Origin of the sequence: Aeromonas sp. Y318-3, assembly GCF_027706185.1 — a bacterium.
GTDB classification, from domain to species: Bacteria; Pseudomonadota; Gammaproteobacteria; order Enterobacterales; family Aeromonadaceae; genus Aeromonas; species Aeromonas veronii.
Genome location: NZ_JAPDCN010000011.1, coordinates 1 through 56,142 on the forward strand (window position 1 = coordinate 1; position 56,142 = coordinate 56,142).

The following is a 56,142-nucleotide window of genomic DNA, read 5'->3' on the forward strand; positions in this document are numbered from 1 at the left end:
TGTGTTGCTGCGGGAGTGGAATTCTACTCAACCGCCTTCTCGAGTCAAGCCTTATTTTCAAAGGCTTTTCGAGGTTACCGACTTGGCTTTCTGCGTTGCCGCTTGCCCTGTCGATGGAGGCGCATTATAGGGAACAGATTCTTTCTGGCAAGCAGATAATTGCAAAAAGATGGCTTTCGCTGTTTGTTCGCTCACAAAGCCACCAACTAGCATATTAAACCGGCGAAATCAGCTCACTGCAGGCACCGCAACAGCAAAATCGTGCAGATTGTCATAGAGAGCATCGGCCAGCGCACTACCCGTTTCGGTCACCGGCTTACCGGTTCTGACCATGATCTTGTGACCAACACCAGCATTGACGGCAGCTTTTAGATCGGAAGGCTTGTCACCCACCATATAGGAACGACTCATGTCGATCCCCAGTTCCTGTTGTGCCAACAGCAGCATGCCTGGCTCCGGTTTGCGGCAATCACAGGGGGCGCCGTGATCCGGGTGATGGGGGCAGAAGTAGATGCCATCAAGATCCACATCCCGATCAGCCAGTGACCAATCCATCCATTCAGTCAGATTCATGAAGTCATCTTCACTGAAGTAGCCGCGGGCGATTCCGGACTGGTTAGTGACGACGACCAGTAGATAGCCTTTCTTTTTGAGGAGCTGCAGAGCGTCTATGACTCCGGGCAGAAAATGGAAATCATCGACTTGGCTGACATAGCCAGTGTCTTCATTGATGACACCGTCACGATCCAGAAAAATGGCGGGGTTGCTCACGGAAACTACCTCTATCAATGGTTTTGCCCAGTATCTCACAGGCCATAAATAGCCCCAAAAATAAAAGGGGTGGCCGAAGCCACCCCTTTTCATGTTTGTATATAACGAATCGATTAGGCGATTACGCTAGCTACAACACCAGCACCTACGGTACGGCCACCTTCACGGATAGCGAAACGCAGGCCGTCGTCCATTGCGATCGGAGCAATCAGGGTAACAACCATTTTGATGTTGTCGCCCGGCATTACCATCTCTACGCCTTCCGGCAGTTCGATGGTACCGGTCACGTCGGTAGTACGGAAGTAGAACTGCGGACGGTAGCCTTTGAAGAACGGGGTATGACGACCGCCTTCTTCTTTGGACAGTACGTACACTTCAGATTCGAACTTGGTGTGCGGCTTGATAGAACCCGGCTTGGCCAGTACCTGACCACGCTCTACGTCTTCACGCTTAACACCACGCAGCAGCGCGCCGATGTTCTCGCCTGCACGACCTTCGTCCAGCAGCTTACGGAACATTTCAACACCGGTACAGGTGGTAGAAACGGTATCTTTGATACCAACGATTTCTACAGTCTCACCTACTTTAACGATACCGCGCTCTACACGACCGGTAACTACAGTACCACGGCCAGCGATAGAGAATACGTCTTCGATAGGCATCAGGAACGGCTGGTCAATCGCGCGCTCCGGCTCCGGGATGTAGGTATCCAGGTGGCCAGCCAGCTCGATGATCTTCTCTTCCCACTGAGCGTCGCCTTCCAGCGCTTTCAGTGCGGAACCACGAACTACCGGCAGGTCATCACCCGGGAAGTCGTACTCGGTCAGCAGTTCACGAACTTCCATCTCTACCAGTTCGAGCAGCTCTTCGTCATCAACCATGTCACACTTGTTCATGAACACGATCATGTACGGGATACCAACCTGACGACCCAGCAGGATGTGCTCACGAGTCTGCGGCATCGGGCCGTCAGTCGCTGCTACTACCAGGATCGCGCCGTCCATCTGGGCAGCACCGGTGATCATGTTTTTAACGTAGTCGGCGTGACCCGGGCAATCTACGTGGGCGTAGTGACGGGTAGCGGTGTCGTATTCTACGTGGGAGGTATTGATGGTGATACCACGCTCACGCTCTTCCGGTGCCTTGTCGATCTGGTCGAAGGCGAAAGCTTTACCACCGAAGTGCTTGGCCAGCACGTTGGTGATAGCTGCAGTCAGGGTGGTTTTACCGTGGTCAACGTGGCCGATGGTGCCGACGTTTACGTGCGGTTTATTACGCTCAAATTTTTCTTTAGACACGACGTAGTCCTTCTAGGTTAAACCCGCCTACCGTCGTAGGCGGGGAATCTTAAATTACTTGGATTTGCGCTCTTCGATCACGGCTTGTGCAACGTTGGTCGGTGCATCGTGATACTTGGCGAATTCCATGGCGTAGGAAGCACGACCCTGGGTAGCGGAACGCAGTGCAGTTGCATAACCGAACATTTCGGCCAGCGGCACCAGAGCACGTACGATCTTGCCGGACGGGCCATCTTCCATACCTTCGATCAGGCCACGACGACGGTTCAGGTCACCGATAACGTCGCCCATGTAATCTTCCGGAGTTTCAACTTCTACTTTCATGATCGGTTCGAGCAGAACCGGGTTGGCTTTCATGAAGCCAGCCTTAAAGGCCATGGAAGCAGCGATTTTGAACGCCAGTTCGGAAGAGTCGACATCGTGGTAAGAACCGAAGTGCAGACGCACACCCAGATCCATAACCGGGTAACCAGCCAGCGGACCAGATTTGAGCTGCTCACGGATACCTTTATCAACACCCGGGATGAATTCACCAGGAATGACACCACCTTTGATGTCGTTGACGAATTCGTAGGCTTTGCCTTCTTCCAGCGGGTACATGTCGATAACAACATGACCGTACTGACCGCGACCACCAGACTGCTTGGCATGCTTGCCTTCGATGTCTTTAACGGTGGTACGGATGGTTTCACGGTAAGCAACCTGCGGCTTACCTACGTTGGCTTCAACCTTGAACTCGCGACGCATACGGTCAACGATGATGTCCAGGTGCAGCTCACCCATACCAGCGATGATGGTTTGACCTGACTCTTCGTCAGTCCATACGCGGAAGGACGGATCTTCCTGAGCCAGACGGCCCAGAGCCAGACCCATCTTCTCCTGGTCAGCCTTGGTTTTCGGCTCAACCGCGATAGAAATTACCGGCTCCGGGAATTCCATACGCTCGAGGATAATCGGTGCGTTCGGGTCACACAGGGTGTCACCAGTGGTCACGTCTTTCAGACCGATGGCAGCAGCGATGTCACCAGCGCGTACTTCTTTGATCTCTTCACGCTTGTTGGCATGCATCTGAACGATACGGCCAAAACGCTCGCGCTTGTCCTTGACGGAGTTCAGCACGGTGTCACCGGAGTTGATCACGCCAGAGTAGACACGGAAGAAGGTCAGGTTACCAACGAACGGGTCGGTAGCGATCTTGAACGCCAGAGCAGAGAACGGCTCGTCATCAGAAGCGTGACGCTCGTCTTTGGTCTCGCCGTCCATTTTCAGGCCGTCGATAGCAGCAACGTCGGTCGGAGCCGGCAGGTACTCGATCACGGCATCCAGCATTGCCTGTACGCCCTTGTTCTTGAACGCGGAGCCACAGGTTACCAGGATGATTTCGTTGTTCAGCACGCGCTGACGCAGAGCACCTTTGATCTCTTCCTCGGTCAGCTCTTCGCCGCCCAAGTATTTTTCCATCAGGTCTTCAGACGCTTCAGCAGCAGCTTCAACCAGATTCATGCGCATTTCTTGCGCCTGTTCCAGCAACTCGGCCGGGACGTCTTCGTAATCGAAGGATACGCCCTGATCAGCTTCATTCCAGTTGATCGCCTTCATCTTGACCAGGTCAACAACGCCCTTGAAGTTCTCTTCAGAGCCGATGTTCAGCTGAAGGGGAACCGGAGTACCTTTCAGACGGGTCTTGATGTGCTCAACGCAGCGCAGGAAGTTGGCGCCGGTACGGTCCATCTTGTTGACGAACGCGATACGGGGAACCTTGTACTTGTTAGCCTGACGCCATACGGTTTCAGACTGTGGCTGTACGCCACCTACGGCACAGTACACCATCACGGCACCGTCCAGAACACGCATTGAACGCTCTACTTCGATAGTAAAGTCAACGTGGCCCGGGGTATCGATGATGTTGATACGGTGCGGTTGGAACTGTTTACCCATACCGGACCAGAAAGCGGTGGTCGCGGCGGAGGTGATGGTGATACCACGCTCTTGTTCCTGTTCCATCCAGTCCATGGTGGCAGCGCCATCGTGAACTTCACCGATCTTGTGACTTACACCGGTGTAAAACAGTACGCGCTCGGTAGTAGTAGTCTTACCGGCGTCAATGTGAGCGGAGATACCGATGTTACGATAACGCTCAATGGGGGTTGTACGAGCCATTGTCATCCTCTTACTAAGGCGCTTGTCCCTAGATAATTAAAGGTGCGCAGAGTCAAAAGACCCTGCGCAAGCGGATTACCAGCGGAAGTGAGCGAAGGCTTTGTTCGCTTCAGCCATACGGTGAACGTCTTCACGTTTCTTGACAGACGAACCCTTATTGTCAGCGGCATCCAGCAGCTCGCCAGCCAGACGCTGAGCCATTGATTTTTCACCACGTTTACGAGCGGCATCAACCAACCAGCGCATTGCCAGGGCATTGCGACGTACCGGACGAACTTCTACCGGCACCTGATAGGTTGCACCACCGACGCGACGAGATTTAACCTCGACCGCCGGACGAATGTTATCCAGAGCTTCTTCGAATACGGCCAGGTGCTCTTTGCCAGATTTGGTGGCAATGATGTCCAGGGCGCCATAAACAATGGCTTCTGCAACAGATTTCTTACCGTCAACCATTACTACGTTGACAAATTTAGCCAGCAGCTCTGATCCGAACTTGGGATCTGGCAGGATTTTACGCTGACCAACAACACGACGTCTTGGCATTTCAAATTCTCCGTAACTTCAGGGATTACCCAAAACTAGAAAGCTATCTAACTAGAAACGAATTAACGTTTGGCCTTACTTAACGGAGAACCATTAAGCTTTAGGACGCTTCACGCCATACTTGGAGCGAGCCTGCTTACGGTCTTTAACACCGGCACAGTCCAACGCACCACGAACGGTGTGATAACGAACACCTGGCAAGTCTTTTACACGACCGCCACGGATCAGAACAACAGAGTGCTCTTGCAGGTTGTGACCTTCACCGCCGATGTAGGAGGTGACTTCGAAGCCGTTGGTCAGACGTACACGGCACACTTTACGCAATGCAGAGTTAGGCTTCTTCGGGGTGGTGGTATATACACGAGTGCATACGCCACGCTTCTGAGGGCACGCTTCCAGCGCCGGCACGTTGCTTTTCACAACGAGCTTGATGCGTGGCTTGCGAACCAACTGGTTAATAGTTGCCATCAAAAGGCTCCTGATAATGACTTCATAAACGTGTGGAAAATCCTCCCCGCAGATACGGGGACGCGAAATTTTATGCCCTGTTGTCTGGGGAGTCAAGATTTATACAATTTGCGTCACAAAAGGGCAATTCGGATCCGTTTGATTTCACGACATCTCCTTGAATTTTCATGGAAATGTGCTTATCAGCCACCCCAGGTGCGCGGGGAACCTTTTTGCGCAATCAGTGCCACCAGACCCGCCATATCGAGCACATTGCCCACCCGATGCTGCAAACCGCGAGCTTGCAGATCTTCCTGCATCACATAAAGCGGGATACCCGCCAGCCGCGCGCTCCACTGGGGAGCCGATGCCGCAATCACGGCATCCTGCATCAGTACCAGCTCATCCTCGGGCTGAAGGTATGAGAGCGCCTCTGCCAGAGCCTGACTCTGAAAGGGAGAGTTCAATATCAGATGCAACATGGAGACCTCAAAAGCTGATGTGGGTCGAACATTGGGCCCAGCGCCGAGCCATTTCCTGGCGCGGCAGACTCTCGACGGGGATCAGCAGATCATCCACTGTCACGCCACGCTCTGCCAGCGAGTCAGCACAAACATAGACCTCTTCAATGTCGTAGAGTTCCAGCATTTTGAAGGTGGGCGCGTAGTGGCGCTGCAAAATGGCAGCAGGTTGCTGATCCTTGAGCAGTTGCAGCACGCCGTCCCCAATCAGGAAGAGGGCCAGCTCATCGGTCATGGCAGAGGTGGCCAACAAGGCATCCAGTCCTTCCCGGCCGGCGGCATGGCCATGGGGGCCACGACTGCAGATAAAGGCGATTTTCTTGCTCATGACTCCCCCTAGAACTGAACCAGCCGATCGGCGGTGAGCGCCGCCTCGGCCAACTGGCCCAGACCGCTCAGGCAAAATGGCGGTTGCAGATTGAAGTGCACCTGCCCTGCCCCCTTGGCCTCCTGCTCATCGAGCACACCGCGTCGCATGGCGGCGGCGACGCAGACGTCGATACGGATCCCCTGCACTTCTGCCAGCTCTCGCCACAGACGCACCAGGTCAGTCTCATCGGATGCTGGCAGGTGCAGACCGTTGCCGTTGCAGACCCCATCCTGATAGAAGAACAGGTGGGACAAGGTATGCCCCTGTGCCAACAAGGTGCGGGCAAAACGATAGGCGGTGCTGGCCGACTGGGTGCCATAGGCGGGCCCCGTGACCAGGATGGCAAAACTCAGACTCATAGCAGGACTCCTGTGCTGACCCGGTCCATTTTACGCCAAAAACAAAAAAGCCCCTGCCAGGAGGGGCTTGATTCAATCTGTTGATCAGAGATGGGCAATCGCCTCGACCTCGACCAGCACATCTTTCGGCAGACGAGCCACCTCCACGCAGGAGCGGGCTGGCGCCGCATCGCCAAAGTAGCGGGCATAGACCTGATTGAAGGCAACGAAGTTGTTCATGTCGCTCAGGAAGCAGGTGGTTTTGACCACTTTGCTGGCATCGGCACCGGCAGCGTGCAACACGGCAACCAGGTTCTTCATCACCCGTTCGGCCTGCTCTTCAATGCCGCCAGCCACGATTTCCATGGTGGCAGGATCGAGCGGGATCTGCCCGGAGGTGAAGATCATCTCGCCAACCTTGGTAGCCTGAACATACGGACCAATCGCGGCAGGCGCCTTGTCGGTTGCAATCACTTCTTTAGCCATTCATCTATCCCCTTCTGGAATGAGTTACTCGTTCTCGTCTTCACCCTGCTTGCGCTGTCGGATGTAAAGATAAACGGTATGTTTTGAAATATTGAGTTTGTCCGCCACCAGATTGATCGAATCCTTGATGTCGAAAATGCCCTTCTCGAACAGCTGGGTCACGATGAAGCGGTTCTTGGCATTGTTGGCCACGGTGGGATCGCGATTGATCTCGTCGATGGTGTTATCCACCGTCTGGGCAACCAGCTCTTCCACGCTGTTGGCGAAGGTCTCTGGTGACTGACGCGCCGCCTGCTGGGGCGTCGGGAAAAATTCGGCCACGAACTCGTGGAAAGGCGCATTGATGTGCAGGTTGATGCAGATCAGCCCCACCACTTGCCGCTCGCTGTTGCGAATGGCGATGGTGCTCGACTTCATCAGCGCACCGGTACGGCTGCGAGCGAAATAGCTCTGGGTGTAATCCTGGCCGGTGCTCTCGATGTCCTTGAGCATGCGCAGGGCGAGATCGGTGATGGGCGCCCCGAGGGTGCGTCCGGTATTGAAGCCGTTGGCGATCTTGATCACCGACTCGTGCAGATTTTCCAGGGAGTGGAGAACCACTTCACAATGCTTGCCGAACAGCTCGGCCAAGCCATCGATGAGCCCATCGTATGAGCGCAACAATTCCCTGTCTTCATCTGTAAAAGTGCGGCTGATCAGCTGTTCTTCGGGAAGCATGGCTTCCTCGATACCGACAGTCATGTTCTACCCCTGTAATAACCATTCAACTTTCCCGAGTTTTAAATTGCAGGGGAGTAAAGTCAACTTTTTTTGATTTTTTACTCTACAACTTTGCTCTGGATCATCCTGAAACCCGCGCTGCGTCTACCTTTGCCGAGGAATTGGCCAACAAAAAGGGCTCCTTGAAGGAGCCCTTTTCAATCACGGATGACGAGTTACTCTTCGTCGAAGCTACCGGCTGCGTTCAGCAGATCCGCCAGGTTCTGCTCCGCTTCATCAGCGGTCACCTGCGGGGTACCAACAGCACGAGCTGCGGCAGCACGCTGGTTGATCCGGCTGTGGTGGTAGGCAAAGCCGGTACCAGCCGGGATCAGACGACCCACGATGACGTTCTCTTTCAGACCACGCAGTTCATCACGCTTGCCACCTACGGCGGCTTCGGTCAGAACGCGAGTGGTTTCCTGGAAGGAAGCCGCGGAGATGAAGGACTCGGTGCTCAGAGATGCCTTGGTAATACCCATCAGTACATGACGGTAGGTCGCAGGGGTCTTGCCCTCGGCAACCAGCTTACGGTTGGCAATCTTCACACGAGCTACTTCAACCTGTTCGCCTTCGATCAGATCGGTGTCGCCAGCAGTCAGGATCTCGCACTTGCGCAGCATCTGACGAACGATGACTTCGATGTGCTTGTCGTTGATCTTAACGCCTTGCAGACGGTAAACGTCCTGCACTTCGTTGGCGATGTAGTTGGCGACCGGGCTGATACCGCGCAGACGCAGGATGTCGTGAGCAGACTCAGGACCGTCCGCCAGCACTTCACCCTTCTCAACTTTTTCACCTTCGAACACGTTCAGGTTACGCCACTTCGGAATCATCTCTTCGTAGACGTTGCCACCATCGGTCGGGGTAATGACCAGACGGCGTTTGCCCTTGGTCTCTTTACCGAAGGAGATGGTACCGGAGATCTCGGCCAGAATTGCCGGTTCCTTCGGTTGACGTGCTTCGAACAGATCCGCAACGCGCGGCAGACCACCGGTGATGTCCTTGGTACCGCCGGACTCTTGCGGGATACGCGCTACCGCGTCACCCACGCCCACGTTGGCACCATCTTCCAGGTTCACGATCGCCTTACCCGGCAGGAAGTACTGGGCGGCTACATCGGTACCCGGGATCATCACGTCTTTGCCGTTCAGGTCGACCAGTTTAACGGTCGGACGCATCTCTTTACCGGCGCTCGGACGCTCGTTGACATCCAGTACGACGATAGAAGAGAGACCGGTCAGCTCGTCGGTCTGACGAGTGATGGTCACGCCATCGATCATGTGTTCGAACTGCAGGCGACCTGCCACTTCGGTGATGATCGGGTGGGTGTGCGGATCCCAGTTAGCAACGGTCTCACCAGCGCTCACGGCCTGGCCATCCTTCACTTCCAGCACAGAACCGTAAGGCAGCTTGTGGCTTTCCTTGGTACGGCCCATGTCGTCCATGATGGTCAGTTCGGTAGAACGTGAGGTGATAACCAGTTTGTCATCGCTGTTGTGAACGAACTTGGCGTTCTGCAGCTTGATGGTACCGGTGTTCTTGACCTGGATGCTGCTTTCAGCAGCGGCACGAGATGCAGCACCACCGATGTGGAAAGTACGCATCGTCAGCTGGGTACCCGGTTCACCGATGGACTGGGCGGCGATAACACCGACAGCCTCACCCTTGTTAACCAAGTGACCACGGGCCAGATCACGGCCGTAGCAGTGAGCACAGTTACCGAAGTCGGTTTCACAGGTGATGGCAGAACGTACCTTCACACGGTCAACGGAGTTGCGTTCCAGCAGGTCACACAGCTGCTCGTCGAGCAGGGTGTTGCGAGCAACCAGGATCTCGTCCTCGGTACCCGGCTTGATGACATCTTCTGCCACCACACGACCCAGCACGCGCTCACGCAGCGGCTCGACCACGTCGCCACCCTCGATCAGCGGAGTCATCCACAGACCGTCGGTAGTGCCGCAATCGTCCTCGGTGATCACCATGTCTTGCGCCACGTCTACCAGACGACGAGTCAGGTAACCGGAGTTCGCAGTCTTCAGTGCAGTATCCGCCAGACCCTTACGAGCACCGTGGGTAGAGATAAAGTACTGCAGTACGTTCAGACCTTCGCGGAAGTTCGCGATGATCGGGGTCTCGATGATGGAGCCATCCGGCTTGGCCATCAGGCCACGCATACCGGCCAGCTGACGGATCTGGGCAGCGGAACCACGCGCACCAGAGTCGGCCATCATAAAGATGCTGTTGAACGAGGCCTGCTCTTCTTCTTCACCCAGCGAGTTGACGTTACGCTCTTTGGACAAGTTCTCCATCATGGCCTTGGAGACGCGCTCGTTGGCGCTGGCCCAGATATCGATAACCTTGTTGTAACGCTCGCCCGCAGTTACCAGACCAGACAGGAACTGGTCCTGGATCTCGGCAACTTCGGCTTCGGCTGCCGCGATGATGTCTTTCTTGGCATCCGGGATGACCATGTCATCAATACCAACGGAAGCACCGGACAGGGCCGCGTAGTGGAAACCGGTATACATCAGCTGGTCAGCGAAGATAACGGTGTCCTTCAGGCCCTGCTTGCGATAGCAGGTGTTCAGCAGACGGGAGATGAGCTTTTTGCCCAGCGCCTTGTTGGATACGCACTTGATCCAGTTCTGCGGATTGGCATCCAGATCAGCCTGTTCTGCAGCAGTCAGCACCTTCGGCTCGTCGATCAGGGCGTATTCCATGCCTTTCGGCAGGATCAGGCTCAGGATCGCACGACCAACGGTGGTGTTCTTCATCTCGGTGTGTTCACGCAGAGAACCGTCTTCCTGACGCAGGTATTCGGTAATGCGTACTTTCACACGAGCATGCAGATCGGCCAGACCGGCGCGATATACTTTCTCGGCTTCTTTCGGGCCGGCCAGCACCATACCTTCGCCTTTGGCGTTGATACGGGCACGGGTCATGTAGTACAGACCCAAGACCACGTCCTGAGAAGGAACGATGATCGGCTCACCGGAGGCAGGCGACAGGATGTTGTTGGTAGACATCATCAGCGCACGCGCTTCCAGCTGGGCTTCCAGGGTCAGCGGTACGTGGACCGCCATCTGGTCACCATCGAAGTCCGCGTTATACGCAGCACAAACCAGCGGGTGCAGCTGGATTGCCTTGCCTTCGACCAGAGTCGGTTCGAATGCCTGGATACCCAGACGGTGCAGAGTCGGTGCACGGTTCAACAGAACCGGATGTTCGCGGATCACTTCGTCCAGGATATCCCAAACGACAGCTTCCTCACGCTCCACCATCTTCTTGGCGGCCTTGATAGTAGTCGCCAGACCGCGGGTTTCCAGCTTGCCATAGATGAACGGCTTGAACAGTTCCAGAGCCATCTTCTTCGGCAGACCGCACTGATGCAGACGCAGAGTCGGGCCTACGGTGATAACGGAACGACCGGAGTAGTCGACACGCTTACCGAGCAAGTTCTGACGGAAACGACCCTGCTTACCCTTGATCATGTCGGCCAGGGATTTCAGCGGGCGCTTGTTGGAACCGGTGATGGCACGACCGCGACGACCGTTATCCAGCAGGGCATCGACGGACTCTTGCAGCATACGCTTTTCGTTGCGCACGATGATGTCCGGAGCAGCCAGATCCAGCAGACGCTTCAAGCGGTTGTTACGGTTGATCACGCGACGATACAGATCGTTCAGATCGGAAGTCGCGAAACGGCCGCCGTCCAGCGGTACCAGCGGACGCAGGTCCGGCGGCAGCACAGGCAGCACTGTCATGATCATCCACTCCGGCTTGTTGCCGGACTGCAGGAAAGCTTCCATCAGCTTCAGACGCTTGGTGGTCTTCTTGCGCTTGGTCTCGGAGTTGGTTTGATCCAGCTCCTCACGCATGGTTTTGACTTCACCTTCCAGATCGATAGCACGCAGCAATGCCAGGATTGCTTCGGCACCCATCTTGGCGTCAAATTCGTCGCCCCACTCTTCCAGCGCATCCAGGTACTGCTCTTCAGAGAGCATCTGGCTGCGTTCGAGGTTGGTCATACCCGGCTCGATTACGACGAAAGATTCGAAGTAGAGCACGCGCTCGATGTCGCGCAGGGTCATGTCCAGCAGCAGACCGATACGGGACGGCAGGGACTTCAGGAACCAGATGTGGGCAGTCGGGCTGGCCAGCTCAATGTGGCCCATACGCTCACGACGTACCTTGGTCTGGGTCACTTCAACGCCGCACTTCTCACAGATCACACCACGGTGTTTCAGGCGCTTGTACTTGCCGCACAGACACTCGTAGTCCTTCACCGGTCCGAAGATACGGGCGCAGAACAGACCATCACGCTCCGGCTTGAAAGTCCGGTAGTTGATGGTCTCAGGCTTTTTGACCTCACCGAATGACCAGGAGCGGATCATGTCAGGAGAGGCCAGACCGATCTTGATACTGTCAAACTCTTCGGTCTTGGTCTGAGCCTTCAAAAACTTGAGTAAGTCTTTCACGTGTTTCCCCTGTCAGGAGTCTAACCTCGGCGCCCCGGCTGCCAAAACAGCGGGGCGCCCACGTCAATTCTCGAACAATAAGAGCGAGCTCTTACTCTTCGTCCAGCTCGATGTTGATACCCAGAGAGCGGATTTCCTTCAGCAATACGTTGAAGGATTCGGGCATGCCCGGCTCCATACGGTGGTCGCCATCCACGATGTTCTTATACATCTTGGTACGGCCATTCACATCGTCAGACTTGACGGTCAGCATTTCCTGCAGGGTATATGCCGCACCGTAAGCCTCCAGGGCCCACACTTCCATCTCACCGAAACGCTGACCACCGAACTGAGCCTTACCACCCAGCGGCTGCTGGGTAACCAGGCTGTAAGAACCGGTAGAACGCGCGTGCATCTTGTCGTCGACCAAGTGGTTCAGCTTCAGCATGTACATGTAACCAACGGTTACTTTACGCTCGAAGCGGTTACCGGTACGGCCATCGAACAGATCAATCTGACCGGATTCCGGCAGATCGGCCAGCTTCAGCAGGGCTTTGATTTCGCGCTCTTTGGCACCATCAAACACTGGAGTAGCAACCGGCAGACCCTTACGCAGGTTACCCACCAGGGTACGTACGTCGTCGTCAGACAGTTCGGCGATGTTCACTTGCTGGGTGTCCTTCTCGCCCAGGTCATAGACCTGTTGCAGGAAGTTGCGCATCTCGTGCAGCTCGCGCTGCTCTTTGACCATGCGATCGATCTTCTCGCCGATACCCTTGGCCGCAAGGCCCAGGTGCACTTCGAGGATCTGACCGATGTTCATACGGGATGGTACGCCCAGCGGGTTCAGTACGATGTCGACCGGACGGCCGAACTCGTCATGAGGCATATCCTCGACCGGACAGATCTTGGAGATAACACCCTTGTTACCGTGACGGCCCGCCATCTTGTCACCCGGCTGGATGCGACGCTTGACTGCCAGATAAACCTTGACGATTTTCAGTACGCCCGGTGCCAGATCATCACCCTGGATAATCTTGCGACGCTTGTTCTCGAATTTCTTGTCGAACTCGGCTTTCAGCTCAACGTGCTGTTCAGCGATCTGTTCCAGTTCGGTCTGCTTGCCTTCGTCTTCGATGGCCAGTTCAAACCACTTGGAGCGATCGAGCTTGTTCAGACGATCTTCGCTGTAACCGGCGGCCAGCAGCAGGTTGCGGGAGCGGCCGAAAATGCCGTCTTCCAGGATCTTGAACTCTTCGGTCAAGTCCTTCTTCGCTTCCTTCAGCTGCATCTCTTCGATTTCTTTGGCGCGCTTGTCTTTTTCCACGCCATCGCGGGTAAAGACTTGCACGTCAACCACGGTACCGTACACACCGTTCGGTACACGCAGGGAGGAGTCCTTCACGTCGGACGCCTTCTCACCGAAGATGGCGCGCAGCAGCTTCTCTTCCGGCGTCAGCTGGGTTTCACCTTTCGGTGTTACCTTACCGACCAGAATGTCGCCGCCCTTCACTTCGGCACCCACGTAGACGATACCGGACTCGTCCAGCTTGGACAGAGCGGCTTCGCCCACGTTCGGGATGTCAGCAGTGATCTCTTCCGGACCCAGTTTGGTGTCACGGGAGATACAGGCCAGTTCCTGGATATGGATGGTGGTCAGGCGATCTTCCTGAACAACACGCTCGTTCACCAGGATCGAGTCTTCGAAGTTGTAACCGTTCCACGGCATGAACGCGACGCGCATGTTCTGACCCAGTGCCAGTTCACCCAGATCGGTGGACGGGCCGTCAGCAAGTACGTCGCCAGCCATGACCGGCTCACCCAACATCACGCAAGGACGCTGGTTGATACAGGTGTTCTGGTTGGAACGGGTGTATTTGGTCAGGTTGTAGATGTCGATACCGGCTTCGCCTGGCATCAGCTCATCTTCATTGACCTTCAGGACGATACGGGAGGCATCGACATAGTCGATTACGCCGCCACGCTTGGCTACTACGGTTACACCGGAGTCAACGGCCACAGCGCGTTCCATACCGGTACCTACCAGCGGCTTGTCAGCACGCAGAGTCGGTACAGCCTGACGTTGCATGTTTGAACCCATCAATGCGCGGTTCGCGTCATCGTGTTCCAGGAACGGGATCAGAGCCGCTGCCACAGATACGATCTGCTGCGGGCTCACGTCCATATACTGGATCTGGTCGGCGTTCATAAAGGTGGATTCACCTTTGTGACGGCACGGGATCAATTCATCTTTCAGACGGCCATCTTCGGTGGTCGCGGCGTTAGCCTGTGCGATCACGTACTTGCCTTCTTCAATAGCAGACAGGTAGTCCACTTCGTCGGTGATCACACCGTCAATGACCTTACGGTACGGGGTCTCGAGGAAACCGTACTCGTTGGTACGAGAGTACACGGACAGAGAGTTGATCAGACCGATGTTCGGACCTTCAGGAGTCTCGATAGGGCACAGACGACCGTAGTGGGTCGGGTGTACGTCTCGGACTTCAAAGCCGGCACGCTCACGAGTCAAACCGCCCGGGCCCAGCGCGGAGATACGACGCTTGTGGGTCACTTCGGAGAGCGGGTTGTTCTGGTCCATAAACTGGGACAGCTGGCTGGAACCAAAGAACTCTTTGACTGCGGCGGAGATCGGCTTGGCGTTGATCAGATCCTGCGGCATCAGGGTGTCCAGGTCGCCCAGGGAGAGACGCTCCTTGACCGCACGCTCGACACGCACCAGACCGACGCGGAACTGGTTTTCAGCCATTTCACCGACAGAACGGATACGACGGTTACCCAAGTGGTCGATATCGTCCACTTCGTCGTTACCGTTACGGATGTCGATCAGGCGCTTCATCACATCGACGATGTCGTCTTTGGTCAGTACACCTGCGCCAGTCTCGTCTTCACGACCCAGACGGCGGTTGAACTTCATCCGACCTACGGTAGACAGGTCGTAACGCTCGGCGGAGAAGAACAGGTTTTCGAACAGCTGTTCTGCAGCTTCGCGAGTAGGCGGCTCGCCCGGACGCATCATGCGATAGATCTCGACCAGCGCTTCCAAACGGTTGGAGCTGGAGTCGACACGCAGGGTCTCGGACATGTAAGCACCGTGATCCAGTTCGTTGGTGAACAGAACCTCGAAATGCTTGAAGCCGGCTTGGGACAGGTTGGCGATCGCTTCCAGGCTCAGCGCCTGGTTGGCGGTCACGACCATCTCGCCAGTTTGCGGATGTGCGTAGTCCTTGGCAGCAACTTTGCCAACAACATACTCAACCGGAACCTCAATCTGGGTAACGGCGTCTTTTTCCAACTGACGGATGTGACGCGCAGTCACACGACGACCGGTCTCAACCACCACGGCGCCATTGGCCACGATGTCAAAGGTCGCAGTTTCACCACGCAGACGCTCCGGCACCAGATCCATCATCAACTTGCCATCTTTTACTTCAAAACCGATGGTCTCGAAGAAGGTGGCCAGGATTTGTTCGGAAGTGAAGTCCAGGGCGCGCAGAATAATGGATGCTGGCAGTTTGCGACGACGGTCGATACGGACAAACAGGTTGTCTTTCGCATCAAACTCGAAGTCCAGCCAGGAGCCACGGTAGGGGATAACGCGAGCGTTATACAGTACCTTACCGGATGAATGAGTTTTGCCTTTATCGTGGTCGAAGAAGACGCCCGGGCTGCGGTGCAGCTGGGAGACGATAACCCGCTCGGTACCATTGATAACAAAGGTGCCGTTCTCGGTCATGAGCGGAATTTCGCCCATGTATACTTCTTGTTCCTTGATGTCTTTGACGGTGCCGGCAGCTGCTTCACGGTCGTACAGAACCATACGAAGCTTGACACGCAGCGGCGCGGAGTAGGTCACTCCACGGATCTGGCATTCTTTTACGTCAAATACCGGCTCACCCAGGCGATAGCTGACATACTGAAGCTCAGCACTACCGGAGTAACTGGTGATCGGGAAAACGCTACGGAAAGCGGCCTCTAGGCCATATTCACCTTCCGGGTCAGCCTCGATGAACTGCTTGAAGGAGTCCAGCTGAATGGACAACAGATAAGGCGTGTCCAGTACCTGGTCTCGCTTACCGAAGTCCTTACGAATGCGTTTTTTTTCGGTATAAGAGTAAACCATAGGGTTCCTCAGCTCGCTGATAAGTGACCCACTCTGTCCCGCGGGACAGCTCTGTCTCAACACCGTTTTGTGTTGGCCCGGACGAAAGAAGACAGTCCGGATTGCTGGTGCACCGAGAGTCGTAAACGGTGTGAAATGCTCTCAGTCTACAGCGCAAAAAGGCTGGTGAACAAAAATTCACCAGCCCTAGCCTGTTTTATCAGGCTAATCTACATAAATGCAGATTATTTGATCTCAACAGAAGCACCGGCAGCTTCCAGCTCTTTCTTCAGAGCTTCAGCTTCGTCCTTGGACACGCCTTCCTTCAGGTTAGCCGGAGCAGCTTCTACCAGATCTTTGGCTTCTTTCAGGCCCAGACCGGTAGCGCCACGAACGGCTTTGATAACGGCAACTTTGTTGGCGCCAGCAGCAGTCAGAACTACGTCGAACTCGGTCTTCTCTTCTACTGCTTCAGCAGCAGCCGGGCCAGCCATTACGGCAGCAGCGGCAGAAACACCGAACTTCTCTTCCATAGCTTCGATCAGCTCAACAACTTCCATTACGGACATGGAAGCAACGGCTTCGATGATTTGGTCTTTAGTGATAGACATGACAAAAATTCCTGATGTTGAATAAACTCAAACAGCCTAAATAGGCGAGAATCAAGCAGCAGCTTGTTTCTGGTCGCGAACAGCAGCGATAGTACGAACCAGCTTGCCAGCAGAGGCTTCTTTCATAGTCGCCATCAACTTCGCAATTGCTTCTTCGTAAGTCGGCAGCGTGGCCAGACGATCAATTTGTGCTGCGGCGATAAACTCACCGTTAAAAGCGCCAGCCTTGATTTCGAACTTTTGGTTCGCTTTGGCAAACTCTTTGAACAGACGAGCAGCAGCGCCCGGGTGTTCGTTAGAGAAAGCAATCAAGGTAGGACCGGTAAATGCGTCGTTCAGGCACTCGTATTCGGTACCTTCTACCGCGCGACGCAGCAGGGTGTTACGCACAACGCGCATGTACACACCGGCTTCACGAGCGGTTTTACGCAGGACGGTCATCTTGTCTACAGTTACACCGCGAGAATCGGCAACAACTGCAGAAAGAGCGCCTTTGGCAGCTTCGTTGACTTCAGCAACAATTGCCTTTTTGTCTTCGAGTCCCAATGCCATTGGCTTAACTCCTGGATTGAATCCGGGTCTATTGACCCAGTACTGACACATCCCCCCTACCTTTACAACAGAGGGGAACGATGCGGTAGCAGGATTCCAGAAGAGAAAGAATCTTTCTCGCTGGGTTTCCGGCACCGTCTACGCAGGAAACATTAAGGCTTTTTAGCCTCCTGCGGTCTTGGACGGAGGTCGAAACCCCCAACCAATCAAGGCGCAAAATTATAGATTAAATTTTGCGCCTTGTAAAACCCATCAATTAGGCCTGAGCTTCCAGAGAAGCTTGGTCTACGGCAACACCGGCACCCATGGTGGTGGAGATGCTGACTTTCTTGATGAATTGACCTTTGGCGGAAGAGGGCTTGCCTTTTTTCAGGGCAACCAGCAGAGCTTCCAAGTTTTCTTTCAGCTGAACTTCGTTGAAAGAAACCTTACCCAGAGTGGTATGGATGATACCATTCTTGTCGTTACGATAACGAACCTGACCAGCCTTGGCGTTCTTGACAGCTTCGGCAACGTTCGGGGTTACAGTACCAACTTTCGGGTTCGGCATCAGGCCGCGCGGGCCCAGGATTTGACCCAGTTGACCAACAACGCGCATGGCATCCGGGGATGCGATAACTACGTCGAAGTTCATCTCGCCTTTCTTAACCAGATCGGCCAGGTCATCCATACCTACCAGGTCAGCACCGGCAGCTTTAGCTGCTTCGGCGTTTGCACCTTGAGTAAATACGGCAACGCGTACATCACGACCGGTACCGTGCGGCAGTACAGTAGCACCACGTACGTTCTGGTCAGATTTACGAGCGTCGATACCCAGGTTGACAGCAACGTCAACGCTTTCAACGAACTTGGCGGTAGCCAGTTCTTTCAGCAGGGCAATGGCTTCGTTGATGGAGTACTCTTTGGTACCGTCAACTTTTTCGCGAATAACGCGCATACGCTTGGAAAGTTTAGCCATTGTCTTAATCCTCCACTACCAGACCCATGGAACGAGCGGAGCCTGCGATGCAACGTACTTTTGCATCCAGATCGGCACCAGTCATATCCGGCTCTTTGGTCTTGGCGATTTCTTGCAGCTGAGCAACGGTCACCTTACCAACCTTGTCTTTGTTTGGCTTGGAAGAACCAGACTTGATGCCAGCAGCTTTCTTCAGCAGGAAGGAAGCAGGCGGAGTCTTGGTTTCGAAGGTGAAGGAACGGTCGCTGTAAACGGTGATCACGACCGGAGTCGGTGAACCTTTTTCCAGCTTCTCTGTACGAGCGTTGAACGCCTTACAGAATTCCATGATGTTAACACCGTGTTGACCCAGTGCAGGACCAACGGGAGGAGACGGGTTGGCTGCACCAGCAGCAACCTGCAGCTTGATATAAGCTGTGACTTTCTTAGCCATTAGGAAAATACCTCAAAAATGGGTTCTAGCGCCTCGGAGACTTGCTCCTGCAAACGGCTCCCCAACTAATAAAGGGGCAGCGAATTATAGAGATATTCGCTGCCCCTGACAACCGTTAAACGTACAGAATTCAATCAGCCTTTTTCGACCTGACCAAAATCCAGTTCAACAGGAGTAGAACGACCGAAGATCAGTACAGAGACCTTCACGCGGCTCTTCTCATAATCTACCTCTTCAACGGTACCGTTGAAGTCGGCAAACGGACCATCGGCAACTCGCACCATTTCACCCGGTTCAAACAGGGTTTTCGGACGCGGCTTGTCGTGGGCATCCTGCAGACGGTTCAGGATGGCATCGGCCTCTTTGTCGGAGATCGGTGCCGGACGGTCGGAAGTACCGCCGATGAAGCCCATTACACGCGGTACGTTACGTACCAAGTGCCATGTGGTTTCATCCATGATCATCTGGACCAGGACATAACCCGGGAAAAACTTGCGCTCACTCTTGCGCTTCTGGCCAGCACGCATCTCGACCACTTCTTCGGTCGGGACCAGTACTTCACCGAACATGTCTTCCATGCCATGCATCTTGATATGTTCACGCAGGGACTTGGCTACACGGCCTTCATAGCCGGAAAAAGCCTGCACGACATACCATCTCATACGTTGTTCACGTTGTTCAGTCATGGCTTATCCTTACACACCGGTAATCAGGTTGACCAACCAGACCAAGGCACCGTCCAGAACGAACAGCAGCAGCCCCATCACGGCGGTCACCGCCAGCACAATCAGGGTTGTCTGAATGGCTTCCTGACGGGTCGGCCATACGACCTTGCGGACTTCCAGGCGAGACTCACGGGCGAATGCCAGTGTTGCCTTTCCCTTGGTGGTTTGCAGGGCTACTGCACCAGCAGCAGCAATGACAACGACCACACCCAGGGCGCGGACGGCAGCGACAACATCGTTGAGCAGGTAATTACCCACTACAGCGGCCGCCAGGATAATGAAAACCAGGCCCCAAAGCAGGGTATCCTTGCTTCCGCCCTGGCTCTCAGAACTAACACTCATACAACCCACCTGTATCTGACGTAACCAAAGACACAAAAGCCCCGTACGAGACGAGGTATATGGCAGGGGCGGCAGGACTCGAACCCGCAACCATCGGTTTTGGAGACCGCTGTTCTACCAATTCGAACTACGCCCCTACACAAGAAAGCCCCTATTATAGGGGCTTTGCTTTATTTATGTAAGCCAAAGATTAAGCGATAACTTTAGCTACAACACCAGCACCTACGGTACGGCCACCTTCACGGATAGCGAAACGCAGGCCGTCGTCCATCGCGATCGGCGCAATCAGGGTAACAACCATCTTGATGTTGTCGCCCGGCATTACCATCTCTACGCCTTCCGGCAGTTCGATGGTACCGGTCACGTCGGTAGTACGGAAGTAGAACTGCGGACGGTAGCCTTTGAAGAACGGGGTATGACGACCACCTTCTTCTTTGGACAGCACGTACACTTCAGATTCAAACTTGGTGTGCGGCTTGATGGTGCCCGGCTTGGCCAGTACCTGACCACGCTCAACTTCTTCACGCTTCACGCCACGCAGCAGGGCGCCGATGTTCTCGCCTGCACGACCTTCGTCCAGCAGCTTGCGGAACATTTCAACACCAGTACAGGTGGTAGAAACGGTATCTTTGATACCAACGATTTCTACGGTCTCACCTACTTTAACGATACCGCGCTCTACACGACCGGTAACTACAGTACCACGGCCAGCGATAGAGAATACGTCTTCGATCGGCATCAGGAACGGCTGGTCAATCGCACGCTCCGGCTCCGGAATGTAGCTGTCCAGGTGGCCAGCCAGTTCCAGGATCTTCTCTTCCCACTGAGCTTCGCCTTCCAGCGCTTTCAGTGCAGAACCACGAACTACCGGCAGGTCATCACCCGGGAAGTCGTACTCGGACAGCAGTTCACGAACTTCCATCTCGACCAGTTCCAGCAGCTCTTCGTCATCAACCATGTCACACTTGTTCATGAACACGATGATGTACGGAACGCCTACCTGACGACCCAGCAGGATGTGCTCACGAGTCTGCGGCATCGGGCCGTCAGTCGCTGCTACTACCAGGATCGCGCCGTCCATCTGGGCAGCACCGGTGATCATGTTTTTAACGTAGTCGGCGTGACCCGGGCAATCTACGTGGGCGTAGTGACGGGTAGCGGTGTCGTATTCTACGTGGGAGGTATTGATGGTGATACCACGCTCACGCTCTTCCGGTGCCTTGTCGATCTGGTCGAAGGCGAAAGCTTTACCACCGAAGTGCTTGGCCAGCACGTTGGTGATAGCTGCAGTCAGGGTGGTTTTACCGTGGTCAACGTGGCCGATGGTACCCACGTTAACGTGCGGTTTATTACGCTCAAATTTTTCTTTAGACATGATCGTCCCTCTAAACTAACGCTGAGTACGCGGTGGCAAGCTAACCACAGAACAGTTTATATGATGGATTTGAATCTGGTGGGAAAGAGAGAGGTACTGATGGCTGGTTCGCTTGCCGAACTCACCCTAGGGTGCGGCTCTGCTAACGCCTGAGCCATATCAGCATCTTGGAGCGGGCAGCGGGAATCGAACCCGCATCATCAGCTTGGAAGGCTGAGGTAATAGCCATTATACGATGCCCGCATTTCTCTAACCCAAAGAACTCAAACCGCAGAGAAATATGGTGGAGGGAGAAGGATTCGAACCTTCGAAGGCAGAGCCGTCAGATTTACAGTCTGATCCCTTTGGCCGCTCGGGAACCCCTCCAGACGCCAGATTGTCACAACGGTAATTCTGCTTGCACCCGTTGTGTTTATCGCTTTTGCACGGCAAATAGACGACAGACAGTCAAGCGTCGCGCATTTTATTGTAAGGTTTTGGGGGATGCAACCATTGAACCCGGCAAAATATGCTTTATTGCTGGGAAGTTTGCAAAAAAGCGGGGGCAAACAAGCCAATCCTGCTGCGTCCCTTGTCGCTCCCCCACCCTTGGTGTATGGTCGCCGTGCCCAAGAAACAGTGATGACACCATGACGACAGAGCATAACCCCTATCTGCAATTCACCCGCGAACAATGGGCGTTATTGCGCGATTCGGTCCCCCTGACCCTGACCGAACACGATCTGCAGACCCTGCGCGGGATCAACGAGAAGGTGTCATTGCGGGAAGTGGAAGAGATATATCTGCCTCTCTCCCGCCTGCTCAATCTCTATGTCAAAGCCAAACAGCGTCGCAGCCGGGTGCTGGAGCAGTTCCTCGGCCAGTCCCGCGGCAAGGGCACCTATATCATCAGCATTGCCGGCAGCGTGGCGGGGGGCAAAAGTACCACGGCCCGTATTCTGCAGGCCCTGCTGGAGCGCTGGCCGGAACACCCGCGGGTGGAGCTGGTCACCACCGACGGCTTCCTCTATCCCAACAAGGTACTGGAAGAGCGCGGCCTGATGCGTCGCAAGGGGTTCCCGGAATCCTACGATATCCGCCATCTGGTGGAATTTGTCGCCAATATCCGCGCCGGTCACGAGAAGGTCGAAGCGCCGGTTTACTCCCACCTTATCTACGACATCATTCCCGATGAGAAAAAGGTGGTGGAGCAGCCGGACATCCTGATCCTGGAAGGGCTCAATGTGCTGCAAAGCGGCATGGACTACCCTCAGGAGCCCCATCGGGTCTTCGTGTCAGACTTTGTCGACTTCTCCATCTATGTGGATGCCGATGCCGAACTGCTGCGTACCTGGTATATCGAACGCTTCCTGAAATTCCGCAGCGGCGCCTTCTCGGATCCCGACTCCTACTTCCATAACTACGCCAAGCTGGCGGAGAGTGAGGCGACCCAGATCGCGAGCAACATCTGGCAAGATATCAACTATCTGAATTTGCAAGAAAATATCCTGCCAACGCGTGAGCGAGCCAACCTGATCATGACCAAGGGCCATGAGCACGCCATCGAGCAGATCAAACTGCGCAAATGATGACTGCAGTTGCCGGATAACGAAGAGGGGGCCCGCAGGCCCCCTCTTCTATTTGGCATCATGAGCGGCCTTGCTGACCCTCAGTCGCCCCGGCGCAGGGAGAGCTCGCCCCCCAGATAGAATTTGATCCCTTCGCCTGTCTCCAGTCGCAGGGCGCCGCGATCGTCGATACCACGGGCGATGCCGCGGATCTCCTGATCCCCCATCAGCAGGCGCACCGGGCGACCGGCAAAGTGATCGAGCCGGTTCCACTCATCGACAAAGCTTGCCAACCCCTGTTGCTCAAAGGTGTGCAGCGCCCGCTGCAGATGGACGATCATCCGGGCTGCCAGCTGATTGCGATCCACCAGTTCCGGATTTATGTGGCGCAGCTCGGCCCAAGCCTGATCGATCTTCTCCCCTTCGCGGGCAGGCATCGCCAGATTGAGGCCGATACCGATCACCAGATGACAGCTGGCACCGGCACTGCCACTCATCTCCACCAGTATTCCCGCCAGCTTGCGGCCCTGATAGTAGAGGTCGTTCGGCCACTTGAGCTCAACACCTTGATAACCAAGGCTCTCCAGCGCTTCAACCACTGCCACGCCGACCGCCAGACTCAGCCCCATGGCCGCCGCCATGCCTTGTTCGAGTCGCCAGTACATGCTGAGGATCAGCTGGCAACCAAACGGCGAAATCCAGGGTTTGCCACGACGACCGCGCCCGGCGGTCTGACACTCGGCCAGACAGCTCTCGCCAGAGCGCAGCTCATTGACCCGATCCAGCAGGTGTTGGTTGGTCGAGCCAATGACCGGAAAACAGTGCACCGGCGCCATCGGGGCCAGTACCTGCAAGGTAGCCTGATCATAGAGCGCCATCGGCACCGCCAACCGGTAGCCCTTGCCGGTCAGGCTAAAGAGATCCAGCCCCAGCTCCTTGAGCGCCGCCATGTGTTTGCTCACCGCCGCCCGGCTGATGCCGAGCTGCTCGCCCAGCTGTTCGCCGGAGTGAAACTGGCCGTCGCTAAGCAGGGTGATCAGGGTCTGTCTGATGGGAGTCAACGTCATGAGAGCACCTCGTCGAGCCAGGTTTCACCGTGCGCACCCATAAAGCGCACCTCGTGCTCCAGCACCACGCCAAACGTCTGCTCCACGCTATCGCGGACATGAGCCGCCAGCGCGATCAGCTCCATGGCACTGGCGCCCCCCAGATTGACCAGCACCAGCGCCTGCTCCTGATGAACTGCGGCGCGGCCAATGGCGAAACCTTTCAGCCCGCACTGATCGATAAGCCAGCCCGCCGCCAGCTTGGCCTGCCCTTCTCCGGCCGGATAGCAGGGCATCTGCGGGTAGCGCGCCTTGAGCGACTCCGCCAGCGCGGCAGGCACCACCGGATTCTTGAAGAAGCTGCCCGCATTGCCGAGCACCGCAGGATCCGGCAGCTTGGCCATGCGGGTGGCACAAACGGTATCGAAGATGGTCTGCGCCGAAGGCTCATCACCGAGCGCGGCCAGTGGGCCATAGCCCAGCACCGGTTGCCACGCCTTGGGCAGTTTGAGCCCGACGGCAGTGATCAGGTGGGAATCCTGATACTCGTGTTTGAAGATGCTGTCGCGATAACCGAAGCGGCACTCTGCCGCCGCGATCCGTTCAATCTCGCCACTCTGCCAGTTGAACGCCTCGACATAGGAACAGAAGTCGGCCAGCTCAACGCCATAGGCACCGATGTTCTGCACCGGCGCGGCACCGACCGTGCCGGGAATAAGCGCCAGATTCTCCAGCCCGAACCAGCCCTGTTGCAAGGTATGACGCACCAGCTGATGCCAATCTTCACCGGCCGCCACATGGAGCAACCAGTGATCGCCACCATCTTCAGCGGTAATCCCCTTGAGCCGGTTGAGCACCACCAGACCGAGAAAATCGGTGGTGAAGAGCATGTTGCTGCCGCCGCCCAGATTGAGGCGCGGCAGCTGGTTGAACTGCGGATCGGCACGCAGGGTCGCCAGATCGGCAACCTGCTCCACCTCGGCCAGCCAGAGGCAATACGCATCGAGGGCAAGGGTGTTGAGCTTCAACAAGGAGGCGTTGGCATTCAGTTTCATCGGTCTATCCCGGCTTGGTGCAAGGGCGCAGTCTACCTCAAGTTACCCCATGACGAAAAACCCGAGCCCTTTTCGGGGGAATAGCAGTGGTTTAGAGTAGGCGACTTCAACTGCTGAGGAATAACTCATGAACAACCAGTTTGCCGTCATCGGCCTGGGCCTGTTTGGCAGCGCGCTGTGCGAAGAGCTGCAACGGCAAGATGCCGAAGTACTGGCCATCGATATCGACGAGAGCAAGACCCGGCAAATCGCCGCCCTCTGCAATCACGTTATCGTGGCGGATGCCACCGATGAGGCCACCGTGGCCGAGCTGGGACTGGCCAATTTCGATATCGTCTTCGTTGCCATCGGTGACAACCTGGAGACCAGCATCCTCACCACCCTCGTCTTGAAAGAGGCGGGCGTGAAGAAGGTGTGGGTCAAGGCGCGCGACAAGTTCCACGCCAAGATCCTGCAGAAAGTGGGCGCCGACAAGGTGATCAACCCGGAGTGGGACATGGGCCGCCGGGTCGCCCAGAGCATGCTGGACAACCGGCTGTTCGACTATCTGGAGCTGGGCCACGACATGGTGCTGACCGAGTTCGTGATTGGCCTGCAACAGAACGGCCGGGAACTGGGCGACTTCCATCTGCTGCAACAGAGCGATTTCCAGCTGCTCGCCATCAAGCGTGGTGATGTGCTGCACAACGTGCTGACCGGCAAGATGGAGCTGCAACTGGGCGACATCCTGATCCTGGCGGGCAACAAGCACGCCATCGACCACTGGCTCGAAACCCTATGATCAACTGGCGCAGCAGCTACGCCTTCGCCCTCCATCGGGAGCAGGACTCTCGCTGGAGCGAAGCCCGGCTGATCCTCGGCAGCTTTCTGATCATTCTGCTGATTGGCACCATCTTTCTGGTGCAACCCTCCAGCCACAATGGCGAGGTCACCTTCGTCAACGCCCTGTTTACCGCTACCTCGGCCATCAGCGTGACAGGTCTTGGCGTGGTGGATACCGGCACCGCCTTCACCCTGCAGGGGCAGATTTTCCTGCTGATGCTGATGGAGATCGGCGGTCTGGGCCAGATGACCATGACCCTGCTGCTGATCGCCATCTTCAGCAAGCGGGTCGGTCTGCGCCAACAGGTGCTGGCCAAGGAGGCGCTGGGACAGGAGGGCTCGGTCAACATCATCCAGCTGGTCAAACGGATCGTGCTGTTCGCCTTTATCGCCCAACTGATCGGTACCGGCATCATGGCGATCCGCTGGGTGCCCGAGATGGGGTGGGTGCACGGCCTCTATGTCAGCTTCTTCCACGCGGTATCAGCCTTCAACAACGCCGGGTTTTCGCTCTTTGCCAACAACCTCATCGACTATAGGGACGACCCCATCATCAGCCTGACCATCGCCGGTCTGCTGATCCTGGGGGGGATCGGCTTTACCGTCATCGTCGATCTGGTGCGCAACCGCCGCTGGCGCAAGCTGAAGCTGCACAGCAAGCTGATGTTGCTGATGACCCCGGCGCTGCTGCTGGCCGGTACCTTTATGTTCTGGCTGCTGGAACACAACAACCCGGGCACCCTCGGCAAGGCCGGTATCGGTGGCCAGCTGCTGGCTGCCTTCTTCCAGTCTGCCAGCGCCCGTACCGCCGGTTTCAATACCATAGATATCGGGCTGATGACCCCGGCGGCGCTGCTGTTCCTGATGATGCTGATGTTTATCGGTGCCGGTGCCACCTCCACCGGTGGTGGTATCAAAGTCACCACCTTCGCCGTGGTGCTACTGGCGACCAAGGCGTTTCTGACCAAACGACCCCATGTCACCGCTTTTGGTCGCACCCTGTCGCCCCAGATCGTGACCCGCTCCCTGGCCATCATCATCGTCAGCACCATGGTGCTGATGCTGGCGATGTTCCTGCTGATGGTGACCGAGGATCTGCCGTTCGACAAAATCATGTTCGAGACCATCTCGGCGTTTGCCACCGTCGGCCTCTCCACCGGCATCACCGCCTCCCTGAGCGAGCCGGGCAAGCTGATCCTGGTGCTGGTGATGATCTGCGGCCGTCTCGGCCCGCTGACCCTGGCCTTTATGCTGGCCCGCCCGGTCGAGACCCGCATCCGTTATCCGGAAGAGAACGTCTATACCGGCTGACCGGTTATGAAAACGGGGCAGCCACTGGCTGCCCCGTTTTTTATTCAGCTTGTTGCTGCGCCTTGAGCCAGCGCCCCGGGCTCATCCCCAGCTCCCGCTCGAATGCCCGACCAAAGGCAACACTGCTGCTATACCCCGCCCCCAGCGCCACCTGCGCCATAGGCTCCCCCACCAGCAGTTGCTGGCAGGCGCGCGCCATGCGCCAGTGGGTCAGATAACCAAGCGGCGCTTGACCGACCCGCTCCTGAAACCTCGCGGCAAAGCGGGCCCGCGACATGCCGGCCTCCCGCGCCAGCGTGGCCACCGTCCAGGGTTCATCCTCACGCTGATGCATCACCGAGATCGCCTTGGCCAACTGGGGATCGGAAATACCTGCCAGCATCCCCTGCTGACACACCCCTTGCTCGACCAGATGACGCAGCAGCAGGATCAACAGTACCTCCAGCAAGCGGGAGATCAGCGGATCCTGCCCGTAGCGGGGGTGAAACGCCTCGTCAAACAACTGGTTCAGCACCGGCGTCAGGGCAGGCAACTCCCTTAGCGGCAGCAGCAGCGAGCCCGGTAATGCCAGTTGCAACGGCGATGCGCCCCCCTTGCCGAATGCGACATTGGCGCACACCAAATCACAACCCCCCAGCGTTCTGGGTTCAAGCTTGTGAGGACGTCCCCGAGGGAACAGGATCAGGGTCGGCTCCTCGAGCAGCAAGCTTGCTCCCCCCTCTTCACGCAACATGACGGCGCCACTGCGCAGCAGATGAAGATGTCCGCCACTCGGATAATCATCACTGGAGGAGTTCTGGCACAGGTTGCCGGCGAAGAAGATCTTGGCTTCAGGGGAGGCATGAACCAACAGGGCAGAGAGCGGATCCATATTTGAGACGAATAGTATTTATTTGCAGACGATGAGTGATAAAACGTATCACGAATGACGGCACACTGTCTCCCGTACCTTCACTACCACAGGAGAAGATCATGAGCCGTATCCAACCCGTATCCCAACCGCAACCCGCAGCCGCCCAGACCCTGGCCACCCTGCAACGCAATCTGGGTATGGTGCCCAACCTCTACGCCACCCTGGCCCACTCGCCAGCCCTGCTCAATGGCTTCCTGGCCTTTGCCGAGGCGCTTGGCAAGGGGCGTCTCACTGCCCCACAACGGGAGTTGCTGGCACTGGCCATAGGTCAAGCCAACGCCTGCCAATACTGTTTGTCTGCCCACACACTACTGGCGGGCAAGGCCGGATTCTCGGCCCAGGAGATCCGGGCTGCCCGGCTCGGCCAAGCCTCGGCTCCCCTTGATCACGCCCTGCTGCAACTGGCAACGGCGCTGGTCAGTCAGCGCGGAGTGATCAGTGACGAGCAGCTTGCTAGAGCCCGGGCCGCAGGCGTAGATGACGAGCTGCTGCTGGAGGTGCTCGGCCAGGTGGTCGTCAATACCCTGACCAACTATGGCAACCACCTGGCAGCGACCGAGATCGACTTCCCGCCCGTCACTCTGACCCCTTAAACAAGGAGCCCCCCCATGCAACAACATGACAAAGGCTTTCTGGTCGCCCTGGCGGGCGTGGTAATGACCCTGCTCTGGATCGGCGTCTTCAAGTTTACCCCGACCGAGGCAGCCGCCATCAAACCACTGGTAGCCAGCCACCCCTTGATGAGCTGGCTCTATGGCCCCCTGTCGGAACAGAGCGTATCGAACCTGATCGGGGTGGTCGAGATAGTGATCGCCATCGGACTGGTCGTGGGTCTGTGGCAACCTCGCATCGGTTACTGGTGCAGCATGGGGGCTATCGTCACCTTCCTGGCGACGCTGAGCTTCCTGCTGACTCTGACAGGTGTCTGGAAAGTGGTTGATGGCGTGCCAGTCACCGAGTTCTTCCTGTTCAAGGATCTGGTGTTTCTCGGTGTGGTTCTGCACTACCAGCACAGGATCCGTGCCAGCTTGTCCACTCAGGCAGCCTGACAACAATGCCTTTGGCGCCCGGGATGGGCGCCTTTTTTCGTTATGCCGCCCTGGTCTGGCGCTTGCTGGCCGTCTTGCGCGGTCGGGGCCCGCCAGTCGTGCTGGCCGCCGGACTCTTGCGCCTGGTAAAACGCCGCTTGCCGGCACCCGGCGCCTCCTTGGGCAGGGCGCTGAAGCTGGCGCCGGAATCCTGTCGCGCCCCTTCAATCAGACCGTTGAGCTGCTCGGTGAGCGGCCCCATAAACTGCTGGTAGCTGCCGTGGCGCTCGGCGATCTGGGCGAGGCTCTGCTCCCACAGCGCCGTCATATCCGGCGTGGTAGCGGTGGCTGGCAACGCCTGAACCAGCGCCCGTCCGGTCGGGGTCGCCTTGATGCTCTTGCCCTGACGCACCAGAAAGCGACGCTTGAACAACAGGTCGATGATACCGGCCCGGGTCGCTTCGGTGCCGAGGCCATCGGTGTCGCGCAGGGTCTTGCGGATCTCGGGATCCTGCAGATAGCGGGCGATGCCGGTCATGGCCGCCAGCAGGGTGGCATCGGTGAACGACTTGGGCGGCTGGGTCATCTTCTCCTGCAGTTCGCCCCGCTCGCAGAACAGTTGTTCGCCCTCCTTCAGCGCGGGTAGCGTGCCCGCCTTCTCTTCGTCGTCATCCTCCTCCACCCCGAGCAGCGCCTTCCAGCCCGCTTTGAGAATGCGCCGCGCCTTGGCCTGAAACAGACCACCGGCGATGCGCAGCAGCACCTTGCTGTCGTTGTATTCGAACGGGGGATAGAACTGCAGCAGATACTGGCGGGCAATCAGGCCATAGAGCTTCGCCTCGTCGGCCCCCAGCGTGGCGGGGTTGCCCTGCTTCTCGGTGGGGATGATGGCGTGGTGGGCATCCACCTTGCTGTCGTTCCACGCCTTGCTGCGGATCTTGCCATCAGCCGCGCTCACCGCCTTGACCAGTGCAGGCGCTGTGGCGGCGATGGCGCCGCGCACCTGCTCGGCCCGCTTGAAGTGGTCGGTCGGCAGATAGCGGCTGTCGGAGCGCGGATAGGTGATGAGCTTGTGACGCTCGTAGAGGCTTTGGCAGATGTCGAGCACTCGCTTGGCATCCATGCCGAAGCGTTTGGCGGCATCGATCTGCAGGCTGGAGAGGTTGTAGGGCAGCGGCGCCGCCTGCTTGCGGGCCTGCTCCTCCACCGATTCGACCTGAGCGGGCTGGCCGTTGATCCGGCTCACCACCTTGTCGGCCAGCGCCCGATTGAGCACCCGCCCCTCCTCATCCTGCCACGGCAGGCAGGCTTCCGATGGCAGCCACTTGGCGGTGAAGCGCTCGTTGCTATCGGTCAGCAGATGGGCCAGCACCTCGTAGAAGGGTTTAGGCACGAAGGCCTCGATCTCGAGATCCCGCCGCACAACCAGCCCCAGCAGCGGGGTCTGCACCCGACCGACCGAGAGCAGCTCGCTGCAACCCGCCTTACGCCCGAGCAGGGTGTAGGCGCGGGTCATGTTGATGCCATAGAGCCAGTCGGCCCGACTGCGGGCCAGCGCCGAGACCGCCAGCGGTACGAATTCCTTGTTGTCCCTCAGCTTCTCGAGAGCGCGGCGCACCGCAGGCGGGTTGAGATCGCTGATGAGGCAGCGCTGCACCGGCTTGGTTTTCGGGTAGCCGAGAAAGTCGATCACCTCATCCACCAGCAACTGCCCTTCCCGATCCGGGTCACCGGCGTTGACCACGCAGTCGGCCTGCTTGATCAGCCGCTTGATGACGGTGAGCTGGGTTTTGGTCTTGGGCTTGGCCACCAGCTGCCACTGGGCGGGGATGATGGGGAGATGCTCCATCCGCCACTGCTTGAAGGCGGCGTCATAGGCATCGGGCTCGGCCTGCTCCAGCAGATGGCCGATGCACCAGGTGACCACATCCCCCTGGGCTGTTTCGATAAAACCGTCGCCCTTCTTATGGGGCTTGGGCAGGGCATCGGCAATGGCGCGGCCCAGCGTGGGCTTCTCGGCGATAAAGAGTCGCATCGGTGGCTACCTGCAATACTGTATATGCAGACAGTATACAACTGCCACCGCGAAAGCCCAACTTCCCCTATTCGTCGAACGGGTGATCGTGGATGGCGGCAAACAGCCGCGCCTGATTGAGCAGCGGCGCATAGTGGAAGGCATTTTCGCCATCTTCCGCCAGCAGATAGTCGGTCAGCTGTTCGCGCACCGCCTCTTGCAGGGTCTCCAGCTTCCACGGCTTGGCGAGGTAGTAGTGCAACCCGCCGCGATTGACCGCTTCGACGGTGGCCTCCAGCCCCGCTTGCCCAGTCAGCAGCAATTTGCGGCTGGCACGGGTGGAGGCTCGTCGGTTCAGCTCCACCAGAAAATCGACCCCCAGGGTTCCCGGCATGATGTGGTCACAGAGGATCAGCGCCAGCTTGTTGCCGTCGCACTCCCACTCCTCCACCACCGCACGCGCCTCATCGACGCTCTCGGCAGCTTCCAGTTCGAAGTGGGAACGGAACGGGGCGAGATCGTGGATCACCGCATCCAGCACCTCCCGCTCATCGTCCACACACAGGATCAGATAGTGTTTGTTCATTGCTCCTCCTTGGCGACATGGTTTGGCACGCCGCGCGATTGATGCTGGCGACGGCTCAGGCCGCATGCACCTTGTTGTGATGAGGTTCGCCCCCGTAACCGGCCTGCCCCATGCCGTCCAGCGGCAGACAGACCCGCATCCGGGTGTAACGGCCAGGCTCCGAGGCCACCTCGATCCGGCCGTGGTGCTGCTGAACTATCTGCAGCGAAACGCTCAGACCGATACCGAGGCCGAAATGGCCCTCCCGCTTGGTGGTGAAGTTGAGATCGAAGATCCGCTGCCACAGCTCGGGCTCGATGCCGCAACCGCTATCCTCGATCTCTACCATGACCCACTCGGGATCCAGCAATCCGGTGCGGATGGTGAGCCGCCCCGGGCCGCTCATCGCATCCAGACTGTTGGCGATGAGGTTGGTCCACACCTGTTGCAGGGCGATGGGGTGACAGCGCACCAGCGGCAACGGCTGGTACTCCTTGCAGAGCTCATGATGCTTGAGGCGGTTTTCGAAAATCATCAGGGTATCTTCCAGCCCCTCGTGCAGGTCCACCAGCGAGGGCTCGGCCCGATCCTGCCGGGCATACTGCTTGAGGCTCTTGACCAGATCGCCGATGCGACGGGCACACACTTCGATATTGCGCAGGAAGCTGCCGGTCTGCTGGAACAGCTCCAGCCGGGAGAGCAGTGCCTCCCGCTCGTCGGCAGTGCGGCTGGCAAACCAGCGCTGCCAGTTAAGCTCGTCATCCAGATTCATCTGCACCGCCAGTCGCGCCTGCTGGCGATCTCCAAAGCGCCCCTCCGCCTGCCGGGTCTTGTCACGGATCTCGCTGGTCGAGACCGGCTGGGAGGAGAGCGCCTGACAGAGGGTCTGGTTGCCCAGCCCCTTGATGGGGGCGGGCAGTTCGAGATTGACCAGATCGGGGATGGCGGCCCGCAGGGTCTCGCTGCCACGGATAATGGCCGCCACCGGGTTGTTCAGCTCGTGGGCGACACCGGCCACCAGCTGACCCAGCATCGCCATTTTTTCGCTCTCCACCAGCTGGGCGTGAGCGGCATCGAGGGAGTTGAGGGTCTGTTGCAGCCGCATCTCGGTGCGGATGCTGTTTTGCAGGCGGCGGTTGAAGTGGCGCAGCAGCAGGTTGGTAAAAGAGGGGAGCAGTTCGCTGCGCGCCTGCATCACCCGGGAGAATTGCAGCTTGTCGAGCTTGATCACCTCGGCACCGGTCAGAGTCACGCCGGTGGTGAAGGCGGGTTCGCCGGTCACGAAGGACATACCCCCCACCAGCGAACCGGTACGGTAGTGCACCACCTCCTGATCGATCCCCTGCTCGTCCCGCTTGCGCAACACCACCTCCCCCTTGGCGATAAACCAGAGGAAGCTGTTGGGCTCCCCCTCGCGGGTCAGCACATGGCCCGGACTGTAGTGGCGGCAGACCCGCTCCTCGTCATTGCCCTCGAAAAACTGGTAGAGGCCGTCGATCACCACCCGGGAGAGTTCTTCATCGCTGCAGTGGGTGTAATCCATAAAGCCCTGCCGATAGGCAGCCAACTGGCGATCGACGTGGGCTCGCAGCAGCTTCTGGTTGTCGAGCACAGCGGCATAGCTCAGCAGGTCCGCTTCGGGACGCTGCAATACAAAGTGGCTCGCCTGCTCGATCACCGCCCGGCGCAGGCTGCCATCGCGCCAGGGGCGTTGCAGGTAGTAGTCGAGACGACCGAGGTTCACCGCCTCGATGATCGATTTCATCTCCGGCTGGCTGCCCAGCAGGATCTTGCGGCACGCCTCGTGACGGCTGCCGAGGCGGATCAGAAAATCGGCCCCTCGCCCATCCCCCAGCTCGCTGTCACACACCACCACGGCGGGTGGCTGCCCCTTGCGATCCAGCTCGTCCAAGGCCAGCTCAGCCGACCCCTGACCGACCACCACCACCAGCGCGAAATGGCCGAGCAGCGGAGCCAACTCCTGTTCGAATTCGGCCAGCAGTTGCACGTTGGCGGCGACACACAGCAGTGAGAAAGGGCTCATCAGCGACACTCCGTTGAGGCTCACTGCTCACTATATCAGCGAATCTTGTGGGGTTTTGCGAGGGGGCTAACAGCTGTCGCGGAAAGTGAACAAATAGATAAAACAGAAAACAACTGAATTTAATTCGATAAAAATGCCAATAGCAAAACAAAAGACAGAATGTGACAACAATCAAAAATATAAACCATGATGGAGGTCAACGCCTTATCCCTATCATTACTACTACTATTGGACTAGTACTATGTAGGTAATTATTGACCGTAGGAAAACGCCGCCATGATTGGAAAACTGATAAGAAAAACCTGGTTCTGGCTCCTGCTGCTCGGGGCCCTGCTGGGTGTCGCGGCACTGGGTGTCACCGTGACCGTGCTGCACAAGACCAGCTCCACCGAATTCTGCGTCTCCTGCCACTCCATGCAGACACCGCTCGCCGAGTATCAGGGCAGTGTCCACTTCCAGAACACCAAGGGGATCCGCGCCGAGTGCGCCGACTGCCACATCCCGGGCGACCCCACCTCCTACCTGTGGACCAAGATCCGCGCCGTGAAGGATATCTATCACGAGGCGATCGGCACCCTGGATACCCCGGAAAAGTATGAAGCCCACAAGCTGCGGATGGCCCAGTCCGTCTGGGACGAGTTGAAAGCCAACGACTCCGCCACCTGCCGCAGCTGCCACAGCTACGAGGCGATGGACATTCTGGCCCAACGCCCCAATGCCCGTGCCGAGCACCCGGTCGCCATCAAGGAAGGCCAGACCTGTATCGACTGCCACCGTGGTGTCGCCCACATCATGCCTGACATGAGCGGCCTGGCAGCCGCCGGTGCCAGCGAGCTGGCACAGGCTGCGGCCCAGACCCCAGCTAACGTCACCACCCGTTACGCCATCGCCACCACCCCGCTGTTCCTCGATGCCGCCGCCAAGACCGACGAAGGCACCCTGATGCCCTCCACCAAGGTGGAAGTGCTGGCCAACGAAAACGGCCGCGCCAAGGTGCAGATCGAAGGCTGGCAACAGGATGGTGTGAGCGAAGTGTTCTACGCCGCACCGGGCAAACGGATCCTCAGCGTACTGGTCGGCGATGCCGCCAAGAAAGCGCTGGTCACCGGCCAGAGCGAAACCGACAGCGCCACCAACCTCACCTGGCATCAGGTCAAGCTGACCGCCTGGGTCGACCAGAGCCAGCTCATCGGCGATCAGGGCAAGCTGTGGCAATACGCCTCCACCCTGATGTCCAACAACTGTACCGGCTGCCACGGCCTCACCGCGCTGGATCACTTCAATGCCAACCAGTGGATCGGCGTCATCAAGGGGATGGAATCTCGTACCTCCCTGACCCCGGAACAGGCTCGCATGTTGACCCAGTATGTCCAGAAACACGCCAGTGACATGAGCGCGGCCCACTAAGGCTGGCACAGAGGAAAACCGTTATGACTTTTTTCAATGACAAGAAGACCAATCTGTCCCGCCGCAACCTGCTCAAGGGGCTCGGCGCCTGCGCAGCCCTGCCCCTGCTCGGCGGTATTTTTCCCAAGAGTGCGCTGGCGCAAGCCATCAGCACCGCATTGAGTCAGTTCCCGACCCTGGTGCCCGCCCAGAAGGGCATTCTGACCGGCGCCCACTGGGGTGCTTTCGAGGCGATCGTCGAAGATGGCCGCATGGTGCGCGTTCAGCCGGTGGCCGATGATCCGGCGCCAAACGATCTCATCGACATGGCGCCGTTCCAGGTGCACGCCAAGAACCGCATCAAGTACCCCATGGTACGCAAGAGCTGGCTGGAACATGGCCCGGGCGCCAAACCGGAGCTGCGCGGTGCCGATGAGTGGGTACGGGTGAGCTGGGACAAGGCGATTGAACTGGTGGCCGGTGAAATCCAGCGCGTGCAGAGTGACTTCGGCCCGCAGGCGATCCACGCCGGTTCCTACGGCTGGAAGAGTGTCGGCATGTTCCACAACAGCCGCACCCTGCTGCACCGCCTGATGAACCTCTCCGGCGGTTTCACCGGTTATGCCGGTGACTACTCCACCGGTGCGGCTCAGGTGATCATGTCCCACGTGATGGGCTCCATCGAGGTGTACGAGCAGCAGACCGCCTGGCCCAACGTGGTCGAGAACGCCGAACTGGTGGTGCTGTGGGGGGTCAATGCTCAGGTCACCCTGAAGAACAGCTGGAACATGCCGGATCACGAAGGTCAGGCCGGCTTCAAGGCGCTGAAAGAGAAAGGCACCCGCGTCATCAGCATCGATCCGGTCTACAACGAGACCGCCAAGCTGGTCGGCGCCGAGTGGATTGCCCCAAACGCCTACACCGACGTGGCCATGATGCTGGGTGTGGCCCACACCCTCTACAGCGAGAAGAAGCACGATCAGGCCTTCCTCGATCGCTACACCGTCGGCTTCGACAACTTTCTGGACTATCTGCTCGGCAAGGATGACGGCCAACCGAAGAGCGCCGAGTGGGCGAGCAGCGTCTGCGGCGTCGATGCCAAGGTGATCCGCCAGCTGGCCCTCGACATGGCCGCCAAACGCACCATGATCATGGCCGGTTGGGGCATGCAGCGTCAGCAGCACGGCGAACAGCCGAACTGGATGCTGGTGACGCTGGCCTCCATGCTGGGCCAGATCGGCCTGCCGGGCGGCGGCTACGGCTTCAGCTACCACTACTCCTCCGGTGGCAGCCCCACCGCCAAAGGCGGCATTCTGGCGGGTATCTCCGCCGGCAACGCACCGAAGAACAGCCCGGCACCGATCCCGGTGGCCCGCATCGCCGACTGTCTCGCCAACCCGGGCAAGACCATCGACTTCAACGGCCGCAAGGTGACCTATCCGGACATCAAGCTGGTCTACGTGGCGGGCGGCAACCCCTTCCACCACCATCAGGACACCAACAACCTGCTGCAGGCGTGGCGCAAGCCGCAGACCGTGATCGTGCACGAGCCCTACTGGACGGCGACTGCCAAGCACGCCGATATCGTGCTGCCGGTCACCACCAGCTACGAGCGCAACGATCTGGAGATGGGTGGCGACTACTCCCAGCGCTATGTGTTCCCGATGCACCAGTGCGTGCCGCCCCAGTTTGAAGCCCGCAACGACTTCGACATCTTCAGCGCCATCGCCGCCAAGTTGGGCGTGCAGGAGCAGTACACCGAAGGCAAAGACGAGATGCTGTGGCTCAAGCAGATGTACGACGGCATGGCAGCGCAGGCCCGCGGCGCCCGCGTGGCGCTGCCGCCGTTCAACATGTTCTGGGAATCCAACAACTACATCCGCTTCCCGATCCCCGAGGCAAACCGCCAGTGGATCCGTCACGCCGATTTTCGCGAGAATCCGCTGCTCAACCCGCTCGGCACCCCGTCCGGCAAGATCGAGATCTTCTCCAACACGGTGGCGGGGATGGGTTACGCCGACTGTGCCGGCCATCCCAAATGGTATGAGCCCAAGGAGTGGGTGAAGAGCGAGGTGGCAGCGCGCTATCCGCTGTCGCTCAACACCTCCCACCCGACCCAGCGGCTGCACTCCCAGCTCGACAACACCCCGCTGCGGGACAAGTTCGCCATCGCCGACCGCGAAGCAATCATGATCCATCCCGCCGACGCCAAGGCTCGCGGCATCGCCCAAGGGGATCTGGTGCGCGCCTTCAACGAGCGCGGCCAGATCCTAGTGGGCGCCCTGCTCTCCGAAGATGTGCGCCAAGGCGTGGTGCGGATCTGCGAAGGGGCCTGGTACGATCCGGCCAAGCCGGGCGAAGTGGGCAGCATCTGCAAGAACGGCAACGTCAACTGCCTCACCTTCGACGAGGGCTCGTCCAGTCTGGCGCAAGGCAACTGCGGCCACATGGCCCAGCTGCAGATCGAGAAGTACACAGGCCCGATACTGACCAACACCGCCCACGCGATACCGGCCAACGGCTAAGGCGATTGCCACCCAATAAAAACGGCGCCATCAAGGCGCCGTTTCTTTATCTGTCTGCCAAAGCGCAGGCATGGTCGGGACGGGTTTAGAACTCCCCTTCCTCCATATACTCCTGCGCGCACTCCACCAGTTGTGGCCACAGCTCTTCCGGTACCCAGGCGTCCGGGTCATCTTCATCCCCGTCGTACTGGCTCCAGAAGTAGCGGCGCAGACCGGAGGCAAACTCGTCGCTGATCTCGGCCAGCTCCGAGAGCGGCCCCAACCAGGCGATGCGGCGCAGGCCGGAGGCGAGATCGTTGATGGCATCCATCAGGGTGCGATCGTCAAAGCTCTGCTCCACCAGCAGGGTGAAGCGCTCGCGCGCCTGCTCGGTCTGCTCCTCGTCCAGCTCGCCCACATCGGCCAGCAGGTCGACAAAATCTTCCAGAAGGAACGCGATCAGGCCATCCCTGTCTTCAAACCACTGGATCTGAGCGCCCTTGACCCCCAGCACAGAGGCATCAAACGAATCGTCAAGGTGACACAGTGCCCACGGATCGTCGGTCATGCTTCTCTTCCTCAGGCTAAAACAAATGCCATATGTTATGCCTAGCTCTCGACTCTTGCCACCTTGGGCAACGAGAGGGAGGCGGCCAGACCGCCCAGTTCGGCGCGGCCCATGATGAAACTGCCCCGATAGGCTTCCGCCAGATCGGAGACGATGTTGAGGCCCAGGCCCGAGCCCGGCACCTTCTCGTCGAGCCGCACCCCGCGCAGCACCGCCTTGGCGATCTGATCCTCGCTCATGCCGGGACCGTCATCCTCGATACGCAAGGTGATCCAGCCACCCAGCTCGGCGCTGGAGATGCGCAGCTCGCTGGCGGACCACTTGAAGGCGTTCTCCAGCAGGTTGCCCACCATCTCATCGAAATCCTGCTCCTCCACCCCGACCGCCAGATTGGCGGGCACCTGCAGATCCACCGTTTTGCCCGGATAGAGGCGGGAGAAGGCGCGGCAGATATACTCCACCCGCGCCCGCACCGGGGTCGAGACCCCGAGGATCTTGGCGGCACCGGTCACCCGCGCCTTGCCGAGGTGATAGTCGATATGACGCTGGATCTGGTCGAGCTGCTCGCCGATGGCAGCCTGATCCTCCGGCGGCAACTGGGCCACCTGATTGCGCAGGATGCTGAGCGGCGTTTTGAGGGCGTGGGCCAGATTGCCGGTGTGGGATCGCGCCCGCTGCAGCAGCTCGCCGTAGTGGTGCAGCAGCCGGTTGATATCCTCCACCAGCGGCTGGATCTCCAGCGGATAGCGCAGCCGGAACCCCTCCTGATGACCCTCGTGAACCCGCCCCAGTTCACGGCGCAGCAGGTGCAGCGGCCGCAAACCGTAGACGATCTGGAACATGAAGCCGAGCACCAGACCGGCGGCAGCAAAGCCGAGACCGAGGAACAGGCTGATGCGGGTCTTGTTGAGGGTCTGGGTCAGGGCGCTACTGTCCTTGGCCATCACCAGAGTGAACACCCGATCCGAACCGGGCAGCAGCACGGTGCGGGTCATGATCAGCAGCGGCTCCTTGTTGGGCCCCTTGCCGACGAAGAGGTCGGGATCGCCAAACGCCGACTTGAGGCCGTCGCTCTTCAGGTTGGTATCCCATAGGGAACGGGAGCGCCCCACCACATCGCGGCCCAACTCCAGCTGCCAATAGTAGCCGGAGTAGGGTTGATTGAAGCGGGGATCGGAGAGGGAGCCGGTGACCACCGGCAGGCCGGTTTTGGCCACTTCCAGCCGGGAGAGCAGATCATAAAGCTGCAGGCGAAGGCCGTCGGCCTCCGCCTCCTGCCAGTAGTTGCGCATCATGGTCTGCAGACTGAAACCGGTGGCGAACAGAAACAGCCCGCACCACACCAGCGCGATGGCGACCAGTCGCCCCCGCAGGGTTCTGACCAGCCTCATTCGTTGATCCGGTACCCGAGGCCGCGCACTGTTTCAATCAGGTCTGGATTGGTTTTCTTGCGGATCCGGCCGATGAACACCTCCACGGTATTGGAGTCACGGTCAAAATCCTGAGCATAGATGTGGTCGATCAGCTCGCTGCGCGATACCACCTTGCCCCGGTGCTGCATCAGATAACCCAGCACGCGGAACTCGTGGGCGGTCAGTTTGATGGGAGTCCCTTCGTACAACACCTGCGACGCCGCCATGTCGAGCCGCACTCCGCCAATCTCCAGAATGGAGCTGGCGTTACCCGCCGCCCGGCGCACCAGCGCATGGACCCGCGCTACCAGCTCGGCCACCTGGAACGGCTTGGTAAGGTAGTCATCGGCACCGGCGTTGAGCCCCTCGATCTTCTCGTGCAGCTGACCACGGGCGGTCAGCACCAGCACAGGGGTATCGATCCCCTTGCTGCGCCACTCTTTCAGCACGCTCAGGCCATCGCGCCCCGGCAGGCCGAGGTCGAGAATGATGGCGTCATAGGGTTCGGTCTCACCGAGGAAACCGGCCTCGTTGCCATCGTGGCAGAGGTCGGTGACAAAGCCGGAGAGGCGCAGCTGTTCGGCCAGCTGGCCAGCCAGAATTTTTTCGTCTTCAACAATCAGAATTCGCATGAACAGGCTTCCACACAGGGGTTATTCATCATCCTCGACCGGGGGCTTTGGCGGTTCGAACAGCCGCTCCAGATGGTGGCCCTTGGCCCACACCAGCTCAAGGTTGTCGGCCCGATAGGCTACCTTGATCACGCTGTTTTCCCGATCGATGACTCGCAGTTCATAGAGCCAGATACCATCCTCTTCCCCCAGATCCACCCGCAACACCCGCACCGGCAATCTGGCCGCCATCTCCATCATTTCATGGAAGGGCCGAACCCGTCCCTCATGGACAGCTTGCTGCAGCATGGCTTCATCAGGCGTGACCGCCTGTGCCAGCAACGGCAGCAATAACCCAAGCAGAGGGAGCGCTCTATTCATGGATGATTCATCTCCAAAAACCTAACATAATGGCGTTTATAGTCTGCCAGCCATGAATCCGGAATGAATATGATCCCGCGCAGTTTCCTGCTGATCCTTTGCCTGTTGAGTGCCACAAGCTGGGCGGCCCAGAGCCGTCTCGACATGGCCGGGCTGGTCAAACTCCTGCTGGCGCAAGGGTATCACGACATTCGGGAAGTGGAGCTGGAAGGGGACAAATTCGAGGTCAAAACCCTCAATCGCCAGGATCAGAAGGTGCATCTCATCGTCGATGCCTACACTGGCGAGATCAAACAACAAGAGGCCAATTAGGCCTCTTTTGCATTCCAGTGTCCCCGCATGGGGCGCAGCAGTTTCTCCCGCCTCGGCCAGAGCAGGGCGCAGGCCAGCAGCAGGTAGATGAGGGGCTCCCCCCAACCGCTCTTGAGCGACCACCAGTAATGCACCGGCACCAGCAGGGCGATGGCATAGACCCAGTTGTGCAGCTTCTGCCATGCGGCACCCATGCGGCGCTGCAATGCGGGCAGCGAGGTGATGCTGAGGGCGGCCAGCAGCAACAACGCTACCATCCCCACTACTATGTAGCTGCGCTTGACCAGCTCGCCGCCAATCAGCCCCCAGTCAAACTGCAGATCCAGCCCCAGCCACGCCATGAAGTGGAGCAGCGCCCAGGCAAAACACCAGAGCCCGAGGGGGCGGCGCAGCTTGATTAGCTGCCCCTGCCGCCAGCGCTTGGCCAGCGGCGACACCAGCAGGGTGAGCAGCAGCAGATTGAGCGCCCCCTTGCCGAGGTAGTGGATAAGCTCTGGCACCGGATCGCCCCCCAGCAGACCTGCCGGAATGGCAAACCCCAGCCAGAGCAGGAAGCCGAGAGCGCCCAGATGCACCAGTGCCCGCAAACCGCTGATATGGGCCGGTTTCAATCTCAGTACCATTGGCGCAGATCCATCCCCTGATAGAGCGAGGCGACTTCGTCACCATAGCCGTTGAACATCAGGGTCGGCTGACGCTTGGCGCCAAACACCCCGCCCTCGCCGATAAAGCGCTCGCTGGCCTGACTCCAGCGCGGATGATCCACCTGCGGATTGACGTTGGCGTAGAAGCCATATTCGTTGGGAGCCAGCAGATTCCAGGTGGTCGGCGGCATCTCCTCCACCAGCCGGATCGAGACGATGCTCTTGATGCTCTTGAAGCCGTACTTCCACGGCACTACCAACCGGATCGGCGCGCCATTCTGGGCGGGCAGGGTCTTGCCGTAGAGCCCCATCGCAAGGAAAGAGAGAGGGTGCATCGCCTCGTCGATACGCAGCCCTTCGACGTAGGGATACTCGATGCCGCCCCCCAAACTGGAGGCCTGCCCCGGCAGCTGTTTCGGATCAAACAGGGTTTCGAAGGCAACAAACTTGGCGCGACTGGTGGGCTCGGCACGGCGGATAATCTCCGCCAGCGAGATGCCATTCCAGGGCAGCACCATGGACCAGGCTTCGACACAGCGCAGTCGGTAGATCCGCTCCTCCAGCTCGCTCTTGTTGATGAGGTCCCACACATCGAGGGTAAAGGGCTTGGCCACCTCCCCCTCCACCTTGAGGGTCCAGGGTTCGGGCTTGAGGTAATGGCCGTTGCGAGCCGGGTCGGACTTGTCGGTTCCGAGCTCATAGAAGTTGTTGTAACTGGTTGCCTTCTCTTCCGGTGTCAGCACCAGATTGGCCGAGCGCTCCGCAGGCTTGCTGTTGATCGGCCTAGTGGCTAATTGGGGAGCATCCTCTTTACCGCGCAGCAGATCGAGTACACCGGCCTGAGTGGGAAATGCCAGGGTGGCTGCGCCCAGACCCAGCCCTTTGAGAATAAGGCGGCGGTCCTGATAGACGGCTTCCGGGGTGACATCCTGTTCGGTAAGGGGGTGGGCGGTACGACGCTTGATCAACATGAAAAACTCCCGGGGCTGAGTGAGGCAGTATGGATAAGACCCGCCCCGGCAGATTTTTATTTCACACAAATTTACATCATGTGGTGCAGGGGCAGTGCCTTGGCCATGGTGCCGACCAGAAACAGGACTACGAACACCAGAAGGGGAACGATCACATTTGGCGCCATCAGACTCACTCCATGAGCAGGACAGGGCCTCTAACTATGGCCGACTGTCAGGCCGGTCACCAATGAATTTTTTTCGCGAGCGCAAGCGTATTCCTGAGTTGAAAAGGGTGATGAAGATCACACACAATTCGGCCCCCGCTTGCCGCCCCGATTGCCGGGGGTAGGCTGCCCATTTTGCGAAGCCAACTGAAGAGTCGCCCCATGAGCCCACTGATCGCCATCGCCATCACCACTGGAATTCTCTCCGCCGTCTGGGGCTGGATTGCCGTCGCGTTCGGCCTTATCTCCTGGGTCGGCTTTCTCGGCTGCACCAGCTATTTCGCGTCAAGCGGTGGCTACAAGGCGCTGCTGCAGACCATCTTCTGCAACACCAGTGGCATGCTGTGGGCACTGCTGCTGATCCATGGCGACAGTCTGTGGGGAGCGGGTGTGGCGGGTTATGTGATGACGGGGGTGGTCGCAACCCTGATGTGCGTACAGGCCAAGCAGCAGTGGCTCGGCTACATTCCCGGCACCTTTGCCGGTTGCTGTGCCACCTTCGGGGCGGCTGGCGAGTGGCGGCTGATCCTGCCCTCCCTCATCATTGGCGCCTTGTTCGGTTACCTGATGAAGGCGAGCGGCCTCTGGCTCTCCCATAAAACTCAAAAAGCCGATGCCGCTCCGGCGGTGGTTGATCCCGCCTGATTTATCCCTTCGATTTGAAGTTTGCAGCTTCGATACCGTGCCGATTCAATAACTTGTAGAAATCGGTACGGTTTCTGCCCGCCATGTTGGCCGCCAGGGTCACGTTGCCCTCGGTGGTGCGCAGCAAACGGATCAGATACTCCTTCTCGAATTCGGCCCGCGCCTCGTTGAACGAGGGGATGCCGCCGCCACCGCCGCTCAGGGCGGACTCCACCATGGAGACCCCGATCACCGGGCTGCAACAGAGGCTGGCGAGCTGCTCCACCACGTTGCAGAGCTGGCGCACGTTGCCAGGCCAGGCAGCGGCCGCCAGCATCGCCAGCGACTCGGGCGAAAAACCCATGGCGGCGCAGTCGCTGTGGCGGCTGCGGTAGTCATCGAGCGCCTGACGGGCCAGCAGGGGGATATCCTCGCTGCGGGCACTGAGAGACGGCAAGGTGATATTGGCGACGTTGAGACGGTAGAAGAGATCTTCCCGAAAGCGCCCCTCCTCCATCGCCTTGACCAGATCCTGATGGCTGGAGCTGAGTACCCGCACCTCCGGCGTGCCCTGACCATACTCCTCCATCACCTGCAGCAGCTTGGCCTGCAGGGATTCGGAGAGGCTGCCAATCTCGTCGAGAAACAGGGTCGCCCCCTTGGCCTGCTCGAACAGACCGGACTGTCCATCTTCACCAAACAGCTGCAGGTCGAGTGACGCCCACGGAATGGCGGCACAGTTGATAGTATGAAGCGGCTTGTCGCGCCGCTGGCTGGCCTGGTGCAGCGCCTGCGCCATCGCCCCCTTGCCGGAGCCTGACGGCCCCATGATCAGCACCGGCACCTCCATGGTCGCAATGCTGTGGGCCTGGATCAGCAGCTGTTCCAGCTGGGGATTGCGGGTCAGGATCAGCGACTGCCACTCCTGCTGCTGTTTCGGCCGCGTCAGGCTCAGCGCATGTTCGATGGTGGCGAACAGCTCATCCTTGTTGATGGGTTTGGTCAGAAAGCTGAATACGCCGGAGCGGGTCGCCTGAATGGCGTCCGGGATGGTGCCGTGGGCGGTCATGATGATCACCGGCAACCCCAGCCACTGGGCCTGGATCCGCTCGAACAGCGCCAGACCGTCCATGCCGGCCATCCGCAGATCGCTCAGTACCAGATCGGCCCGTTGCTGACGCAACCGGTCGAGGGCCCCTTCCGCGCTGTCGGCGGTATCCACTTCATAACCCTGACTGCGCAGCCGCATGCTCATCAGTTTGAGCAGGCTGACGTCGTCATCCACCAACAGGATCCGGCTCATGGTATTACCTCACGATTCTCGTTCAGCTTGCGCTGGTTGAGCTGGTCGTCGATAGCGGTCAGCTGCTCGATCTGGCGGCGCAGCCGCTGGATCTCCTGACTCTGGTCATCGCGACGGCTGTCGCGAGCCAGCAGCTGCTCGCCGAGGGCGATCCAGCTACGTAAAAAGGCCTGCGCATCGAGACCCAGCTCGGGCAACATCTGCTTCAGGCGCGCCAGACCGGCGGTGCGATTGACCACCGATTCGGCGGGGTGGGAGTCCACCATGGCCAGACTGACCCGGCTCTCCAGATCGTCAGCCCCTTTCAGACGCTGACGCTCCTGCACCCGTTGCTGGGGGTGACTGGCCAGCAGCCAGTCGGAGTATTGCAGACGCACCTGCATCTCCTTGTTGGCAAACTCCATCCGCTTGGCAAAAGCGATATCGGAGGACTCCCGCTCTGCCTGTTGCGGCAGCAAGGAGCAACCCGCGAGCAGCCCTGCCATCAGAGCTGGAAATACGCGTTGTATCTTCATAGTCCTCATTTCAACGTCAACCTGAAACAGACATCCGCCTGTTCATCCTCTACCAGAACCAGTTCCCCCCCCAGGCTGTTGGCAGACTCGCGGGCGATGGAGAGGCCCATGCCCGAGCCTTTCAAGAGACCTTGCCGCACTGTGCTGCCCTGCTCGAAGGGTTCAAAAATGCGTTGCTGATCGGCCACGGGGATCTTGGGCCCCTCGTTGGCCACTTCCAGCCAGCTTATCTGTTCATCCTGCCCTGCCCTGATCCAGATATTGCCCCCGCTGGCGCCGTAACTGACGGCGTTGGAGAAGAGGTTATCGAGGATCAGTCGTAGCCGGTAGGGCTCCGCCCACAGGGTAACCGGCACGGTCGGCAAGTGTACACGGATCTGCTTGGACTCCAATGCCAGCCGGTACTCGGCAGAAAGTTCCGACAACATCGGCAGCAGGGGGACGGGCTCCAGTTCGAAGGCCTCCTGCTGACTGAGCCGGTTGAAGTCGAGCAGCCGCTCGATCAGGGTCTGCAAACGCCGACTGTTCTCGTCGAGCATCTGGCAGATCTCCAGCTGATCCGGCGTCAAAGGCCCGACCAGCTGCTCGCAGAGCAGATCCGTCCCCTCCCGCAGCACCGCCAGCGGGGTCTTGAGCTCGTGGGAAACATGACGCAGGAACTGGTATTTCTGCAGCTCCAGCTCCTTGAGTTTGTCGTGCAGCCAGACGATCCGCTCCCCCAGCAATACCAGCTCGGCAGGGCCGTCAACCGGCTTGGGATCGGGTTCGACCCCGGCTCCCAGGCTCAAGATGCGCGACTCAATCTGTCGTACCGGGTGGATGATGAGGTAGGTGAAGATAAAGACCATCAGCAGGCTGAGCGCCGCCACAGCTCCGCTCACCCACCAGAGCTCGCTGGTCAGTCCGGCGATGGTGAGCTGTACCCGATCCATGTGTTCGTCAACCCGGCTGCGGGTGACTATTTCGAGCTGCTTGTTGGCATCGTTGAACTGCTCGAGCTTGTCCCCCGCTGCCGCCGCACGGGCCAGCGCGGCATCCTGCAGGCTGTCGAGCCAGGCCAGCCCCTGATCGAGCCTGCTGTAGAGCTGGCCGTCGGTGATGGAGTTGCGGTGTTCCGCCAGCAACACCCGATACCCGTCGAGTTGCTGCTGGTAGCTGGTGAGACTGCGACGATCCCCCAGCACCGCGAAGCGGCGCAAGGTGCGCTCGATATCGATGGCTTGCGCCGTCAGCAGGGTGGCGCGGCGGGTATCCTTGACCGCCCGCTCCATCTCGTCGCTGGTGAGCTGACTGAGGTGGGCAAGTGAGGTGCTGTTGTGCCAGATCATTCCGCCCAGCGGCATCAATACCAGCACAAATCCCATCAATACTACCTGCAGCAGGGAGCGTGGGCGAACCTTGGTCATCATCTCTTCTCTTGCATTCTCACCGGTGCGCCAGCATAGCCGCACCGCCCCAAAAAACAAAACCGGCCAACAGGCCGGTTTGTATTATCTGGATTGTGGTGATTCACGCCAACGCGACAGAGGCCAGACAGATAATCATGATCATCGCCAGCGCGCCCGAGGCGGTCAACAGCGCCCATTTCAGCTCCACACTCATGCAAACCTCCTTTCTGCCAATCAGTGCCGGATCACAATAGATAAGACAATGTTAAGCCATAGTTAATCCGATAACCGTGAGCTGCGTATACATTTCAGATGAGCCCAACCCCGGGAAGGTGAGCATGTTCTATCTGTGTAGCATTGGTTCCAATATTGACCCGCATATCCATGTCAGCCGGGTGCTGGCCGAGCTGCTTGCGAACGTTGGCCCCCTGCGGCTGAGTTCGGTGATCCGCACCAAGCCGGTGGGAATGCACTCCAGCCACGACTTTCTCAACTGCCTGCTGGTGGTGGAGAGCCCGCTCGATGCCGCCCGCCTCAAGCAGCACTTTGTCGCCCTCGAGGTAGCTCACGGCCGGGATCGCAGCGATCCGCTCTGCAAGGTGCACGATCGGCCGCTCGACATCGATATTCTGGCCAGCAACAGGAGCGGTGACTTTGCCTCGGCAGAGGTCGATTCCTATCTGGCGGAGCTGCTGGCCGAGCTCTATGGCCATGGCGAGGTGCATGACCCCAAGGTGGCGCTGCAAGTGATGCTCCCCGCCCCGTCGGGCAAGCTCAAACCCGGCAAAGGCTTGCTGACCCGGCAGGTCGGGCTGGAGCCGTTGGTGCTTGGCAAATCTTCAGAGAGTGGCCAGCGCCCGCCCGCCATCTACCTTGATGCTGGCACCCGTCATATAACTGTTCCCCATCAGTAACTGCACCGCCTGCCAGATGGGCTCAAGTCCCCCCTCCCGCGCCAGCGGTGTTTTCGCCAACACCTGCTGGCGCCACGCCTCGTCATGTTCATCGAGAAACAGGATCGGCCCCGGCTCTATGGTGTTGACTCGCACCGCAGGCGCCAGCTCCCGGGCAAAGCTCATGGCCAGCGAATGGGCTCCCGCCTTGGTGGCCACATAGCTGGCAAAACGGGGGGCCGGGGCATGGATATAGATATCGGTGATGTGAATGATGCTGGCGTTGGGATTGCTGGCAAGCTGTGGGGCCAACGCCCGGTTTAGCTGGAAGGGGGCCGCCATGTGTACTCGGTAGAACTGCTCGAATTGGGCCAGTTGCGCCGCCGGCTCAGTTGCCTGCGGCTCGAAGGCCGAAGCGTTGTGGATCACCAGCGCCAGATCCTGATGGGTCGCCAGCACATCGATCAGCTTGCCAACGTCCTCTTCCCGGCCAAAATCCGCCTGCACCAGTTCGACCCCCAGTACTGCCAGCGTGGCCAGCTCCGGCCGCTCGCTGCGATAACTGCCCGTCACCTGCCAGCCCGCTGCCACCAGTTGTTCACAGAGATAAAATCCGAGTCGACGGCCGCAGCCCGTAACCAATGCACGCATACGATCTCCTTTCCCTTTCATGGTCTTGCATGAACGAAGCCCGCCTGCCAGCGGATCACCGCCGATGGCTTGTGCCTATCAATCCCTGCGGCACAAGCCATTGGTCGCGAGCTACCCGCCCGCGTCATAGTGGCGGCATCCCCATCTTGCGGAGTCACCACCATGCTGAAAGTACACCACCACATGGGTCGCCTGACCCACTCCCTCACTGCCGGACTCGGCCTGGCCGAGGCGCTGGATCGCCTGCATCAATCGGGTCTTGGCGGCCTGCCGGTGCTGGATGAGCAGAAACGGCTGATCGGCTTTCTTTCCGAACAAGACTGCATCCCCAGCCTGCTCACCGGCAGCTACCACTGCGATACCCGCACCCGGGTGGAGGATCTGATGAACCGTTCGCCCCTCTCGGTCGGGCCGGATGAGAGCATTCTGGATCTAGCTCGCCAGATGGCCGATGCCAAGCCCAAGATCTACCCGGTGCTGCAACAGGGCAAGGTGGTCGGCATCATCAGCCGCCGTCAGGTGATGCAGGCCCTCAACCAGCAGATGAAGGTGTGCCAGCAGACCTAGATCTGGTAACGCCCCTTGTCACCGATATCGAAGTGCAGGGGCATCCGCCACTTGGCCAGCGCCAGCAAGGTCAACAGGGCGCCACAGACCAGCGCCACCAGTGCGGCGGCCCACTCCACCCGCAACCACTCCAGCAGCCATAACGCCGGCAGCAAAATGGGCACCAGTTTGATGCCGGGAATCGAGAAGCAAAACTGCTCCTTGAACGCCAGCCCGGAGAGGGTCGCCAAGGCCGCTCCCAGCACCAGCGCATCCGGCGCTCCTACCGCAACCAGGGCCAGCGCGCCCCAACCAAACCCCTGCAGAATCAGGCGAATCCGCTTGTCGTAGATATGCAGCGAGAAGCCGCAGATTGCGCTTGCCACTGCAAGTGACATCAACCATTGTGCCGACGGGAGCAGTGCCATCCCGCTCAGCAGCGCCGCACCGCGGCAAAGCAGCAACAGGGCTGCCGCACTCAAGCCAAGGCGGTAGAGCGAGACGGTCAACTTGTCGATCCCGTCCAGCGGGCTCTTGATTTCAGGATTTGCCATAAACAGTCGCTTCTAACGGATCAGGTGCCATCCAATATACTGGAATCAGGTCTTGGAATATCTTCAAACGGGCTCAGGAGACGTAGTTTGCGTGTGATCCCCCTGTTTTGGTTGCTGTTTCCACTCGGATTGCCCGCCAAAGAGCTGGTGATCTGCGGCACCATGGAGCCCCCGCTCAAGTTTCTCGATGCCGATCAGAAACCCCGCGGACTCGATATCGACATCGTCACCGCCATCTTCGACAAGCTGGAGACGACCTTTCGGATCGAGCTGGCCGACTCCGGCGCCCGCCTCACCCGCAACGCCGAAACCGGCGCCTGCGACCTGGTGATGACCCACTCCTACAAGGCGGAGCGGGAGAGTTATCTCATCTATCCCCAACAGGCCCATCTTCGCCACAGCTGGCACTTCTTCGTGCGCAAGGCGGACCTGATGAAGATCCGCTACGAAACGCTGGCCGATCTCAAACCCTGGCGCATCGGCGTGACCAAGGATTTCTCCTACACCCCTGAACTGGCAGCGGCCATGACCGACCCGGCCTATCAGTTTCAGGAGATCACCATGAACCAGCTGCAACTGCGCAAACTGCTGGCCGGACGGATCGATACCGTGCCCATGCCGCTGGTCACCGCCTTCACCCAAATCAAGGAGGAGGGGCTGACAGGCAAGGTCGATTACCTGCCCAAACCGCTCAAGAGCAGCCCCTACTTCAACACCTGGGCCCGTGCACGGGCGGATGCACAGACCCCCGCCCTGATGGCGGCCTACGATGCCGAACTGCTGCGCATGAAGCGCAACGGCAGCCTCAAGGCCCTCTACGACAAGTACGCCATCCCCTATATCGAACCCTGATCAGGGGTCAGGGTTTCACATCCCGCAGGATAGGGTTTTGCAGCGAAATCAGGGTTTCAGTGGACTGGATCTCGTCGATGGTCTGGATCTTGTTGATCAGCACTATCTGCAGCTCGTCAATGGAGCGGGTCATCACCTTCATGAAGATGCTGTAGTGGCCGGTGGTGTAGTAAGCCTCCACCACCTCGTCCAGCGCCTGCAGCTTGGCCAGCGCCGAGGGGTAATCCTTGGCGCTCTTCAGATTGATCCCGATAAAGCAGCAGACGTCATAGCCCAGCTTCTTGGGGTTAACCTGCACCCGCGTCCCCTCGATGATCCCCGCCTGCTTCATCTTCTCCACCCGCACATGGATGGTGCCCGGGCTGACCGCCAGCTGCTTGGCCAATTCGGCATAAGGAATACGCGCATTCTCCATCAGGGCGGTGAGGATGGCCTGATCGAGATTATCGATCCGGTAATTTTCCGGCATTTTTTTGCCCTCCCGTTAGCGATACATCATTAAAAACACCCTTATTTTGAAGAAAAAAACACACAAAGCCTATTTCTATTATCGAATATTGAATTTAGTTAGCAATCCGTTGAAGAATCACCACATCCAACGGGGTTTGAAACAGGAATTCAGCATGAAACAGCACTACATTCGCAGCCAACAGCAGATCAGCTTCGTCAAAGAGATGTTCTCCCGCCAACTCGCCCAGCAACTGGGTCTGATGGAGGTACAAGCCCCCATCCTGAGCCGGGTCGGTGATGGCACTCAGGACAACCTCTCTGGCCACGAGAATGCAGTGCAGGTCAAGGTGAAGACCCTGCCGGAGCACAGCTACGAAGTGGTGCACTCACTGGCCAAATGGAAGCGCCAGACCCTGGGTCGCTTCGGCTTCGGCCCGGGCGAAGGGATCTACACCCACATGAAGGCGCTGCGTCCGGATGAAGACAAGCTCACCCCCATCCACTCGGTCTACGTGGATCAGTGGGACTGGGAGAAGGTGATGCCGAGCGAGCGCCGCGATCTTGCCTATCTGCAGGAAACCGTGCGCGGCATCTGGGCCGCCATCAAGGCCACCGAGCGCGCGGTCTGTGCCGAGCATGAGCTGACCCCCTTCCTGCCAGCCGAGATCCAGTTCCTGCACAGCGAAGAGCTGCTGGCCCGTTACCCGGACCTCGATGCCAAGGGGCGCGAGCGCGCCATCGCCAAAGAGCTTGGGGCCGTGTTCCTGATCGGCATCGGCGGTGCCCTCTCCCACGGCGAACGCCACGATGTACGCGCCCCGGACTATGATGACTGGAGCAGCCACAGCGAGCTGGGTCTGGCAGGTCTGAACGGCGACATTCTGGTGTGGAACCCGGTGCTGCAGGACAGTTTCGAGATCTCCTCCATGGGGATCCGGGTCGACGCCGAAGCACTGCGCCGCCAGCTGGCCATCACCGGCGACGAGGATCGCCTGCAGTACGACTGGCATCAGGATCTGCTGGCCGCACGGATGCCGCAGACCATCGGCGGCGGCATCGGTCAATCCCGTCTGGCCATGCTGCTGCTGCAAAAAGAGCATATCGGTCAGGTGCAGGTCGGTGTGTGGCCAGCCGAGATGAAAGCCGCCATCCCAGGCATGCTGTAAACGCGTTGATTTCATCGGTCTGGCCTGCGCGCAGTGGCTCGCGGGTCAGCCCTGAAGGTGTGTGGCGGTGCGGACTGAACGAGCGCAGTCCGGACATGCTGTAAGTCGCGTGGTCATCCCTGATGGCCCACGGCGAAACCGGGGCTTGCCCCTGCGACCCGCTCAACCCACGTCAGGTCGCTTCACTACATTCCTCCCGGCAATCTTCGGATTGCCGTTTTTTTTGCGCCCGAATCCCTGCCACCAGATATGGCAACGCCAGCCCGAGGGCTGGCGTTGCAAACATCGATGCGAGACTGGTTACTGGGTCATGGTGAGGCCATTGCTGTCGGCCCCCAGCACCAGTTTTTTGCCCGGCACGATGCGGCCGGAGAGCAGCGCCTGCGCCAGCGGGTTCTCCACCTTCTGCTGGATCGCCCGTTTGAGAGGCCGCGCCCCGTAAACGGGGTCGAACCCGGCGTGAACCAGCTTCTCGAGCAGCGCTTCGCTCACCTCCACCTCGTAACCCTGAGCCTCCAGTCGGCCCATCAGGCTCTTGAGCTGGATGCGAGCGATGGACTTGATGTGATCCTCGCCGAGGGGATGGAACACCACGGTCTCGTCGATCCGGTTGATAAACTCCGGTCGGAAACTGCGGGTCAGCACATCCATCAGCATGGCCTTCATCTCGTCGTAATCCTTCTCGGAGTGGTGCTCCTGAATCAGATCCGACCCGAGGTTGGAGGTCATGATCACCACCGAGTTACGGAAATCGACGGTGCGACCCTGGCCATCGGTCAGGCGGCCATCATCGAGCACCTGCAACAGGATGTTGAAGACATCGGGATGCGCCTTCTCCACCTCGTCCAGCAGGATCACCGAGTAGGGACGACGGCGTACCGCCTCGGTCAGATAACCGCCCTCTTCATAACCCACGTATCCGGGAGGCGCCCCCACCAGACGGGCCACGCTGTGTTTCTCCATGAACTCGGACATGTCGATCCGCACCATGGCATCCTGGGTATCGAACAGAAACTCGGCCAACGCCTTGCACAGCTCGGTCTTGCCCACCCCGGTGGGCCCCAAGAACAGGAAGGAGCCGATGGGGCGATTCGGATCGGAGAGACCGGCACGAGAGCGACGAATGGCGTTGGAAACCGCATCGACCGCCTCTTCCTGTCCAATCACCCGGCTGTGCAGCTGATCTTCCATCCGCAGCAGCTTGTCGCGCTCCCCTTCCAGCATGCGGGCGACCGGAATACCGGTCCAGCGGGCCAAGACGTCTGCGATCTCCACGTCGGTGACCCGGTTGCGCAGCAGACTGGTCTCCTGCATCTCGGCTTGAGTGGCGAGATCCAGCTGTTTCTCCAGCTCCGGAATGCGGCCGTACTGCAGCTCGGACATCCGGCCTAGGTCGCCTGCGCGGCGCGCCACATCGAGATCCTGACGGGCCTGCTCCAGCGCAGCCTTGATATGCTGGGTGCCGGCGAGGGCGGCTTTCTCGGCCTTCCATACCTCGTCCAGCTCGTTGTATTCCCGATCCTTCTCGCCAATCTCCTGATTGATCAGCTCCAGACGCTTGCGGCTGGCGTCGTCGTCCTCTTTCATCAACGCCTGCTGCTCCAGCTTGAGCTGGATGATGCGCCGCTCGAGACGATCGAGCGCCTCGGGCTTGGAGTCGATCTGCAGCCGGATGCTGGCCGCCGCCTCGTCGATAAGGTCGATAGCCTTGTCCGGCAACTGGCGATCCGCGATATAGCGGTGCGACAGCTGGGCCGCCGCCACGATGGCGGGGTCGGTGATCTGCACATGGTGGTGCAGCTCGTAACGCTCTTTCAAGCCACGCAGGATGGCGATGGTGTCCTCCACGCTCGGCTCTTCTACCAGCACCTTCTGGAAGCGACGCTCAAGCGCTGCATCTTTCTCGATGTACTGACGGTACTCATCCAGGGTGGTAGCGCCGACGCAGTGCAGGTCGCCACGGGCCAGCGCAGGTTTCAGCATGTTGCCCGCGTCCATGGCCCCTTCGCCCTTGCCGGCGCCGACCATGGTGTGCAGCTCGTCGATAAAGAGGATGACGTTGCCCTCCTCCTTGGCGAGATCGGTCAGTACAGCCTTGAGCCGCTCTTCAAACTCGCCGCGATACTTGGCACCGGCCACCAGCGCCCCCATGTCCAGCGACAGCACCCGCTTGTTCTTCAGCCCTTCCGGCACTTCACCGTTGATAATGCGCTGGGCCAGCCCCTCGACGATGGCGGTTTTACCGACACCGGGAGCACCGATCAGCACGGGGTTGTTCTTGGTACGGCGTTGCAGCACCTGAATGGTACGGCGGATCTCGTCATCACGGCCGATCACCGGGTCGAGCTTGCCGATTTCGGCCCGCTCGGTCAGATCGATGGTGTACTTCTCCAGCGCCTGACGGTTCTCCTCGGCGTTGGCATCTTCCACCTTCTTGCCGCCCCGCACCTTGTCGATGGCCGCTTCGAGTTTTTCCTTGGTCAGCCCCTGGGCGCGCAGCAGCTCACCCAGCGTTCCCTTGTCGTCGAGGGCAGCCAGCACGAACAGTTCTGAGGAGATGAACTGATCCTTGCGCTGCTGGGCCAGTTTGTCGCAGACGTTGAGCAGGCGGCCGAGGCCGTTAGAGAGCTGCACGTCCCCTTCCACACCGCTGACGCGCGGCAGGCGATCCAGCTCCTCACCGAGGCGGGAGCGCAGGGCGTTGATATCCATCCCGGTCAGGGTGAGCAGCGGACGGATAGAGCCGCCATCCTGATTGACCAGTGCGGTCATCAGGTGAACGGGTTCGATGAATTGGTGGTCACGACCCAGCGCAAGAGACTGGGCATCGGAAATAGCAATCTGGAATTTGCTGGTAAGGCGATCGAGGCGCATTGCACTCCCCCTTCAAACAGGCAGACGCCGCTTGCGCGGCAAACAACATAACTTTCTGAGATGAAAGATGAGGCCCGTACGGGCTATTTCAAGGGCATGGGCTGGTTATTTTTTCTGCAAAGCGGGGAGAGGGCAGGATCCCCGCCTCTCTCATACGGATCTGTTCTTGAGAGAGACGGGCTATTACTTGGCGGGTGATTGCTTAGCGGGCCAACCAGATGAGGGAGGCCATCCGGCCGGTCTGGCCGTCGCGACGATAGGAGTAAAACTGCTCGCTATCGCTGAAGGTGCAGTATTCGCCGCCATAGACGGCGGTAACGCCGGCACGGGCGAGGCGTAACCGCGCCAGCTGGTAGATATCCGCCAACCATTTGCCGTCGTTGGCGGAAGGCACGAAAGCCGCGACCGCTTCAGCCTGCTCCGCCATAAAGGCTTCGCGCACCTCGCCACCCACTTCAAATGCAGTGGGGCCGATGGCCGGGCCCATCCAGGCCAGGATCTCACCCGGCTCACAGCCCATGGCCGCGATACTCGCCTCCAGCACGCCCTCTTTCAGTCCACGCCAGCCAGCATGGGCAGCTGCGACCACAGTACCCGCCCGATCGCAGAACAGCACCGGCAGACAGTCAGCAGTCATTACGATGCAGGCCTGATCCGCCTCATGGGCGCAGGCGGCATCGGCATCCGGTGCTTGCTGATAATGGCTGCTGACCGGATGAACCACGGTGCCATGCACCTGATTAAGCCAGTTGAGGGGCCCCGGGATGGCGGCCGCCTGCTGCAAGCGAGCACGATTGGCCTCGACTCGCACCGGTTCATCCCTCACATGGGCGCCCAAATTGAGACCGGCAAAGACCCCTTCACTGACGCCGCCATCCCGGGTGGTCGACAACGCCCTGACACACGCCGGGGCTGGCCAGTCGGGTTCGATCCATTTCATCTGTGACTCCTTCAATTCACCGATATAAAAACGGGGCTCCTGCAAGGGAACCCCGTTTGGCATCTGTTCGGGCCGGATGACGCCAGAAACCGACGCAGCAGGCCCTATCGCATCAGTTCCAGACTAAATCATCCGGATTGGCGAGAGTATCCGCTCGCAGCACTTCCATCAGCTCCACCATGTCTTGCGGTGTAGCTGAGTGCCACTGCATCACTTCCCCCGTGATGGGGTGAGCCAGTTGCAGCATGGTGGCATGCAGCGCCTGACGGTTGAAGTTACGCAGTGCCTGGGTCAGCTCGGGGGTCGCGTTGCGCAGCGGGCGCAGACGGCCACCGTAAGCGGGATCGCCCACCAGCGGGTGTTTGATGTGCGCCATGTGGACACGGATCTGGTGGGTACGGCCGGTCTCCAGACGCAGACGCAGACGGGTGTGACCACGGAACTTCTCGTGAACCCGGTAGTGAGTTACGGAAGGACGACCATTGGGCACCACGGCCATATGGGTACGCTGGGTCGGGTGACGGCCGATAGGCGCATCAACGGTACCACCTGCGGTCATGTGACCGATGGCGATCGCTTCGTACTCACGGGTGATCTGGCGCGCCTGCAACGCTTCCACCAGATGGGTCTGGGCGGGTACGGTTTTGGCAACCACCATCAAACCTGTGGTGTCTTTATCCAGACGGTGCACGATACCGGCGCGAGGCACCTCGGCAATGCCGGGGTAGCGGTGCAGCAGGGCGTTGAGGATGGTGCCATCCGGCGTACCTGCGC

Annotated in this window: 55 protein-coding genes and 3 tRNA genes (1 of these 58 only partly in view); 14 read left to right on the forward strand and 44 right to left on the reverse strand. The window is 58.9% G+C overall.

Translation table 11 applies throughout. The annotated features are described in order from the left end of the window. Positions 1 to 218, forward strand: a 218-nt coding sequence (locus OKB77_RS15205) for a hypothetical protein (RefSeq protein ID WP_270817932.1), incomplete at its 5' end; no start/stop codon positions are given. A gap of 10 nt (positions 219 to 228) precedes the next feature. Here the strand turns inward: OKB77_RS15205 and gmhB are convergent. The 22 genes from gmhB to OKB77_RS15315 all read right to left on the reverse strand — a co-directional run bounded on the left by gmhB (position 229) and on the right by OKB77_RS15315 (position 21,638). Next, complete coding sequence (gene gmhB, locus OKB77_RS15210) at positions 229 to 771, reverse strand: D-glycero-beta-D-manno-heptose 1,7-bisphosphate 7-phosphatase (protein ID WP_005356377.1); 543 nt, start codon at positions 769 to 771, stop codon at positions 229 to 231. A gap of 113 nt (positions 772 to 884) precedes the next feature. Then, complete coding sequence (gene tuf, locus OKB77_RS15215; RefSeq protein WP_005339879.1) at positions 885 to 2,069, reverse strand: elongation factor Tu; 1,185 nt, start codon at positions 2,067 to 2,069, stop codon at positions 885 to 887. A 54-nt stretch (positions 2,070 to 2,123) separates the two neighbouring features. Continuing rightward, complete coding sequence (fusA, locus tag OKB77_RS15220) at positions 2,124 to 4,229, reverse strand: elongation factor G (protein WP_021229318.1); 2,106 nt, start codon at positions 4,227 to 4,229, stop codon at positions 2,124 to 2,126. 75 nt (positions 4,230 to 4,304) lie between these two features. Continuing rightward, complete coding sequence (gene rpsG, locus OKB77_RS15225; protein WP_005339911.1) at positions 4,305 to 4,775, reverse strand: 30S ribosomal protein S7; 471 nt, start codon at positions 4,773 to 4,775, stop codon at positions 4,305 to 4,307. Between the two features lie 93 nt (positions 4,776 to 4,868). Continuing rightward, complete coding sequence (gene rpsL, locus OKB77_RS15230; RefSeq protein WP_005306278.1) at positions 4,869 to 5,243, reverse strand: 30S ribosomal protein S12; 375 nt, start codon at positions 5,241 to 5,243, stop codon at positions 4,869 to 4,871. A 182-nt stretch (positions 5,244 to 5,425) separates the two neighbouring features. Then, positions 5,426 to 5,704 (reverse strand): sulfurtransferase complex subunit TusB, encoded by a 279-nt coding sequence (gene tusB / locus OKB77_RS15235; protein ID WP_005339909.1) that lies wholly within the window; start codon positions 5,702 to 5,704, stop codon positions 5,426 to 5,428. A gap of 7 nt (positions 5,705 to 5,711) precedes the next feature. Next, a complete protein-coding gene (gene tusC, locus OKB77_RS15240; protein ID WP_088870338.1) occupies positions 5,712 to 6,071 on the reverse strand; it encodes a sulfurtransferase complex subunit TusC in 360 nt (119 codons plus the stop codon). 8 nt (positions 6,072 to 6,079) lie between these two features. After that, positions 6,080 to 6,472: a sulfurtransferase complex subunit TusD gene (tusD, locus tag OKB77_RS15245; RefSeq protein WP_150390144.1), complete on the reverse strand. Its 393-nt coding sequence runs from the start codon at positions 6,470 to 6,472 to the stop codon at positions 6,080 to 6,082. Between the two features lie 84 nt (positions 6,473 to 6,556). Next, a complete protein-coding gene (locus OKB77_RS15250; RefSeq protein ID WP_005339904.1) occupies positions 6,557 to 6,937 on the reverse strand; it encodes a RidA family protein in 381 nt (126 codons plus the stop codon). Between the two features lie 24 nt (positions 6,938 to 6,961). After that, complete coding sequence (locus tag OKB77_RS15255) at positions 6,962 to 7,678, reverse strand: helix-turn-helix transcriptional regulator (RefSeq protein ID WP_005339902.1); 717 nt, start codon at positions 7,676 to 7,678, stop codon at positions 6,962 to 6,964. A gap of 194 nt (positions 7,679 to 7,872) precedes the next feature. Further along, the gene (rpoC, locus tag OKB77_RS15260; protein WP_150390143.1) at positions 7,873 to 12,177 is read right to left on the reverse strand and encodes a DNA-directed RNA polymerase subunit beta'; all 4,305 of its coding nucleotides are present in this window, start codon (positions 12,175 to 12,177) and stop codon (positions 7,873 to 7,875) included. Positions 12,178 to 12,268: 91 nt separating this feature from the next. Then, positions 12,269 to 16,297 (reverse strand): DNA-directed RNA polymerase subunit beta, encoded by a 4,029-nt coding sequence (gene rpoB / locus OKB77_RS15265; RefSeq protein WP_005339897.1) that lies wholly within the window; start codon positions 16,295 to 16,297, stop codon positions 12,269 to 12,271. 224 nt (positions 16,298 to 16,521) lie between these two features. After that, positions 16,522 to 16,887 (reverse strand): 50S ribosomal protein L7/L12, encoded by a 366-nt coding sequence (rplL, locus tag OKB77_RS15270; protein ID WP_005306304.1) that lies wholly within the window; start codon positions 16,885 to 16,887, stop codon positions 16,522 to 16,524. Between the two features lie 51 nt (positions 16,888 to 16,938). Then, positions 16,939 to 17,439 (reverse strand): 50S ribosomal protein L10, encoded by a 501-nt coding sequence (gene rplJ, locus OKB77_RS15275; protein WP_005339895.1) that lies wholly within the window; start codon positions 17,437 to 17,439, stop codon positions 16,939 to 16,941. 256 nt (positions 17,440 to 17,695) lie between these two features. Continuing rightward, entirely contained in the window at positions 17,696 to 18,397 is a 702-nt protein-coding gene (gene rplA, locus OKB77_RS15280; RefSeq protein ID WP_005339888.1) for a 50S ribosomal protein L1, read from the reverse strand. Between the two features lie 4 nt (positions 18,398 to 18,401). Then, complete coding sequence (rplK, locus tag OKB77_RS15285) at positions 18,402 to 18,830, reverse strand: 50S ribosomal protein L11 (RefSeq protein WP_005339887.1); 429 nt, start codon at positions 18,828 to 18,830, stop codon at positions 18,402 to 18,404. 134 nt (positions 18,831 to 18,964) lie between these two features. Beyond that, positions 18,965 to 19,516, reverse strand: a complete 552-nt coding sequence (nusG, locus tag OKB77_RS15290) for a transcription termination/antitermination protein NusG (protein WP_005306318.1) — start codon at positions 19,514 to 19,516, stop codon at positions 18,965 to 18,967. 9 nt (positions 19,517 to 19,525) lie between these two features. Further along, entirely contained in the window at positions 19,526 to 19,897 is a 372-nt protein-coding gene (gene secE, locus OKB77_RS15295) for a preprotein translocase subunit SecE (RefSeq protein ID WP_005306322.1), read from the reverse strand. 60 nt (positions 19,898 to 19,957) lie between these two features. After that, positions 19,958 to 20,034 (reverse strand) — tRNA-Trp (locus tag OKB77_RS15300). 53 nt (positions 20,035 to 20,087) lie between these two features. After that, entirely contained in the window at positions 20,088 to 21,272 is a 1,185-nt protein-coding gene (gene tuf, locus OKB77_RS15305; RefSeq protein WP_005341825.1) for an elongation factor Tu, read from the reverse strand. 168 nt (positions 21,273 to 21,440) lie between these two features. Continuing rightward, positions 21,441 to 21,515: transfer RNA gene (locus OKB77_RS15310), tRNA-Gly, on the reverse strand. Between the two features lie 38 nt (positions 21,516 to 21,553). Continuing rightward, positions 21,554 to 21,638, reverse strand: a tRNA-Tyr gene (locus tag OKB77_RS15315). Positions 21,639 to 21,901: 263 nt separating this feature from the next. Between OKB77_RS15315 and coaA the strand changes: the two genes are divergently transcribed. Beyond that, positions 21,902 to 22,840: a type I pantothenate kinase gene (gene coaA, locus OKB77_RS15320; protein WP_005339877.1), complete on the forward strand. Its 939-nt coding sequence runs from the start codon at positions 21,902 to 21,904 to the stop codon at positions 22,838 to 22,840. An 80-nt stretch (positions 22,841 to 22,920) separates the two neighbouring features. Here coaA and birA read toward each other — a convergent pair whose 3' ends face one another. Continuing rightward, on the reverse strand, positions 22,921 to 23,886 hold the full coding sequence (gene birA / locus OKB77_RS15325) for a bifunctional biotin--[acetyl-CoA-carboxylase] ligase/biotin operon repressor BirA (RefSeq protein ID WP_069555544.1): 966 nt from the start codon (positions 23,884 to 23,886) through the stop codon (positions 22,921 to 22,923). Next, positions 23,883 to 24,920 carry a UDP-N-acetylmuramate dehydrogenase gene (gene murB, locus OKB77_RS15330; protein WP_265776105.1) on the reverse strand — a complete coding sequence of 346 codons (1,038 nt, stop codon included), beginning with the start codon at positions 24,918 to 24,920 and terminating at the stop codon, positions 23,883 to 23,885. Before murB ends, birA begins: the two co-directional genes overlap by 4 nt. Before the next feature lie 127 nt (positions 24,921 to 25,047). On the opposite strand from murB, the gene OKB77_RS15335 reads away from it, so the two are divergent. Both OKB77_RS15335 and OKB77_RS15340 read left to right on the forward strand, forming a co-directional pair. Beyond that, on the forward strand, positions 25,048 to 25,701 hold the full coding sequence (locus OKB77_RS15335) for a potassium channel family protein (protein WP_005339863.1): 654 nt from the start codon (positions 25,048 to 25,050) through the stop codon (positions 25,699 to 25,701). Beyond that, positions 25,698 to 27,053 carry a TrkH family potassium uptake protein gene (locus tag OKB77_RS15340; protein WP_150390141.1) on the forward strand — a complete coding sequence of 452 codons (1,356 nt, stop codon included), beginning with the start codon at positions 25,698 to 25,700 and terminating at the stop codon, positions 27,051 to 27,053. Before OKB77_RS15335 ends, OKB77_RS15340 begins: the two co-directional genes overlap by 4 nt. 40 nt (positions 27,054 to 27,093) lie before the next feature. On the opposite strand, the gene OKB77_RS15345 is transcribed toward OKB77_RS15340, so the two are convergent. After that, positions 27,094 to 27,924, reverse strand: coding sequence for an AraC family transcriptional regulator (locus OKB77_RS15345; RefSeq protein WP_150390140.1), 831 nt, complete (start codon positions 27,922 to 27,924; stop codon positions 27,094 to 27,096). 101 nt (positions 27,925 to 28,025) lie between these two features. Here OKB77_RS15345 and OKB77_RS15350 point away from each other — a divergent pair, with 101 nt between their 5' ends. After that, positions 28,026 to 28,559 (forward strand): carboxymuconolactone decarboxylase family protein, encoded by a 534-nt coding sequence (locus OKB77_RS15350; protein ID WP_150390139.1) that lies wholly within the window; start codon positions 28,026 to 28,028, stop codon positions 28,557 to 28,559. 15 nt (positions 28,560 to 28,574) lie between these two features. Continuing rightward, positions 28,575 to 29,015 (forward strand): DUF417 family protein, encoded by a 441-nt coding sequence (locus OKB77_RS15355; protein WP_139461831.1) that lies wholly within the window; start codon positions 28,575 to 28,577, stop codon positions 29,013 to 29,015. 40 nt (positions 29,016 to 29,055) lie between these two features. On the opposite strand, the gene OKB77_RS15360 is transcribed toward OKB77_RS15355, so the two are convergent. The 3 genes from OKB77_RS15360 to OKB77_RS15370 form a co-directional block, all read right to left on the reverse strand. Beyond that, positions 29,056 to 31,029, reverse strand: coding sequence for a DNA topoisomerase III (locus tag OKB77_RS15360; RefSeq protein ID WP_265776104.1), 1,974 nt, complete (start codon positions 31,027 to 31,029; stop codon positions 29,056 to 29,058). A gap of 67 nt (positions 31,030 to 31,096) precedes the next feature. Further along, complete coding sequence (locus tag OKB77_RS15365) at positions 31,097 to 31,594, reverse strand: response regulator (protein WP_110304112.1); 498 nt, start codon at positions 31,592 to 31,594, stop codon at positions 31,097 to 31,099. A gap of 55 nt (positions 31,595 to 31,649) precedes the next feature. After that, entirely contained in the window at positions 31,650 to 33,617 is a 1,968-nt protein-coding gene (locus OKB77_RS15370) for an ATP-binding protein (RefSeq protein WP_270817933.1), read from the reverse strand. Positions 33,618 to 33,893: 276 nt separating this feature from the next. Between OKB77_RS15370 and OKB77_RS15375 the strand changes: the two genes are divergently transcribed. Both OKB77_RS15375 and torA read left to right on the forward strand, forming a co-directional pair. Then, a complete protein-coding gene (locus OKB77_RS15375) occupies positions 33,894 to 35,024 on the forward strand; it encodes a NapC/NirT family cytochrome c (protein ID WP_005339847.1) in 1,131 nt (376 codons plus the stop codon). Between the two features lie 23 nt (positions 35,025 to 35,047). Continuing rightward, a complete protein-coding gene (torA, locus tag OKB77_RS15380) occupies positions 35,048 to 37,528 on the forward strand; it encodes a trimethylamine-N-oxide reductase TorA (RefSeq protein WP_270817934.1) in 2,481 nt (826 codons plus the stop codon). Positions 37,529 to 37,613: 85 nt separating this feature from the next. On the opposite strand, the gene OKB77_RS15385 is transcribed toward torA, so the two are convergent. Genes OKB77_RS15385 through OKB77_RS15400 form a run of 4 tightly spaced genes read right to left on the reverse strand, consistent with a single transcriptional unit; the run spans position 37,614 to position 40,479 of the window. After that, positions 37,614 to 38,075, reverse strand: coding sequence for a hypothetical protein (locus OKB77_RS15385; protein WP_005339830.1), 462 nt, complete (start codon positions 38,073 to 38,075; stop codon positions 37,614 to 37,616). Between the two features lie 41 nt (positions 38,076 to 38,116). Then, positions 38,117 to 39,466 carry a sensor histidine kinase gene (locus tag OKB77_RS15390; protein ID WP_265774322.1) on the reverse strand — a complete coding sequence of 450 codons (1,350 nt, stop codon included), beginning with the start codon at positions 39,464 to 39,466 and terminating at the stop codon, positions 38,117 to 38,119. Then, positions 39,463 to 40,119 (reverse strand): response regulator transcription factor, encoded by a 657-nt coding sequence (locus tag OKB77_RS15395; RefSeq protein WP_270817935.1) that lies wholly within the window; start codon positions 40,117 to 40,119, stop codon positions 39,463 to 39,465. Before OKB77_RS15395 ends, OKB77_RS15390 begins: the two co-directional genes overlap by 4 nt. A 21-nt stretch (positions 40,120 to 40,140) precedes the next feature. Beyond that, entirely contained in the window at positions 40,141 to 40,479 is a 339-nt protein-coding gene (locus tag OKB77_RS15400; RefSeq protein WP_069526972.1) for a PepSY domain-containing protein, read from the reverse strand. Between the two features lie 63 nt (positions 40,480 to 40,542). Here OKB77_RS15400 and OKB77_RS15405 point away from each other — a divergent pair, with 63 nt between their 5' ends. Next, positions 40,543 to 40,791: a PepSY domain-containing protein gene (locus OKB77_RS15405; protein WP_149153769.1), complete on the forward strand. Its 249-nt coding sequence runs from the start codon at positions 40,543 to 40,545 to the stop codon at positions 40,789 to 40,791. On the opposite strand, the gene msrQ is transcribed toward OKB77_RS15405, so the two are convergent. Beyond that, positions 40,788 to 41,414, reverse strand: a complete 627-nt coding sequence (gene msrQ / locus OKB77_RS15410; RefSeq protein WP_199415254.1) for a protein-methionine-sulfoxide reductase heme-binding subunit MsrQ — start codon at positions 41,412 to 41,414, stop codon at positions 40,788 to 40,790. The two genes, OKB77_RS15405 and msrQ, sit on opposite strands and share 4 nt — an antisense overlap. Then, a complete protein-coding gene (gene msrP, locus OKB77_RS15415) occupies positions 41,405 to 42,406 on the reverse strand; it encodes a protein-methionine-sulfoxide reductase catalytic subunit MsrP (protein ID WP_150390133.1) in 1,002 nt (333 codons plus the stop codon). Before msrP ends, msrQ begins: the two co-directional genes overlap by 10 nt. Before the next feature lie 368 nt (positions 42,407 to 42,774). On the opposite strand from msrP, the gene OKB77_RS15420 reads away from it, so the two are divergent. Continuing rightward, on the forward strand, positions 42,775 to 43,257 hold the full coding sequence (locus tag OKB77_RS15420) for a DUF1097 domain-containing protein (protein WP_005339809.1): 483 nt from the start codon (positions 42,775 to 42,777) through the stop codon (positions 43,255 to 43,257). A gap of 1 nt (position 43,258) precedes the next feature. Here OKB77_RS15420 and OKB77_RS15425 read toward each other — a convergent pair whose 3' ends face one another. The 4 genes from OKB77_RS15425 to cydH all read right to left on the reverse strand — a co-directional run bounded on the left by OKB77_RS15425 (position 43,259) and on the right by cydH (position 46,656). Beyond that, a complete protein-coding gene (locus tag OKB77_RS15425) occupies positions 43,259 to 44,539 on the reverse strand; it encodes a sigma 54-interacting transcriptional regulator (RefSeq protein WP_005339807.1) in 1,281 nt (426 codons plus the stop codon). Then, positions 44,536 to 45,063: a hypothetical protein gene (locus OKB77_RS15430; protein WP_443111796.1), complete on the reverse strand. Its 528-nt coding sequence runs from the start codon at positions 45,061 to 45,063 to the stop codon at positions 44,536 to 44,538. The genes OKB77_RS15425 and OKB77_RS15430 overlap by 4 nt, the downstream gene beginning before the upstream one ends. Next, positions 45,060 to 46,460, reverse strand: coding sequence for an ATP-binding protein (locus tag OKB77_RS15435; protein ID WP_270817967.1), 1,401 nt, complete (start codon positions 46,458 to 46,460; stop codon positions 45,060 to 45,062). The genes OKB77_RS15430 and OKB77_RS15435 overlap by 4 nt, the downstream gene beginning before the upstream one ends. Before the next feature lie 103 nt (positions 46,461 to 46,563). Beyond that, complete coding sequence (cydH, locus tag OKB77_RS15440) at positions 46,564 to 46,656, reverse strand: cytochrome bd-I oxidase subunit CydH (RefSeq protein WP_005339800.1); 93 nt, start codon at positions 46,654 to 46,656, stop codon at positions 46,564 to 46,566. 124 nt (positions 46,657 to 46,780) lie between these two features. Between cydH and OKB77_RS15445 the strand changes: the two genes are divergently transcribed. Continuing rightward, positions 46,781 to 47,356 carry a 2-amino-4-hydroxy-6-hydroxymethyldihydropteridine diphosphokinase gene (locus OKB77_RS15445; protein ID WP_270817937.1) on the forward strand — a complete coding sequence of 192 codons (576 nt, stop codon included), beginning with the start codon at positions 46,781 to 46,783 and terminating at the stop codon, positions 47,354 to 47,356. Here the strand turns inward: OKB77_RS15445 and OKB77_RS15450 are convergent. Continuing rightward, positions 47,282 to 47,986: an SDR family oxidoreductase gene (locus OKB77_RS15450; protein ID WP_270817938.1), complete on the reverse strand. Its 705-nt coding sequence runs from the start codon at positions 47,984 to 47,986 to the stop codon at positions 47,282 to 47,284. The two genes, OKB77_RS15445 and OKB77_RS15450, sit on opposite strands and share 75 nt — an antisense overlap. Before the next feature lie 162 nt (positions 47,987 to 48,148). Here OKB77_RS15450 and OKB77_RS15455 point away from each other — a divergent pair, with 162 nt between their 5' ends. After that, positions 48,149 to 48,553, forward strand: a complete 405-nt coding sequence (locus tag OKB77_RS15455; protein WP_139472527.1) for a CBS domain-containing protein — start codon at positions 48,149 to 48,151, stop codon at positions 48,551 to 48,553. Here the strand turns inward: OKB77_RS15455 and OKB77_RS15460 are convergent. After that, positions 48,550 to 49,086 (reverse strand): DUF2301 domain-containing membrane protein, encoded by a 537-nt coding sequence (locus tag OKB77_RS15460; protein WP_270817939.1) that lies wholly within the window; start codon positions 49,084 to 49,086, stop codon positions 48,550 to 48,552. The two genes, OKB77_RS15455 and OKB77_RS15460, sit on opposite strands and share 4 nt — an antisense overlap. 87 nt (positions 49,087 to 49,173) lie before the next feature. Between OKB77_RS15460 and OKB77_RS15465 the strand changes: the two genes are divergently transcribed. After that, positions 49,174 to 49,938, forward strand: coding sequence for a substrate-binding periplasmic protein (locus tag OKB77_RS15465; RefSeq protein ID WP_270817940.1), 765 nt, complete (start codon positions 49,174 to 49,176; stop codon positions 49,936 to 49,938). A 7-nt stretch (positions 49,939 to 49,945) separates the two neighbouring features. Here OKB77_RS15465 and asnC read toward each other — a convergent pair whose 3' ends face one another. After that, complete coding sequence (gene asnC / locus OKB77_RS15470) at positions 49,946 to 50,407, reverse strand: transcriptional regulator AsnC (RefSeq protein ID WP_005339783.1); 462 nt, start codon at positions 50,405 to 50,407, stop codon at positions 49,946 to 49,948. Positions 50,408 to 50,561: 154 nt separating this feature from the next. Between asnC and asnA the strand changes: the two genes are divergently transcribed. Further along, positions 50,562 to 51,554 (forward strand): aspartate--ammonia ligase, encoded by a 993-nt coding sequence (gene asnA / locus OKB77_RS15475; RefSeq protein WP_101530914.1) that lies wholly within the window; start codon positions 50,562 to 50,564, stop codon positions 51,552 to 51,554. A gap of 300 nt (positions 51,555 to 51,854) precedes the next feature. Here asnA and clpB read toward each other — a convergent pair whose 3' ends face one another. The 3 genes from clpB to rluD form a co-directional block, all read right to left on the reverse strand. Then, on the reverse strand, positions 51,855 to 54,428 hold the full coding sequence (gene clpB / locus OKB77_RS15480) for an ATP-dependent chaperone ClpB (protein WP_005339779.1): 2,574 nt from the start codon (positions 54,426 to 54,428) through the stop codon (positions 51,855 to 51,857). 202 nt (positions 54,429 to 54,630) lie between these two features. Next, positions 54,631 to 55,368, reverse strand: coding sequence for a peptidoglycan editing factor PgeF (gene pgeF / locus OKB77_RS15485; RefSeq protein WP_150390128.1), 738 nt, complete (start codon positions 55,366 to 55,368; stop codon positions 54,631 to 54,633). A gap of 112 nt (positions 55,369 to 55,480) precedes the next feature. Beyond that, positions 55,481 to 56,142: the 3' portion of a 23S rRNA pseudouridine(1911/1915/1917) synthase RluD gene (rluD, locus tag OKB77_RS15490; RefSeq protein WP_005339771.1), read on the reverse strand. 319 nt of this gene lie beyond the right edge of the window; only the last 662 of its 981 coding nucleotides appear in the window; its start codon lies off the right edge, out of view; its stop codon occupies positions 55,481 to 55,483.

Excerpts from the sequence above, each read along its gene's own strand:
- fusA (WP_021229318.1), bottom strand. The coding sequence starts at position 4,229 with ATGGCTCGTACAACCCCCATTGAGCGTTATCGTAACATCGGTATCTCC.
- rpsG (WP_005339911.1), bottom strand. The coding sequence starts at position 4,775 with ATGCCAAGACGTCGTGTTGTTGGTCAGCGTAAAATCCTGCCAGATCCC.
- rpsL (WP_005306278.1), bottom strand. The coding sequence starts at position 5,243 with ATGGCAACTATTAACCAGTTGGTTCGCAAGCCACGCATCAAGCTCGTT.
- tusB (WP_005339909.1), bottom strand. The coding sequence starts at position 5,704 with ATGTTGCATCTGATATTGAACTCTCCCTTTCAGAGTCAGGCTCTGGCA.
- tusC (WP_088870338.1), bottom strand. The coding sequence starts at position 6,071 with ATGAGCAAGAAAATCGCCTTTATCTGCAGTCGTGGCCCCCATGGCCAT.
- tusD (WP_150390144.1), bottom strand. The coding sequence starts at position 6,472 with ATGAGTCTGAGTTTTGCCATCCTGGTCACGGGGCCCGCCTATGGCACC.
- OKB77_RS15250 (WP_005339904.1), bottom strand. The coding sequence starts at position 6,937 with ATGGCTAAAGAAGTGATTGCAACCGACAAGGCGCCTGCCGCGATTGGT.
- OKB77_RS15255 (WP_005339902.1), bottom strand. The coding sequence starts at position 7,678 with ATGACTGTCGGTATCGAGGAAGCCATGCTTCCCGAAGAACAGCTGATC.
- rpoB (WP_005339897.1), bottom strand. The coding sequence starts at position 16,297 with ATGGTTTACTCTTATACCGAAAAAAAACGCATTCGTAAGGACTTCGGT.
- rplL (WP_005306304.1), bottom strand. The coding sequence starts at position 16,887 with ATGTCTATCACTAAAGACCAAATCATCGAAGCCGTTGCTTCCATGTCC.
- rplJ (WP_005339895.1), bottom strand. The coding sequence starts at position 17,439 with ATGGCATTGGGACTCGAAGACAAAAAGGCAATTGTTGCTGAAGTCAAC.
- rplA (WP_005339888.1), bottom strand. The coding sequence starts at position 18,397 with ATGGCTAAACTTTCCAAGCGTATGCGCGTTATTCGCGAAAAAGTTGAC.
- rplK (WP_005339887.1), bottom strand. The coding sequence starts at position 18,830 with ATGGCTAAGAAAGTCACAGCTTATATCAAGCTGCAGGTTGCTGCTGGT.
- nusG (WP_005306318.1), bottom strand. The coding sequence starts at position 19,516 with ATGACTGAACAACGTGAACAACGTATGAGATGGTATGTCGTGCAGGCT.
- secE (WP_005306322.1), bottom strand. The coding sequence starts at position 19,897 with ATGAGTGTTAGTTCTGAGAGCCAGGGCGGAAGCAAGGATACCCTGCTT.
- tuf (WP_005341825.1), bottom strand. The coding sequence starts at position 21,272 with ATGTCTAAAGAAAAATTTGAGCGTAATAAACCGCACGTTAACGTGGGT.
- coaA (WP_005339877.1), top strand. The coding sequence starts at position 21,902 with ATGACGACAGAGCATAACCCCTATCTGCAATTCACCCGCGAACAATGG.
- birA (WP_069555544.1), bottom strand. The coding sequence starts at position 23,886 with ATGACGTTGACTCCCATCAGACAGACCCTGATCACCCTGCTTAGCGAC.
- murB (WP_265776105.1), bottom strand. The coding sequence starts at position 24,920 with ATGAAACTGAATGCCAACGCCTCCTTGTTGAAGCTCAACACCCTTGCC.
- OKB77_RS15335 (WP_005339863.1), top strand. The coding sequence starts at position 25,048 with ATGAACAACCAGTTTGCCGTCATCGGCCTGGGCCTGTTTGGCAGCGCG.
- OKB77_RS15340 (WP_150390141.1), top strand. The coding sequence starts at position 25,698 with ATGATCAACTGGCGCAGCAGCTACGCCTTCGCCCTCCATCGGGAGCAG.
- OKB77_RS15345 (WP_150390140.1), bottom strand. The coding sequence starts at position 27,924 with ATGGATCCGCTCTCTGCCCTGTTGGTTCATGCCTCCCCTGAAGCCAAG.
- OKB77_RS15350 (WP_150390139.1), top strand. The coding sequence starts at position 28,026 with ATGAGCCGTATCCAACCCGTATCCCAACCGCAACCCGCAGCCGCCCAG.
- OKB77_RS15355 (WP_139461831.1), top strand. The coding sequence starts at position 28,575 with ATGCAACAACATGACAAAGGCTTTCTGGTCGCCCTGGCGGGCGTGGTA.
- OKB77_RS15360 (WP_265776104.1), bottom strand. The coding sequence starts at position 31,029 with ATGCGACTCTTTATCGCCGAGAAGCCCACGCTGGGCCGCGCCATTGCC.
- OKB77_RS15365 (WP_110304112.1), bottom strand. The coding sequence starts at position 31,594 with ATGAACAAACACTATCTGATCCTGTGTGTGGACGATGAGCGGGAGGTG.
- OKB77_RS15370 (WP_270817933.1), bottom strand. The coding sequence starts at position 33,617 with ATGAGCCCTTTCTCACTGCTGTGTGTCGCCGCCAACGTGCAACTGCTG.
- OKB77_RS15375 (WP_005339847.1), top strand. The coding sequence starts at position 33,894 with ATGATTGGAAAACTGATAAGAAAAACCTGGTTCTGGCTCCTGCTGCTC.
- torA (WP_270817934.1), top strand. The coding sequence starts at position 35,048 with ATGACTTTTTTCAATGACAAGAAGACCAATCTGTCCCGCCGCAACCTG.
- OKB77_RS15385 (WP_005339830.1), bottom strand. The coding sequence starts at position 38,075 with ATGACCGACGATCCGTGGGCACTGTGTCACCTTGACGATTCGTTTGAT.
- OKB77_RS15390 (WP_265774322.1), bottom strand. The coding sequence starts at position 39,466 with ATGAGGCTGGTCAGAACCCTGCGGGGGCGACTGGTCGCCATCGCGCTG.
- OKB77_RS15395 (WP_270817935.1), bottom strand. The coding sequence starts at position 40,119 with ATGCGAATTCTGATTGTTGAAGACGAAAAAATTCTGGCTGGCCAGCTG.
- OKB77_RS15400 (WP_069526972.1), bottom strand. The coding sequence starts at position 40,479 with ATGAATAGAGCGCTCCCTCTGCTTGGGTTATTGCTGCCGTTGCTGGCA.
- OKB77_RS15405 (WP_149153769.1), top strand. The coding sequence starts at position 40,543 with ATGAATATGATCCCGCGCAGTTTCCTGCTGATCCTTTGCCTGTTGAGT.
- msrQ (WP_199415254.1), bottom strand. The coding sequence starts at position 41,414 with ATGGTACTGAGATTGAAACCGGCCCATATCAGCGGTTTGCGGGCACTG.
- msrP (WP_150390133.1), bottom strand. The coding sequence starts at position 42,406 with ATGTTGATCAAGCGTCGTACCGCCCACCCCCTTACCGAACAGGATGTC.
- OKB77_RS15420 (WP_005339809.1), top strand. The coding sequence starts at position 42,775 with ATGAGCCCACTGATCGCCATCGCCATCACCACTGGAATTCTCTCCGCC.
- OKB77_RS15425 (WP_005339807.1), bottom strand. The coding sequence starts at position 44,539 with ATGAGCCGGATCCTGTTGGTGGATGACGACGTCAGCCTGCTCAAACTG.
- OKB77_RS15430 (WP_443111796.1), bottom strand. The coding sequence starts at position 45,063 with ATGAGGACTATGAAGATACAACGCGTATTTCCAGCTCTGATGGCAGGG.
- OKB77_RS15435 (WP_270817967.1), bottom strand. The coding sequence starts at position 46,460 with ATGACCAAGGTTCGCCCACGCTCCCTGCTGCAGGTAGTATTGATGGGA.
- cydH (WP_005339800.1), bottom strand. The coding sequence starts at position 46,656 with ATGAGTGTGGAGCTGAAATGGGCGCTGTTGACCGCCTCGGGCGCGCTG.
- OKB77_RS15445 (WP_270817937.1), top strand. The coding sequence starts at position 46,781 with ATGTTCTATCTGTGTAGCATTGGTTCCAATATTGACCCGCATATCCAT.
- OKB77_RS15450 (WP_270817938.1), bottom strand. The coding sequence starts at position 47,986 with ATGCGTGCATTGGTTACGGGCTGCGGCCGTCGACTCGGATTTTATCTC.
- OKB77_RS15455 (WP_139472527.1), top strand. The coding sequence starts at position 48,149 with ATGCTGAAAGTACACCACCACATGGGTCGCCTGACCCACTCCCTCACT.
- OKB77_RS15460 (WP_270817939.1), bottom strand. The coding sequence starts at position 49,086 with ATGGCAAATCCTGAAATCAAGAGCCCGCTGGACGGGATCGACAAGTTG.
- asnC (WP_005339783.1), bottom strand. The coding sequence starts at position 50,407 with ATGCCGGAAAATTACCGGATCGATAATCTCGATCAGGCCATCCTCACC.
- asnA (WP_101530914.1), top strand. The coding sequence starts at position 50,562 with ATGAAACAGCACTACATTCGCAGCCAACAGCAGATCAGCTTCGTCAAA.
- clpB (WP_005339779.1), bottom strand. The coding sequence starts at position 54,428 with ATGCGCCTCGATCGCCTTACCAGCAAATTCCAGATTGCTATTTCCGAT.
- pgeF (WP_150390128.1), bottom strand. The coding sequence starts at position 55,368 with ATGAAATGGATCGAACCCGACTGGCCAGCCCCGGCGTGTGTCAGGGCG.